42 protein-coding genes are annotated in these 48,488 nt (G+C 67.1%); 21 read left to right on the top strand and 21 right to left on the bottom strand.

Annotated elements, in window-relative coordinates; translation table 11 throughout:
* Positions 1-94: 94 nt before the first annotated feature.
* Positions 95-1,561, bottom strand: a complete 1,467-nt coding sequence (gene eccD / locus V8688_RS15400; RefSeq protein WP_218717709.1) for a type VII secretion integral membrane protein EccD — start codon at positions 1,559-1,561, stop codon at positions 95-97.
* A 185-nt stretch (positions 1,562-1,746) separates the two neighbouring features.
* Here eccD and eccCa point away from each other — a divergent pair, with 185 nt between their 5' ends.
* From eccCa to V8688_RS15380, 4 genes are all read left to right on the top strand, one after another.
* Positions 1,747-5,781, top strand: a complete 4,035-nt coding sequence (eccCa, locus tag V8688_RS15395; RefSeq protein WP_218717710.1) for a type VII secretion protein EccCa — start codon at positions 1,747-1,749, stop codon at positions 5,779-5,781.
* Complete coding sequence (locus tag V8688_RS15390) at positions 5,763-7,226, top strand: type VII secretion-associated protein (protein ID WP_342801092.1); 1,464 nt, start codon at positions 5,763-5,765, stop codon at positions 7,224-7,226. The genes eccCa and V8688_RS15390 overlap by 19 nt, the downstream gene beginning before the upstream one ends.
* A 124-nt stretch (positions 7,227-7,350) precedes the next feature.
* Positions 7,351-7,689, top strand: coding sequence for a WXG100 family type VII secretion target (locus tag V8688_RS15385; RefSeq protein ID WP_316573567.1), 339 nt, complete (start codon positions 7,351-7,353; stop codon positions 7,687-7,689).
* Positions 7,690-7,730: 41 nt separating this feature from the next.
* Positions 7,731-8,033: a WXG100 family type VII secretion target gene (locus V8688_RS15380; RefSeq protein ID WP_342801091.1), complete on the top strand. Its 303-nt coding sequence runs from the start codon at positions 7,731-7,733 to the stop codon at positions 8,031-8,033.
* A gap of 138 nt (positions 8,034-8,171) precedes the next feature.
* Here V8688_RS15380 and V8688_RS15375 read toward each other — a convergent pair whose 3' ends face one another.
* The 10 genes from V8688_RS15375 to V8688_RS15330 all read right to left on the bottom strand — a co-directional run bounded on the left by V8688_RS15375 (position 8,172) and on the right by V8688_RS15330 (position 21,470).
* On the bottom strand, positions 8,172-9,326 hold the full coding sequence (locus V8688_RS15375) for a hypothetical protein (protein ID WP_342801090.1): 1,155 nt from the start codon (positions 9,324-9,326) through the stop codon (positions 8,172-8,174).
* 23 nt (positions 9,327-9,349) lie between these two features.
* Positions 9,350-10,585: a hypothetical protein gene (locus tag V8688_RS15370; RefSeq protein ID WP_342801089.1), complete on the bottom strand. Its 1,236-nt coding sequence runs from the start codon at positions 10,583-10,585 to the stop codon at positions 9,350-9,352.
* Positions 10,582-12,171: a serine/threonine-protein kinase gene (locus V8688_RS15365; protein ID WP_342801088.1), complete on the bottom strand. Its 1,590-nt coding sequence runs from the start codon at positions 12,169-12,171 to the stop codon at positions 10,582-10,584. Before V8688_RS15365 ends, V8688_RS15370 begins: the two co-directional genes overlap by 4 nt.
* A 92-nt stretch (positions 12,172-12,263) precedes the next feature.
* Positions 12,264-13,478 (bottom strand): hypothetical protein, encoded by a 1,215-nt coding sequence (locus tag V8688_RS15360; RefSeq protein WP_342801087.1) that lies wholly within the window; start codon positions 13,476-13,478, stop codon positions 12,264-12,266.
* 3 nt (positions 13,479-13,481) lie between these two features.
* Positions 13,482-14,705: a hypothetical protein gene (locus V8688_RS15355; protein ID WP_342801086.1), complete on the bottom strand. Its 1,224-nt coding sequence runs from the start codon at positions 14,703-14,705 to the stop codon at positions 13,482-13,484.
* Positions 14,706-14,716: 11 nt separating this feature from the next.
* Positions 14,717-15,889 carry a hypothetical protein gene (locus V8688_RS15350; RefSeq protein ID WP_342801085.1) on the bottom strand — a complete coding sequence of 391 codons (1,173 nt, stop codon included), beginning with the start codon at positions 15,887-15,889 and terminating at the stop codon, positions 14,717-14,719.
* A gap of 226 nt (positions 15,890-16,115) precedes the next feature.
* Positions 16,116-17,651: a serine/threonine-protein kinase gene (locus V8688_RS15345; RefSeq protein WP_342801084.1), complete on the bottom strand. Its 1,536-nt coding sequence runs from the start codon at positions 17,649-17,651 to the stop codon at positions 16,116-16,118.
* Positions 17,652-17,733: 82 nt separating this feature from the next.
* Positions 17,734-18,975 (bottom strand): hypothetical protein, encoded by a 1,242-nt coding sequence (locus V8688_RS15340; RefSeq protein ID WP_342801083.1) that lies wholly within the window; start codon positions 18,973-18,975, stop codon positions 17,734-17,736.
* Complete coding sequence (locus V8688_RS15335; protein ID WP_342801082.1) at positions 18,972-20,186, bottom strand: hypothetical protein; 1,215 nt, start codon at positions 20,184-20,186, stop codon at positions 18,972-18,974. The genes V8688_RS15340 and V8688_RS15335 overlap by 4 nt, the downstream gene beginning before the upstream one ends.
* Before the next feature lie 78 nt (positions 20,187-20,264).
* Positions 20,265-21,470: a hypothetical protein gene (locus V8688_RS15330; protein WP_342801081.1), complete on the bottom strand. Its 1,206-nt coding sequence runs from the start codon at positions 21,468-21,470 to the stop codon at positions 20,265-20,267.
* 166 nt (positions 21,471-21,636) lie between these two features.
* On the opposite strand from V8688_RS15330, the gene V8688_RS15325 reads away from it, so the two are divergent.
* On the top strand, positions 21,637-22,929 hold the full coding sequence (locus V8688_RS15325) for an FHA domain-containing protein (RefSeq protein WP_342801080.1): 1,293 nt from the start codon (positions 21,637-21,639) through the stop codon (positions 22,927-22,929).
* A gap of 306 nt (positions 22,930-23,235) precedes the next feature.
* Here the strand turns inward: V8688_RS15325 and V8688_RS15320 are convergent, their stop codons facing one another.
* On the bottom strand, positions 23,236-24,681 hold the full coding sequence (locus tag V8688_RS15320) for a metallopeptidase (RefSeq protein ID WP_218717725.1): 1,446 nt from the start codon (positions 24,679-24,681) through the stop codon (positions 23,236-23,238).
* Positions 24,682-24,788: 107 nt separating this feature from the next.
* Here V8688_RS15320 and V8688_RS15315 point away from each other — a divergent pair, with 107 nt between their 5' ends.
* The 6 genes from V8688_RS15315 (at position 24,789) to V8688_RS15290 (ending at position 32,085) form a co-directional block, all read left to right on the top strand.
* Positions 24,789-27,311 (top strand): FHA domain-containing protein, encoded by a 2,523-nt coding sequence (locus V8688_RS15315; protein WP_218717726.1) that lies wholly within the window; start codon positions 24,789-24,791, stop codon positions 27,309-27,311.
* Positions 27,312-27,612: 301 nt separating this feature from the next.
* Entirely contained in the window at positions 27,613-28,947 is a 1,335-nt protein-coding gene (locus V8688_RS15310; RefSeq protein WP_316573579.1) for a hypothetical protein, read from the top strand.
* A 177-nt stretch (positions 28,948-29,124) separates the two neighbouring features.
* Positions 29,125-29,568, top strand: coding sequence for a 50S ribosomal protein L13 (rplM, locus tag V8688_RS15305; protein WP_022567307.1), 444 nt, complete (start codon positions 29,125-29,127; stop codon positions 29,566-29,568).
* Entirely contained in the window at positions 29,565-30,080 is a 516-nt protein-coding gene (gene rpsI / locus V8688_RS15300) for a 30S ribosomal protein S9 (protein WP_308248438.1), read from the top strand. Before rplM ends, rpsI begins: the two co-directional genes overlap by 4 nt.
* Positions 30,081-30,244: 164 nt before the next feature.
* Positions 30,245-31,582: a phosphoglucosamine mutase gene (glmM, locus tag V8688_RS15295; protein WP_342801079.1), complete on the top strand. Its 1,338-nt coding sequence runs from the start codon at positions 30,245-30,247 to the stop codon at positions 31,580-31,582.
* A gap of 131 nt (positions 31,583-31,713) precedes the next feature.
* On the top strand, positions 31,714-32,085 hold the full coding sequence (locus V8688_RS15290) for a hypothetical protein (RefSeq protein WP_218717728.1): 372 nt from the start codon (positions 31,714-31,716) through the stop codon (positions 32,083-32,085).
* On the opposite strand, the gene V8688_RS15285 is transcribed toward V8688_RS15290, so the two are convergent.
* Both V8688_RS15285 and V8688_RS15280 read right to left on the bottom strand, forming a co-directional pair.
* A complete protein-coding gene (locus V8688_RS15285) occupies positions 32,086-32,517 on the bottom strand; it encodes a hypothetical protein (RefSeq protein WP_218717729.1) in 432 nt (143 codons plus the stop codon). It lies immediately after the preceding gene.
* Between the two features lie 8 nt (positions 32,518-32,525).
* Positions 32,526-34,166 carry an ABC-F family ATP-binding cassette domain-containing protein gene (locus V8688_RS15280; RefSeq protein WP_342801078.1) on the bottom strand — a complete coding sequence of 547 codons (1,641 nt, stop codon included), beginning with the start codon at positions 34,164-34,166 and terminating at the stop codon, positions 32,526-32,528.
* A 146-nt stretch (positions 34,167-34,312) separates the two neighbouring features.
* Here V8688_RS15280 and V8688_RS15275 point away from each other — a divergent pair, with 146 nt between their 5' ends.
* The 6 genes from V8688_RS15275 (at position 34,313) to V8688_RS15250 (ending at position 38,075) form a co-directional block, all read left to right on the top strand.
* Positions 34,313-34,504: a PspC domain-containing protein gene (locus V8688_RS15275; RefSeq protein ID WP_218717731.1), complete on the top strand. Its 192-nt coding sequence runs from the start codon at positions 34,313-34,315 to the stop codon at positions 34,502-34,504.
* Positions 34,505-34,598: 94 nt separating this feature from the next.
* Positions 34,599-34,907: a DUF6802 family protein gene (locus V8688_RS15270; RefSeq protein WP_218717732.1), complete on the top strand. Its 309-nt coding sequence runs from the start codon at positions 34,599-34,601 to the stop codon at positions 34,905-34,907.
* A gap of 98 nt (positions 34,908-35,005) precedes the next feature.
* Positions 35,006-35,338 (top strand): hypothetical protein, encoded by a 333-nt coding sequence (locus V8688_RS15265; protein ID WP_218717733.1) that lies wholly within the window; start codon positions 35,006-35,008, stop codon positions 35,336-35,338.
* A gap of 27 nt (positions 35,339-35,365) precedes the next feature.
* A complete protein-coding gene (locus V8688_RS15260) occupies positions 35,366-37,069 on the top strand; it encodes a hypothetical protein (RefSeq protein ID WP_218717734.1) in 1,704 nt (567 codons plus the stop codon).
* Positions 37,070-37,119: 50 nt separating this feature from the next.
* Complete coding sequence (locus tag V8688_RS15255; RefSeq protein WP_342801077.1) at positions 37,120-37,548, top strand: hypothetical protein; 429 nt, start codon at positions 37,120-37,122, stop codon at positions 37,546-37,548.
* A gap of 188 nt (positions 37,549-37,736) precedes the next feature.
* Positions 37,737-38,075: a hypothetical protein gene (locus tag V8688_RS15250; RefSeq protein WP_342801076.1), complete on the top strand. Its 339-nt coding sequence runs from the start codon at positions 37,737-37,739 to the stop codon at positions 38,073-38,075.
* 68 nt (positions 38,076-38,143) lie between these two features.
* On the opposite strand, the gene V8688_RS15245 is transcribed toward V8688_RS15250, so the two are convergent.
* The 6 genes from V8688_RS15245 to V8688_RS15220 all read right to left on the bottom strand — a co-directional run bounded on the left by V8688_RS15245 (position 38,144) and on the right by V8688_RS15220 (position 43,722).
* Positions 38,144-39,844 carry a serine/threonine-protein kinase gene (locus V8688_RS15245; protein WP_342801075.1) on the bottom strand — a complete coding sequence of 567 codons (1,701 nt, stop codon included), beginning with the start codon at positions 39,842-39,844 and terminating at the stop codon, positions 38,144-38,146.
* 69 nt (positions 39,845-39,913) lie between these two features.
* Entirely contained in the window at positions 39,914-41,809 is a 1,896-nt protein-coding gene (locus V8688_RS15240; RefSeq protein ID WP_342801074.1) for a hypothetical protein, read from the bottom strand.
* 3 nt (positions 41,810-41,812) lie between these two features.
* A complete protein-coding gene (locus V8688_RS15235; protein ID WP_218717738.1) occupies positions 41,813-42,151 on the bottom strand; it encodes a hypothetical protein in 339 nt (112 codons plus the stop codon).
* A 20-nt stretch (positions 42,152-42,171) separates the two neighbouring features.
* Positions 42,172-42,513 carry a hypothetical protein gene (locus tag V8688_RS15230; protein WP_218717739.1) on the bottom strand — a complete coding sequence of 114 codons (342 nt, stop codon included), beginning with the start codon at positions 42,511-42,513 and terminating at the stop codon, positions 42,172-42,174.
* Positions 42,510-43,037: a hypothetical protein gene (locus tag V8688_RS15225; protein WP_342801073.1), complete on the bottom strand. Its 528-nt coding sequence runs from the start codon at positions 43,035-43,037 to the stop codon at positions 42,510-42,512. The genes V8688_RS15230 and V8688_RS15225 overlap by 4 nt, the downstream gene beginning before the upstream one ends.
* Positions 43,038-43,272: 235 nt before the next feature.
* Positions 43,273-43,722 (bottom strand): hypothetical protein, encoded by a 450-nt coding sequence (locus V8688_RS15220; RefSeq protein WP_218717741.1) that lies wholly within the window; start codon positions 43,720-43,722, stop codon positions 43,273-43,275.
* 72 nt (positions 43,723-43,794) lie between these two features.
* On the opposite strand from V8688_RS15220, the gene V8688_RS15215 reads away from it, so the two are divergent.
* The 3 genes from V8688_RS15215 (at position 43,795) to V8688_RS15205 (ending at position 45,597) form a co-directional block, all read left to right on the top strand.
* The gene (locus V8688_RS15215) at positions 43,795-44,370 is read left to right on the top strand and encodes a YbaB/EbfC family nucleoid-associated protein (protein WP_342801072.1); all 576 of its coding nucleotides are present in this window, start codon (positions 43,795-43,797) and stop codon (positions 44,368-44,370) included.
* Positions 44,358-44,717 (top strand): hypothetical protein, encoded by a 360-nt coding sequence (locus tag V8688_RS15210; protein ID WP_218717743.1) that lies wholly within the window; start codon positions 44,358-44,360, stop codon positions 44,715-44,717. Before V8688_RS15215 ends, V8688_RS15210 begins: the two co-directional genes overlap by 13 nt.
* A gap of 181 nt (positions 44,718-44,898) precedes the next feature.
* Complete coding sequence (locus V8688_RS15205) at positions 44,899-45,597, top strand: hypothetical protein (RefSeq protein ID WP_342801071.1); 699 nt, start codon at positions 44,899-44,901, stop codon at positions 45,595-45,597.
* A 47-nt stretch (positions 45,598-45,644) separates the two neighbouring features.
* Here V8688_RS15205 and V8688_RS15200 read toward each other — a convergent pair whose 3' ends face one another.
* A complete protein-coding gene (locus V8688_RS15200) occupies positions 45,645-46,502 on the bottom strand; it encodes a dienelactone hydrolase family protein (RefSeq protein ID WP_342801070.1) in 858 nt (285 codons plus the stop codon).
* Between the two features lie 36 nt (positions 46,503-46,538).
* On the opposite strand from V8688_RS15200, the gene glmS reads away from it, so the two are divergent.
* Positions 46,539-48,419, top strand: coding sequence for a glutamine--fructose-6-phosphate transaminase (isomerizing) (gene glmS / locus V8688_RS15195; protein WP_218717746.1), 1,881 nt, complete (start codon positions 46,539-46,541; stop codon positions 48,417-48,419).
* Positions 48,420-48,488 lie beyond the last annotated feature (69 nt).

Raw genomic sequence — 48,488 nt, 5'->3', positions numbered from 1 at the left:
GGCGGCCGGTCGGCCGAGGCGGGCGCCGCGCCCAACCCGAACGACGCGCCCACACCGAGCGCCACGGCCGCCGCCGCGACGCGCAGGCTCGCGTTCACAGCCCGCGAACGAGGGAGTAGAGCTCGGCGACCCAGAACACCAGCGGCAGCACCGCGGCGACGAACGCGTACTCGAGCAGTTCGACCGCCCGGCGCATCGGCGGCGTCGCCGACTGGTTCGGCACGATCAGGCCGATCACCAGCGCGGCGATCAGGATCGCCAGCGCGGCGCCGAAAACCACCAGCGGCTGGCGCATTTCGAGCGCGACGCCGATCAGCATGATCAGCACGATCGACGCGCCACCGGCGATCAACACGATCGCCTGCTCGGCGCCGGCATAGGTGCGGCTGCGGAACATCAACACCGCGGCGCACACCAGCGCGAGCGCGATGCCGGGCCAGTACGGGTCGTCGGCGGTCGCGTCGATCGCCAGCAGCGCGCCGACGACGGTGACCAGCGTGGTCGCGGTGACCAGACCGGCGAGGTAGTTGCGGGCCCGCTCCGACCGGGCGCGCAACGCGTCCAGGGTGGGCAGCGCGCGATGGTCGTCCGGGTCGTCCTCGGTCGGATCGATCGGGGTGCCGGGGGAGGGGACCGGCGGCAGCGGCAGCTTCGCCAGCAGCATCGACACCCGCGGCGACAGCGAGAGCCCGAGGAGTCCGACCGCGGCGACGACCGCGCCGATGGCCTTGACCGGCTGGTCGGTGAGCAGCCCGACCAGCGCCGCCGGGATGACGAACACCGAGATCGCGGCCGCGCCGATGAACAGCGCGAGGCCGACCCCGGTGACGCGCCAAGCCAGCACGGCGGTCGCGCCGAACAGGGTGGCGCCGAGCAGCAGATGCGCCCAACCGTAGTGATCGGGCACCACCAGCATTCCGCCGGTGAACGCGGTCGGCAGCGCGCAGCCGCCCAGGACCAGCGCGGCCGAGGTGTCGCCGTACATGCGGCTGAGCACCGTGCCCGCGACCACGCACAGGATCGCGACCAGCAGCGCGAGCGAGCCGGTCACCCAGAACGGCAGCGCGTCCGGGGCGGCCAGCAAACCGAAGCAGCCGACCAGCATGGTGACCGCGGCGAGTACCGAACCGGTGATCCGCGCCGTCTTCGGGGTCCAGCTGCGGTAGTGGTCGGCGTCGGCGATCGCGACGTTGTACATGATGTCGTCGAACAGCGGCGTCGGCGCGGTGTGCGAGGCACTCTCCAGCATGAGGAGCTCGCCGTCGCGCACCCCGTGCTCGCCGAGACTGAGCGAATTCGAGAACGGCGGATGACCGATGCGCGCGAGCACCCATTCGGCAGGCTCGTAGCGCTCACCGTCGTTGTCGAAATCGTTGGAACGGCTGTGCTGGGCGACCATGTCGACCACGCTCGGGATGACGAGCGCGACCGGTACGTCGACCGGAATCGCCATATCGACCTGCGTGTGCTTGGCCAGAATCGTCACCCGGGCCAGATCCGGTGCGCGAACAATGCCGCGCGCGGAATCCTCCTCGAGATGATCGAGTCGCGCGTGCGTCAAAACTCCCCCAACTCCGTCTCTACCTCGTGTTTCCGCTCGACCCCTCGGGCGATCGACAGTTTGCGGAACTCACCGTTCGGACAGCAGAATGCCTGACGAACCATACGACATGTCGGCCGCGACCTCTACACTGAGCCCGTCGCGAGGGAAGACAGCGAATAGTCAAGCAGGGGGAGTCTTCGACCATGAGCACAGTACGGTTCCAGCGCCGTGCCCGGCGCGAGATGCCGCGCACGCCGGGCGGCGAGGTCACCCTGCAGCCACCGCCCGAGATCCCCCGGATCACGCCGGGAAACCTGCTGATGAAGATGATGCCCGTCGTCATGGTCGTGGGCATGGTCGGCATGATGGCGCTGATGTTCACCCAGGGCAGCGGCATGCTGTCCAACCCGATGTCGATGATGTTCCCGCTGATGATGATCATGTCGATGGTCACCATGTTCGGCCAGGGCAGCGGCAAGGGCGCCAAGGCCGCCGAGGCCAACGAAGATCGCAAGGACTACCTGCGCTACCTCGACCAGGTCCGCAAGGACGTCGACGAGACCGCCAAGCAGCAGCGCGCCGCCGTCGAGTGGAGCCACCCCGAGCCCGGCCTGATCTGGATGCTCGCCGGCACCAGCCGCATGTGGGAGCGCCGCTCCGGCGACAAGGACTTCTGCCACGCCCGCATCGGCCTGGGCGGTCAGCGCCTGGCCACCCGCCTGGTCGCCCCGGAGACCGGCCCGGTCGAGGAGCTCGAACCGATCGCCGCGGTGTCCCTGCGCCGCTTCGTCCGCGCCCACTCCACCGTCCCCGACCTGCCCACCGCGATCGCGGTGAAGGGTTTCGGCACCATCGCCCTCGACGGTGACCGCGCCCAGGCCCGCGACATGACTCGCGCGATGTTGTTGCAGCTGTGCATGTTCCAGGCTCCCGACCAGGTGCTCGTCGCCGTGGTCTGCGGTCCTGACACCGCGCGCGAGTGGGAGTGGACCAAATGGCTCCCGCACACCCAACACCCCGAGGTCTCCGACGGCATCGGCACCCAGCGCATGTTCTACGGCTCCATCCGCGAGGCCCTGAGCAGCCTGCACCCGCTGCTCGGCAACCGTGTGCGTTACTCGCGTAACCAGCCGAACAACCCGAACCTGGTGCACGTGGTGATCGTCGTCGACGGCGGCCTGCTCGAGGCCGAGGACGACCAGCTGCGCGAATCCGGCTTCGAGGGCGTCACCATCATCGACCTGTGCAATTACGCACCCCGCCTTGCCGTTTCGCGCGGCATCAAGATGGTCGTCGAAGACGGCGAATGCCTCGGCCGCGGCGCCACCGGCAACCAGGAACGCTTCGCCACCATCGACCGGGTCAGCGCCGAACAGGCCCAGCAGGCCGCCCGCCGCCTGGCCCCCTACCGCGCCGCCACCCAGCGCAGCAGCGACGTCGAGACCGACGAGTCCGAGACCATCTCGACCTGGTCGCAGCTGATGAACCTGGGCGACATCGGCAACTTCAACCCGGCCAGCGCCTGGCGCCCGCGGTACGGACGTGAGCGTCTGCGCGTGCCGTTCGGCCTCGGCGCCGACGGTGCTCCGGTCGAGCTCGACATCAAGGAAGCCGCCGAGAACGGCATGGGTCCGCACGGCCTGTGCATCGGCGCCACCGGTTCCGGTAAGTCCGAGTTCCTGCGCACCCTGGTGCTCAGCCTGCTCGCCACCCACTCGCCCGACCAGCTCAACCTGGTCCTGGTCGACTTCAAGGGTGGCGCCACCTTCCTCGGCCTCGACGGCGTCCCGCACGTCGCCGCCGTCATCACCAACCTCGAAGACGAGGCCGACCTCGTCGACCGGATGAAGGACGCCCTGGCGGGCGAGATGAACCGCCGCCAGGAGGTCCTGCGCCAGGCGGGCAACTTCGCCAACGTCTCCGAATACGAGAAGGCCCGCGCCGCCGGCGCCGACCTCGACCCGCTGCCCGCCCTGTTCGTCGTGCTCGACGAGTTCTCCGAACTCCTCACCCAGCACCCCGATTTCGCCGAGCTGTTCGTGATGATCGGCCGCCTCGGCCGCTCGCTGCACGTGCACCTCCTGCTCGCCTCGCAGCGACTGGAAGAGGGCAAGCTCAAGGGCCTCGAGTCCCACCTGTCCTACCGCATCGGCCTGAAGACGTTCTCCGCCAACGAGTCCCGCCAGGTCCTCGGTGTCCCCGACGCCTACAACCTGCCCAACTCGCCCGGTGGCGGCTACCTCAAGGCCGACTCCGGCGAGATCCAGCGCTTCCAGGCCTCCTACGTCTCCGGCCCCTACGTCGGCGGCGGCTCACAGCGCGAGGTCACCAGCGCGGGCATCGTCGGCGGCGAAATCGACGTCAACGCACGCCCGTTCAGCGCCAACCACGTCGCCTTCCGCACCTCCGACCGCGTGCCGGTGGCCCCGGAGTCGACCTTCGAGCCCGAGCCCACCGGCGACGACGGCGATCAGATGTCGAATCTGAACATGCTGGTCTCCCGCATCACCGGCCACGGCCGCCCCGCCCATGAGATCTGGCTGCCGCCGCTGGACGAGGCGCCGACCCTGGATCAGCTGAACCCGCGCTCGATCATCACCGGCGAGTACTCGCCGATCGCCACCCTGCGCGCCGCCATCGGCATCGTCGACCGTCCGTACGACCAGCGTCGCGACCCGATGATGCTGGATCTGTCGGGTGCCCGCGGCCACGTGGCCATCGTCGGTGGCCCGCAGTCGGGTAAGTCGACGGCCCTGCGTTCGCTGGTCATGTCGATGTCGATGACCCACACCGCCGAGCAGGTGCAGTTCTACTGCCTCGACTTCGGTGGTGGCACGCTGTCCAGCCTCGAGGGACTCCCGCACGTCGGCTCGGTCGCCAACCGCCTGGACCCGGACAAGGTGCGCCGCACCGTCGCCGAGATGAGCACCCTGGTCCGGCAGCGCGAGCAGCGCTTCCACCAGCTGGGCATCGAGTCCATGGTCGAGTACCGCCGCCTGCGTGCGATGGACCCCAACAGCAGCCCCGCCGCGGCCGGCGCACACGCAGACCCCTACGGTGACGCGTTCCTGGTCATCGACGGCTTCGGCACGATCCGCCAGGACTACGAGGCCCTCGAACAGCAGATCACCAACCTCGCCCTGCAAGGCCTCTCCTACGGCGTGCACGTCGTCATCGGCCTGTCCCGGTGGATGGAAGCGCGACCGGCCCTCAAAGACCAGATCGCCACCCGCATCGAGCTGCGCCTGGGTGACCCGATGGACTCCGACATCGGCCGCAAGTTCGCCTCGCTCGTGCCGCAGGGTCGTCCGGGCCGCGGTATCACCCCGGACGCACTGCACATGCTGATGGCCCTGCCTCGCGTCGACGGCAGCTCCGACCCGCTCGACCTGAGCGCCGGCGTCGCCCACGCGGTCGAACTGATCGCCCAGCGCACCCCCGGCCGCCCGGCCCCCGGCACGCGCACGCTGCCGGACCTGCTGGACCGGACCGAGCTGCTGCGCGGCATGCGCAACTGGCCCGCGGAAGTCGACCGGTCGCGTCCGAACATGCTGGTGCCGATCGGTGTCAACGAGTCCGAACTGGCGCCGGTCATGCTGAATCTGGCCGATACGCCGCACTTCCTGGTCTTCGGTGACAGTGAATGCGGTAAGACCGCGTTGCTGCGGGGGATCGTCCAGGGTCTCGTCGAGTCGAACGAGCCGTCGCAGGCCAAGATCATCCTCGGCGACTACCGGCGCACCCTGCTGGGCACCATCGAGACCAATCACCTGGCCGGCTACGCGCCCTCGGCGGAGGTGCTCACGCCGTTCGTCCAGCAGGTCGTCGGGATTCTCAAGTCCCGGATGCCGGGTGCCAACATCACCCAGCAGGAGCTGCGAGCGCGATCGTGGTGGACAGGTCCCGAGCTCTACCTGATCATCGACGACTACGACCTGGTCGTCACCCCGTCGGGTAACCCGCTCTCGCCCCTGGTCGAATTCATCCCGCACGCCAAGGACATCGGCTTCCACCTGATCATCGCCCGCCGCTCCGGTGGCGCGTCGCGCGCGCTGTACGAGCCCGTGGTGTCGCGCATGCGCGACGTCGGTTGCATCGGCCTCGTGATGAGCGGCAGCCGGGACGAAGGCCAGCTCTTCGGCACCGTGCGCGCCAGCGCGATGCCTCCGGGGCGAGGAACCCTCGTGACCAGGAACGCGATCGATCTGGTGCAGTTGGCATGGGCACCGGCCTTGTGACCGACATCGACGTCGTGGTCGGTGATGCGCGCGTCCTGGCGCGCACCTCGGCCCGGCACGTGGATGTCGTTCCGACGGTGATGCCGGTGCCGAACGGCATCCTGGTCGGCGCGCCGACCGGCCCGTCGCAACCGGCCGTCTCGGCGCTGTCGCTGGCCGACTCGGCCTGGATCGGCTATGAGCCGCACCCGCTGTCGATCACCGCGGCCACCGACGCGGTGGTCGACGATGTCCTCGCGGGGGTGGCGCCGACTCCGCCCGGCGCGAGTATCGGTGTCGCACACCCCAGTTCGTGGTCGACAGCGCGCCGCTCGATCCTGGCCCGCTCATTCGCCAGGTACTCGGGTGCGGTCACGTTGGAACCGATCGCCGCCCGCGTCGCCCGGCTGCGCCAGACACTGGCGACCACCGAGTTCGTCGTTGTCGTCGAAATCGACCCGCTGGCCGTCACGGTGAGCGCGGTCGACCGTTCCCGGGACCAGATCTCGGTCGCGGCCTGCGAGCACGAACCCACCCTGGGCGCGGGTGACTGGAACGACGACGACATCGATCGCCTGGCGGCCATGATCCGCGAGGTCGCCGACGGCTCCCGCCCGACATCGGTACTGGTCGTCGGCCCGGCTGACGACCACCTGCTGGAGCGCTTGCGCGAGTTCGCCGCCGAAACCTGGACCACCCAGCCGACCCCGCTGGTCCAGCCAGTGGCCTTCACCGCCCTGCTACTGCCGCAATCCGGACTCACCGACGACCGGGCGCGTCCGATCCCGGCACAGAACGCCGAATGGGTCGGCACCCTCCGCGAACGCGCCGCCGCCGCAGCACCCGAACCGCGCCTCGGCACCGCCAAAATCCTTGCGGCAGCAGCGGTATCGCTGGTGGTCGTCACCGCGGGCATCGTCGCGGTCGTGGCCACCCGCAGCACCGATGCCGACGCCGCGGAGGCCACCGTCGCCCAGACCACCTCAGCCCCGACACCGGCGCCTCTGTCGCCGAAGCCGTCGACCACCCAGCCGACCGCTGCCCCCACCCAGCACGCGCTGGGCCGCGTCAGCTTCACCGTCCCGGCCGGCTGGCGCCTCGCCACCGGCTCACCGGCGGACCGAGCCGCGCTCGTTCCGCAGACAGCCACCCCCGGCCGAATTACTGTGACGTACAACACTGTCGCGGAGCAGGCTGGATATGATGAAGTGCTTAGGGACATCACCGCGCGGATCTCGCGCGCCGAGCCCGGGCGGTTCGGTACGCCGGAACGCGATGTGGTGTTCGCCGGGCGCCGGGGGATCGGCTACCAAGAGCTTCCTGGCGACGGTTCCGTCGTCAGGTGGTACGTCCTTCTCGACCATGGCGTCCAGACCAACGTCGGCTGCCAGCACGGCTCGGGAGGATGGGGGACTGTCAGTACTGCGTGCGAGGAAGTGATGCGATCAGTGTCGATCTCGCCGTAGGTTTCGGAAATTTCTCCGAAAGATGATGGAACCGAACGCACCGTCGGTGCGTCGAACCTAAGTAGAAGGGCTCAGATCGCCAGCAGGGGGGTCTGGTCCACCTTGACCACGAAGGAGCCAGAAGATGGGTTTCAACGCAACTCCTGACCAGATCAGGACGTTCTCCGACAAGATGAACCAGAAGCACGCCGACATCCAGGGGATGATCACGCGCGCCGAGGGGCATGCCAACGACGTCAACAACCCCTCCTTCCAGGGTGAGGCCGGCCGGGCGTTCCAGACGTCGATGCAGGAGTACCTCAGCAACGCCAAGCGTCTGAACGACGCGCTGGATCAGGCTGCTGACACCGTTGGGCAGATCGCGGGGAAGATCACCGACGCGGAAGTCGACAACGCTGCGCAGATCATGAAGAACAGCGAGTCCTCCGTCCCCCAGCTGAACATGACCACCACCACCACCTAACTCCGCAGCTAACTCCGCGACGACTTTCGAAAGGATTCACCATGGCTGACATCGGTTCAATCAGGTACGACTTCAACGCGATCAACGACGCCGGCGCAGGTCTGCAGTCTCAGGCGCAGAACATCACCACTGCTCTGCAGGACTACGAGAACGAGTTCCAGCGCTTCATCGAGGAGCACTGGTCCGAGGGTGAAGGCTCGACCGCCTTCGCGATCATGCAGACCAAGTGGCAGCAGCAGTCGATGGAGCTGAACGCGAGCCTCCAGAAGATCGGTGCGACGACTCTGTCCGGTGCGGAGAACATGAAGGCGACCGACGTCGCCCTTGCGAACATGCTCCTCTAGCATTTCGTGGGAGTGCGAGGCGGGTTCAGGGCAACTTGGACCCGCTTTCCTCGTTTTCGGGAGCAAAGCCTCGACACCTGCGAGCTGTCCCGGACTCGCGTCGAAGGAGTCACACCGCGTTGGCCACTATACGATGCGTCAGTTCAGGTTGGCGAGAAGGCGGTATTGGGCCCCCGCGCGCTGATAGGTGTCCTGCAGATTCGGCCCCGCCACCCTGACAAGGTATCTACCGACTGTGAATCGGCAGGATGGCGGCAATTGAAGTTCCGAGTCGCCGGCAGTGCAGGTTGCTGTTGGCAGGTTCGGAGGTGGTTCAACTTCTTTCGTGGATCTGCCTGGGCTCAGTGCGTCACTACCGTAGGCTGCGGAAAGGCGCTCTGCCGCTGCCGCATCTTTTGCTCGGTATACGTACGCACCGGCTAGAACTACGAGGTCTACGCCGGCATCGGCGTATGCAGCGGCAGTCGCGACAGGCGTATGCGAAATGGATAGCGCAGCATGCGCTGGGTAAACCGTCGCCCGCGAGCTCGTCTTGTCGGCAGGAAGTGTCCGGCTAAGCAAATTGTCGGCGTCGAGGGGGAGCTGCGCAATCTTGTCCAACGGAGTGCGCGAGTATCCCTTGAGCTGCTCGATCTGATTGTCGAAGAAGCGTTTGACAATTCCGGCGTTGTCGACTTCGTTGAAGGGTCTGCTCACCGAATCGGCTATCTGCAGATAGAGAAGCATGTCGTCGCGAACCAGCCATGAGCGCATCTTGGCGGATACGCTTGGTTCTGCTGGCGTCACCTTGGTTTTTGCGGTCGAATAGCCGTCTACGGAATAGAGGACTCCGGGTGCTAGCTCTGACATTTTGTCGGCTGCGTTACGTGCGCTCTCAGGTGAGTCGAATCGCATCGTGTGCGAGTCCAGGATGCGTCCCATGGTCGAGTCGAATCGGCGGGTGGCGTAGTTGTGCCAACCGGCAACCAGGCCTGGGAAATTTGTGCCGAAATCCTTTCTCGGGAGCTTTATTCCGAACGCTTCGGGGTAGGGCGGTTCGTCGGGGGTCACAATTTGGTTGCGAGGGTAGTCCGGTCCGTGGGCGAATCGACTGTCGTACTCAAATGGGACTGGTGTCTTGTTTCCTATTGCAATAGCTTCACGAACAAATCCGGAAGAAGGGTTGCGTAGTGTCTCGACATCGAGTGGCTCGGTGGGGTAGTTGCCGATATCGAGTTTGCTGATGTCGATGGGGGCTACGGAAGGGGATCCATAGCTGCACGCGCCAAGTACGGTCACGAGCAGTGCTGCCATTGCCACTTGCATTTTACGCATTGCTACTCGCATTTCTGCAGGGTGTAGTACTGAGCCGCTGCTCGCTCCTGTAGATCACTGTCGAACTGCCCGTAACCGATCGACTTTGCGGTCACAACTGCAACGTATCGTCCGTAGACCACCGTGCACATGGAGTTATGTCCGCGGTCGTCTTCATTGTCGAATCTTACGCATTGGGCATCGGCGACACCCAGGGGTGGGTCGAGATTCGTGTCGTTCTTTCCCTGTTTTGCAAGAAAGGTCTGCAGTTTGAAAGCTGCGGCCAGGTCGCGTGCTCTGTATACCGTACTGGCCCGGCGTCCTATTAGATCTACGCCGGTATCGGTAAACACTTGGCGAGCCTCGGATGGGTATCTTTGAAAGTGCAGTATTCCGGAGGGTTGGTACACTCCGAAATCATTGATCTGGACGAATGAATCGCGGGTGTCCGGAACCGACGTTCGTCGTACGATGTTCTCGCCGTCGAGGGGCTGATCGAGAACATCGTCCAATGGGATCGGCTTGTGGCGGTCCAGGGCGTGATTCTCCGCAGTCAGTGCCTTCTGGGTGAGGGTAACCGATTCGTCGACGCCCACCTGTGTCGTCAAGATGCTTACCGATACGACGTAGGGTCCGTGGCTCTGCCAGGAATCGAGTTGATCCTGGGCAATCGAAGCGTGCGCATTCGCAATTCCCGGTATATTGATATTCTCCCGAGGGGACGATTCAATGGAGATCTGATTGAGCTCCTTGGCTGCCCTTGCGCTCTCAGCTTCTGATTCGAACTGGAAGACTGCAATGCTCAACCGTCGAGGGTTTCGAATGCTTCCGTTCGTCTGATGTGTAGCAACCCCGGCGATGAACTTGACATTATCTTTGATTACTCGCTGGTGTTGGAGCTGTATGCCTTGGATAACCGGCATGCCGGTCTCGCTCGCGAAGACTGCGGCCTTTCCGGGTACGTGCAATTCCGGATCGATGTCCAGCGGTTGGATGAGGTAGTTAAGCAGCCGCCGCGCCTCGACGAGCCGAACTTGCTCTGGCTCATTAAGTCCGGCCTTGAGGGCGAAAGGCACCGGTTCTCTTTGAAAGGGTCCCGTCCGCAGCGTGTCGATATCGACTTTGGTCGCCCCTGGCTGCGGTGCGCCGGGAACGATGGATCCGCAGCCAGTGAGTGCTACCGCGATGCTGACAAATACTGTCAACCGCAACCACTGGGTGCAATGACGGGTGGTGGATTCAGTGGACCGCCGTTTCACTTCAATGCCTTCGAGATGGCGGGCACTATCTTGTCGATCAGGATCTGTTGTGATTGGTCACTCCAGACCTGAAAAGCCTGGACAGTAGAAGGATCGTCGATGACAACGACCTTGCCGTTGCCGCTGGTCAAGGAGTATGGCAGGCCACGGAATCCACCGTTTCCTGCCTGGCTGTCGGTGCGGAGCACCAGGATGACGTCCGTATTATTTTTGACGTTGTAGTCTCCGACCGAGAGTGCCCGCGGTGACTTCTCATTGCCGACGGCCTTGAATTCTGAGTTGTAATCGAAGTCCAGGTCGCGCAAGAACTTCCACTGATCGCTCGGGTTGAGGACCACCGACAGAGTCGAGTTTCCGAAGTTGTAGGCGGTGATGGACTTTCCGCTGAACTCGGGGTGATCCGTCCGGACCTGCGCCATCAGATCGCCACCGCCGGTCGATCCTCCGTCCGGACGGGTCGAGATGAAGATGCCAGTTCCCACCAGTGCCGCGACCATAACCGCGATCAGGCTGGTCAGCAGTACTTTTCGGCCGCGCTTGGAGCGGTGGGGAGTGGGGTTGCGCGCGGTGAGGATATCGCTTTCGGAGACGCCACCCGTCGGGGGTGCGTAGCCGACGACAGCGCGGCTGGGGTCGGTGCCCCAGTGCGGGGAGACGACATCGGTGGCGGCGGTGGCGGGGCCGTTGATCGGCATGCGAGGGGCGGTGTTGAAGCCCTGGGACGCAGGTGCCAGCATCGGCGCACCGAACAGAGCGTTGTGCGCGTCTTGGATGAATTCGCGGCAGGTGTTGTAGCGGTGGGCCGGGTCTTTCGCCATGACCTTGGCGATGACGTGGTCGATCGCGGGTGGGAGGTCGGGGCGGACGGCGGTGACTCGGGGTGGGGGCTCGTGGAGGTGGCCCATCATGACCATGGCCGGGACCGTGGCGGGGTAGGGGTTCTGGCCGGTGAGCAGTTTGTAGAGGGAGCAGCCGAGGCTGTAGATGTCGGCGCGGTGGTCGAGCTTGGTGCCCATCAGCTGCTCGGGGGGAGCGTAGGCGACGGTGGCCATGAAATTGCCGGTGGCGGTGAGGTCCTGGCCGTCGTCGGCGGATTTGGCGACGCCGAAGTCGGTGAGCAGGACGCGTTCCTCGTCGCCGTCCTCGGCCGCGGCGATCATGAAGTTGGCGGGCTTGATGTCGCGGTGTAGGAGGCCGCGGCGGTGCGCGTAGTCGAGGCCCTTGCCGACCTCGCCGATGATGCGCAGCGCTCGGTGCGGGGGCATCGCGCTCGGGCCCTTGGCCACCTCGGCGGAGGCATCGGTGCCGTCGACGTACTGCATGGCGATCCACAGCTGGCCGTCCTCGTCGCCGCGGTTGTAGACGGCGACGATGTTCGGATGGTCCAGGCCTGCGGCGAGATTGGCTTCCCGTTCGAACCGGCCCCGGAATTCGGGGTCGGTGGACAGGTCGCCGCTGAGGACCTTGAGGGCGTCGCGGCGGGGGAGGCTGGGGTTCTGGGCGAGGTAGACGGTGCCCATGCCACCGGCGCCGAGGACCTTGATCACTCGGTAGCCACCCACAATTGCGCCGGGCCGCAAGGCCATTCGCGTCTCCTCAATCCTTCGCGCGCCCCGCAGTGCACGTTCCAACAGGGCAATCTAGCAGGTGCTGTCGCACCCCACAGTGCTCGTGCGTGTCAGCTGAATCCGACCAGCAGCTTGTACTGTGCGGCGGCCCGCTGGTAAACATCCTGCAGGTTGGTGCCGGATACGCCGAACACATATCGACCGATCACACCGTGACACGTCGGGGGTGCGTCGGACGCGTACTTCACTTCGGGTTTCGCATTGAAGCAATGGACGACCGGAAGATTCGGCGGCCCGGCGACCTTCATGTAATCGGTATCGCTGGTCGTTTCGTTGTCCAGCGCCGCGCGGAAGCGGCCTGCCGCGGCCTCGTCGCGCGTGCGGTACACAGATCCGGTGTCGAATGCCACGAGGTCGACCCCGGCGTCGGTGTAGGCGGGCACCATGATCGCGGGATGCTCCTCGAGATGCAGAACAGCCTGGAGCGGATAGGCCGCGGAGCTGCTGGTTCCCTTCTTCGGGCGCTTCGCCGCCTCGGTCGGCAGCACATGACCCAAAAGGCCCTCGGTGTCGAGCGGCAGCTTATCGATCTCGTTCAGCGGCGTCGGGGTGTACGTGCGGAGCATCTCGAGCTGCTTGTCGAAATATTTGCGCACGACTTCGGCGTCCGCGGCCGGGTCGTAGGGGAGACCGATCGGATCGGTGACGTCGATGGACAGCAGCATGTCGCCGCGGACCAGCCAGGCGCGCAGGTGCTGCAGCCGCAGCGGGTCGGTTTTGACCTCCAACTTGGCCAGGCTGTCGGGGTAGCTCGGAATCTGATAGGCCGAGCTCGGCGTGCGGTTCGACAGTTCGGTCGCCGCGAATTTCGCCTGATCCGGCGTCGAGAAGCGCAGGGTGATCGTCGAGACTTCACGGCCGGCGTAGAGCTGGTCCCGCCGATTCGCGGAACTGTCCCATCCGGCGACGACACCCGGAACGACGGTATTGAAATCGGTGGATTCGATTCCCGAGCCGCTGAAGTACGGCGGGTCGACCGCGGTGATGTGCCGACCGCCGCTGAATCCGGTCGCGAAGATGAAGCGCGGATCGAATTGGGAGGCGATCGGAGTCGCGGCGCCGATGCGGATCGCCTCGCGCAGGGCACCCGAGGTCGGTACCCGACTGGGCTCCAGGTCGACCGCTGTCGTCGGGTAGTTGCCGGAATCCAGTTTGGTGACGTCGACGGCCGGTGCCGACGGTGTGGCGGCGTCGGAGCCGCCGCACGCGGCCAGTGCGAATCCCAGGGTCAGCAAAGCGCTGCTCAGGCGAAGTTTTCGCGTCATCGTCTACTCGCTCTTCTTCAGGATCGCGTACTGCGCGGCGGTCCGTTCCTGCAGTGTCGCGTCGACCTGCAGTGCCGCACGTGACGATGTCGCCAGTGACATGACCACGGCGACGTAGCGTCCGTAGACGACTACACAGATCCCGTTGTAGCCACGGTTCGGGTCCGCTTCCTCCAGCCGGAGGCATTGGGCGTCGGCGATACCGGGCGGTGGATCGAGCGCACTGTCGCTCTTGCCCGGCTTGGCGAGGACGGTCTGGAGTGCGAACGCGGCCTCGACATCGCGGGTCCGGTACACGGTGCTGAAACGCCGACCGACCAGGTCGACGCCGGCCTTCTCGAATGCCGCGCGGGCTTCGGCCGGGTTCCGTTCGAAGTGCAGGATCCCCGACGGCTCGAAGGTGCCGAAGTCCTCTTCGTGGTAGCTCATGCCGTACGGGTCGCCCGCCGGTGACTTGCCGGTCGCCCGGCGCATGATGCCGTCGGGATCCAGCGGCAGGTCGAGCAGATCGTCGGGGGCGATCACCCGGTACTTGTCGAGGGCGGGAATCTGCAGGTCGAGGGCCTTCTTGATCTTGGTGGCCAAGCCGGCCGGATCGGAGGTCTCCTGCGACATGCTGACGGCGATCACGAACGGACCGTGCGCCTGGAAAGCGCTGACCGCGCTGCCGTCCTTGCTCGATGCGTTCGCCTCGGCGTAGCCGGGGATCGTCACCGGCTGGCGGGGATTTTCGCCGGTGGTGCTCACCTGGTACATCGCGGCGGCGGCGTTCTTGCTGTCCTGCGCGGTGGCGAAGTGCAGCACGCTCAGGTGCATTCCCTTGGAATCGCGCACGCTGCCGTTCGTGCGTGCCCCGGTGACGCCGGCGATGAAGTTGTTGTCGGCCACCGCGGCCTTGAACTGTTCGGGCAGGCCGTCGTCTTTCGACATGTCCGTGCCGTCGGCGAACACTCTGGTCGTGTCCCGCTTGGTCAGTTCTGGGTCGACATCGATCGGCTGGATCAGAACGTTGAGCAGTCGTCGCCCCTCGATCAACCGGACCGATTTCGCCGTGTCGGAGTACTTCAGCTCGAAGGTGGTCGGCTCGGTGACGGTCGCGCCGGTCTTGAGCGTCGCCAGGTCGACCGGTGTCATGCCGGGCTTGGCCTGGCCGGAAATCGGTGCCGCGCATCCTGATCCGACGACCAGGATGGTGAGCAGCCCGGCCAGCCGCAAGGTGTTGTTCATCTCGGGCATCCTCATCGGCGGGTGAGCAGAATGTATTGGGCGGCGACCTGCTGATGGAGGTCCTGCAGGTTCCCGTCGCGGATCTGCGCGGCGTAGCGGTCGACCTGCAGGTAGCAGATGTAGTCGGAGGTCTTCACCTCACCCTGGGACTCGTAGGTGTTGGCCCGGCACGCGACCGCGTCGGCCAGCTTGTCCGGCGCCGAAGCCTCCTTCGAGTCCGCTTCCGGCTTCTTCCACTCGTCGACGAGGGCCTTCGCGCCCGCCGTCGTGGTGGACCGGAAGACGACCGAGTCGCCGAAGGTGATCAAGTCGACGCCGTTCTTGGTGAAAGTGTTCAGCAGATCGGCGTCCGGATCGGCGAACAGGCTCAGTGCCCCACGGCCGGTGAAGTATCCGTCGGGCTGCGCGCGGACCGGTGCCGACGGATCCGAGGGCAAGGTCCGCCCGAGCAGCCCGGTCGGGTCGAGCGGGACGCGTTCGAGCTGGTCCGACGGGGTCGGCACGAATTTGTCCAGGAGTGGGATCTGCACCGCGAGCGCTCGTTCGACCTGCGCGGTCAGCGAGGCCAGATCGGGTGCCTTGGTCTCGTCATCGATCTTCATGAAGATCACGTAGCGGTCGTGGACCGTCCAGGAACCGATCGAAGAGACCGACGGCCGCCAGTGCGCGTAGGTCTTCGGGTACTTGGTGATCGACACGGATTCGTTGTCGGCGTTGAAGGTGAAGTCGTCGTGCTCGAGGGTCGGACCGACGGTCTCCGCGGTCTTGGCATCGGGGAAGATCAGGACCGAGAGGTTGAGGCTGCGCCGCGGCTCGCCCCCGCTGGGACCGGTCGCCCAGGTGTTCAGCCAGCCGGCGACCAGATCCTCGGCGACCTCGTCGAAGGTGTCGTTGATGATGAGCTTGCCCAGGCCCTTGCGATTCAGCACGATCTGCGTGGGATGGACCAGCGATTCCCGGCGATTGTCGTAGACATAGGCGGGGTCGATCTCGAAGGGGACGGCCACGTGGTCCGCGAGCCGCTGCGCCTCCCACGCCCGCCCCTGGTTCAGGCTCTTGGCGTTGCCGACCGTGCGCGGCTGGGTCTGGTAATTGCCGAAATTCAGGTTCGACGAGTCCGGCTCGGTGCGCGTCGCGCTTCCCGATACCTGCGAGCCGCAACCGATCACGGTGGCGGAAACCACGACGGCGACTGCCGCCTGAACCGCTACGCGCGCCATCGTTGCACCACGGTTGAGCAGCACGCTCTCCCCCTCCAACTGACTAACTGATCCGATCGTGGGCCGACTCGGTCCGAGTCACAGGCCCACCCTTCCCCGGTGATCTGGCTCGCGGGCATAGTAGCGCACCCGCTTGCTCCGAGCTCGCGCTCCAGCAGCGGAGGGCGCCGACGCCGACCGGTCGGGCAGGCTACTTGATCCGGCTCTCGAGGATCGGGACCAGTCGCGACAGCAGGGTCTGTTCCGAGCTCGACGTCCAGGAGCGCATCGCGGTGACGCTGATCGGGTCGTCGATCGGAATGACGGTGGCGCGGGAGCCGGTGATCTGGAAGGGCAGGCCGAGGAGGCCGCCGCCGCCGGCCTTCGCGTCGCTGCGGACGGCGAGGATGTAGCTGTCCTCGGGGACGTCGAGGCGGTCGAAGGAGTTGGCGACCGGGCGGGGCGAGGGCTCCTCGCCGGTCTTGGTGTAGTTGAAGTTGTAGACGAAACCGAGGTCTTCGAGGAATTTGGTCTGCAGGGTGCCGCCCAGATAGGTGGCGACCTTGTTGTCGGCGTCGACGTCGACCATCAGGACGGTCTTGCCGGTGAAGGCCGGATTGTCCTTGCGGGCCTGCTCGATCGGGCTCAGCGCGGCGGTCGAGACGGCGGTGGTGCCCGACCCGCCGGTAGCCGGGGTGTCACCGGCCGACGCCCAGATGCCGATGCCCGCGGCCACCGCGACGACGGCGACCAGGGCGCCGAGGGCGAGGACCAGGCGGTTCTTCGAATTCTTCGGTGGGTCAGCGTGATTCGTCGCGCCGATCGCGGTCACGGCGGTGGGGGACCACTGGGTGTGGGTCTGGATCGGGTGTGTCGCCGACGTGTGGTGGCCGGGGGGAGTCGAGCCGGGGACGAGGGCGGCGGTCGCGGCGGTGGTGAAGTCGCGGCAGGTCGAGAACCGTTCGTTCGGGTTCTTGGCCATGGCGCGCGCGAAGACGTGGTCGATCGCGGGCGGCAGGCCGGGGCGCACGGCGGTCGCGCGGGGCGGCGGTTCGTGCAGGTGGCCCATCATCACCAGGGCGGGCTGGGTCGCGGGATACGGGTTCTGGCCGGTGAGGAGTTTGAAGAAGGCGCAGGCCAGGCTGTAGACGTCGGCGCGGTGATCGAGGTGACCGCCCGACAGCTGTTCCGGCGGGGCATAGGCGATGGTGGCCAGGAAGCTGCCGGTCTGGGTGAGCTCGGAGGCGTCGTCGGTCGACTTGGCCACGCCGAAGTCGGTGAGCAGCACTCGCTCGTCGTCGCCGTAGGTGTCCGAGAGCAGGAAGTTCGCGGGTTTGACGTCGCGATGCAGCAGGCCGCGGTGGTGTGCGAAATCGAGGCCCTTGCCGACCTCGGTGGTGATGCGCAGGGCGCGCAGCGGGGTCATCGCGTGCGGGTCGCGGGCGAGTTCGGCGGCGGCGTCGGTGCCGTCGACGTACTGCATGGCGATCCACAGTTGGCCGTTCTCCTCGCCGCGGTTGTAGACCGAGACGATATTCGGGTGGTCCAGGCCGGCGGCGAGATTGGCTTCGCGTTCGAAGCGGGCGCGGAACTCGGGGTCGCGGCTGAGTTCGGGGCTGAGGATCTTGAGCGCGTCGGTGCGCGGCAGGCTCGGATGCGCGGCCAGATAGACCGAACCCATGCCGCCCGCGCCCAGCTTGCGGATGATGCGGTAGCCACCGACGATGGTGCCCGGGCTCATCGTCATCTCTTTCGGTCTCCTGACTCGTTCCGTGTGCCGCGCTCCGGCGGGAGCATACTGGCCACCCCGTCGACCCGCAGTGCGCAGATCACCGGCTGTTGGCGAAGACGGCGTACTGCGCGGCAGCGCGTTGCTGAGCGTCGAGGAGTTGCTCGCTGCTGACGATCCCGACGTACTGCTTGTAGGCGAGCAGGCAGCTGAAACGCTTCTTCGCGGCCAGCTGTTTGTTCTCCACACAGGTCGCGTCGGTGAGGTTGGGCGGCGGGGCGACATCGGTCGCGGTGGGCCAGAGGAACAGCTTCTCCGACACCGCGCGGCGCGCTGTCTCGGCGTCGGGCGTGCGGATGCCGATCGAGCCCCACGACAGAGCGACCTGCTGGGCGTTCATCTTCGTCAGCTGCTGCTCGATGTACTGGCGGTGATCCGGGAGCGGTCCGCCGGAGTAATGCAGAATGCCGTGCGCGCCGGTGACCAGGAAGGACGAGCTCTCGGGGCTGGTCAGTTCGTCGGGGTTGAGGGTGCGCATCAGGAGATGATCGGGGTCCCAGGGCAGGGTCATGAGCTGTTCGTCGGTCAGCGGCGTGGTCTGGGCCAGCGACTCGATCTGCTTGGTGAGCGCCGACTCGGCGAGGGCGGTGAGCGCGGGCAGGTCGGGCGTCGCCACCGAGAGCAGGAAGGCGATCACATACGGACCCTGCGGCAGCACGACCCGCACGAACGGCGCGTCGGGGCGCCACTGCGCATGGGCGGCAGGGTATTTCGGCAGTGACACCGGCTGGTTGCGCCCCTCCTGCGCGGCGAAATCGGCGTCGTGGAATTCCTTGGCCGCCGCGGTGGCCCGCTCGCCGTCGGGGAACTGCAGGATCATCGTGGTCGCGGTAAGGCGGTTGCTGTCCTTCTTGGTCGGCCAGGTGTCGCTGGTACTGACGCTGAGATCCTTCGACGCGCCGCTGGAATGGAAGCCGTAGAGCATCTTGTGCTTCTGCGCGATGGCCGACATCGCGGTCTGGTTGCCGAGTTCGGCCGGCAGCAACCGGGCGTTGTCGGCGTCGGCGCGGTTGCCGTAGATCATCTGCGGGTCGATGTCGTAGGCGGTGATCGCGTAGTCGGCGATCCGCATGGCCGCCAGCTTGTACATCTCGTAGAAGGCCGGGATGGGATCGTCGTCGTGGGCGTTGGGCGGTTCGACCGGGTACGCGCCGACATCGAGAGTGCGGACATCGATCTCGCCCGGCACGCCGGTGCCGGACACGGTGGCACCGCAGGCGGTGAGGACGGCGGTCAGCAGGGCGGCGATCAGCACCGCGGCGGTGCGCTTGCGGACGGTCATCGGGCGTTCACCAGCAGGGCGTACTGGGCGGAGATGCGCTGCTGGGCATCGAGGAGCTGGTTCGACCAGACGTAGGCGGCGTAGCGGTCGTAGGACACCGCGCAGTAGAAGCGGACGGCGAGCTTCTCCCGGCCGATGTATTCCTTGCACTTGGCGCTCGGCAGATTCTTGGGTGGGTCCGCGGCGGTGAACTTGCGGGTCAGGCCGCCGAGTTCGTCGCGCACCGCCTGCGCGCCGGCGATGTCACGCGCGCGGTAGACGTCGGAGCCGTCGTTGGCGAACAGGTCGACGCCGTTGTCGGCGATCATCTTCGTCGTACTCTCCGGGTCGGAGGAGAAGTGCCGCGCGGTGCGGCCCGCGTACACCCCTGGCGGGTTGATCCACGAATCCTCGCGCGGCCGTGGGGCGGTGCGGCCGAGCATGTTCTCGCGGTCACGCGGCAGCGTCATCAGTTTGTCGACGGGGGTGGGGGTGAATTTCGCGACCGAGGGCACGATGGTGTCGAGGCTCTTGCGGGTCAGGTCGAGCAGAGCCTGTTTGTCCACCTTTTCCAGATAGATCTTCAGGTAGTCGTAGAACCAGGTGTAGATCACGAGATGGCCGGTGGCGAACCAGGATCCGATCGATTGCTGGTCGGGCTGCCAATGCGCTTTCGCGGCGGGATAGCCGGGAATCTCGAGCGGCTGGTTGTTCGGCGCGTAGCCGAAATCGAGTCGTTCCAGGGCGGTCGCCGCGGCGGCGGCTTTCTGCTCGTCGGGGAAGATCATCACGGCATTGACCATGTCGATGCCTTTGTTGTCGGGCGCGGTCTGCGCCGAACTCACGAAACCGCCGATGAAATCCGGCGCGATCTCGCCGAATCGATCGACCGCCATGATCTTGCCGAGCGAGGCCTCGGCGTCGATGAACACCGTGGCGATCGACGGATTGGTGTGGATGAAGCGCGCGTCGACGTCGGCGGGCGTGGGAACGTGGTCGCCGAGCCGCTCGGCTTCGATGAATCGCGCCTGGTCCTGGTTCGCGACCGTGCCGACCTGCCGTGGCTGCGTCGCGTAGGCGCCGACATCGAGGGTGGCGATATCCACCGGACTATCGCTCGCGCCGGACGGTTCGTCGCCGGTGCCGCATGCCACGACGACACCTGCCAGCACGGTGGCCGCCAGCGCGGCGCACGCGGTCCTGGCTGATCTCGTGGCTCGCAACTCGATCATTCCTCCCCGAAACGATGGTCGGCGGAATACTACGTCACCGAATTCGGGGATGGGTGGGGCCGTGGTGCGGCTACGGACTCACAAACTATTCGCGAGCAGGGCGTACTGGGCGGAGATCTTCTGGCGGACGTCGGGTTCCTGGTCGGAACTGACGATGCCGAGATAGCGCTTGTACGGGACGTAGCAGCGGTATTTGTACTCTTCCTCGGCGTCGCCCTGGTTGTTGAGTTGCAGGCATTTGGCGCCGGGGATGTCGGTAGGGGCGGGCAGGGTGTCGTAGTGGCCCGCGCTGTCGATGAGGCCGGTCATCAGGGCCTTGGCGGCGGCCAGGTCGCGCACGCGGGTGATGGAGCCGCCGTCGACCAGGGCGACGGCCTCGGCGCCGGTGGACTCGACCAGGCGCTGGCGGGTGGTCTGGTCGTCGGCGTTGTTGACCAGGTGGGCAGGGTTGTAGACGGCGAAGGAGTGTTGGTCGGGGTGCTCGCCGGACCGGTCCTCGACCACGGCGCGGGCCAGGAGGCGCTCCGGGTCGATCGGCAGATCGCCGAGTTTGTCGAAGGGGGTGGGGGTGAAGGTGGCGAGCTGGGTGAGTTCGGCGGCGAGGGTCTTGTCGACCCAGGCGGTGAGGTCGGCGGAGTCGGCGCGCGGGCGCTGGATGAACAGCGAGATCACGAACTCCTTGTGTGCCAGGAACGCGCCGATGGTCGGCACGTTCGGGCGCCAATGGACGTAGGCCTCGGGGTATTTGGTCGAGGGGAGCTTGCGGTTGTCCGGTGACACCGCCAGGTCGACGTCCTCGAGTTCGCGGGCGGCGAGGGTCGCCGCGGTGGCATCCGGGAAACGGAAGACAGCGGTGGTCACAGCGGTCGCGTCGGCCGCGGGGCGCTTCTGGCCCGACGGATCGGGCTTGTCGGAGCCAAGAGCGGCGTAGCCGGTGACGAATTTACGGTTCTCCAGAACAGGTTTGGAGACATTGGCGACGAAGTCGAGCGCACGCTCCACATCGGGGACCACGGTGCCGCCGCGGCCGTGGGACAGCGACGGATCGATCCGCACGGCGGGGATGACGGCCGCCGACATGCGGGTGCCCTCGACGAGCGCGCCCCGACTGCCCGCGGTGTCGTCGTAGCTGTGGTGATCGGTGGCGTAGGTGCCCGTCTCCAGGCCGCGCACATCGGGTTCGGCGGCGACCGGGGTTCCGGTGACCGCGCAGCCGGTGAGGGCGGCGGCGATCATGGCACCACAGAGTGCGGACGCGATACGGATCTTCGTCGAATAGATCATCGGTGCCCCTTGATGTTCCTCCCGCGGTCCCTTGAAGTTACCGGACCAACGCCGCCCAGGGGGACCTATGTGGGCGGGTTTGCCATAGTCTGGAGGACATGGCGACGACCCTGCTGCGCGGTTCCGGTAGAGGCCGATACCTGTGAGGGATCGGCAGGTCGAAGTCGTGCTCGGAAGTCACGCGGTCGCGCGTGTCGCGGGCGCGGTGATCGTGGTCGCCCATCGCGGGCACGGCAGGCTCACTCCCGACGACACCGCGGCGGTCGCGCTGGAATCGCTGGCCGAGCTCGTGCGCGCCGCCGCCGAGGAAGCGCCGGGCGGACCGGGGTCGGTGGTCGCGCGGGAGGCGACGCGCTGGCTGATGAAGTACGCCGAGCAGATCTCGCCGGGCACGCCGATCGATTTCGGGGTGCTCTCGAGCGCCGACAACGGCGGGGTCGCGATCTTCCTGCACGGCGCGGTGACGGCGGTGCTCGCCGGGGACGGCACCGCGGAGTACTACCGGGGCAGCGACGCCGCGTTCACCGTCGACCGGGTGGCCTCCGAGCCGGCCACCGCGGTCGCGCTGTTCGTCGACGACGCCAAGGGCCGCATTCCCGATCTGCCGCCGGAGCGCGGTGTCGGGTGGCTGGTGGAGGGGATCGCGCAGGCGGGCGGCGCCGTGGTGTGGTCCAACGGGACCCGCTCCCGGGTCCGCACCGCCGAACCGGCGGCGGGCACGCGCAGGCCACCACCGCCCACCGCCCGCATCGATCGGGAACCACGTCCGGCGCAGGCGGATTCGCGTCCGGCCGAGCCGCCCGCCACCGGGATGCAGCCGGCGACGTCGCTGATGGACGCGGCCACCGGTGCCACCGGACCGGCGCACGCGGCCGTCGACCCGCACAACGCCGAGACCAGGAACGCGGGCACCAACCCCGCGCCTGAACCCGACCCGGACCTGCAGCGCCGCCTCGAGGCGACGGCCAGGTCGACGGTGCTCACGGTCAAGGTGATGGGATTCAAGTGCGCGCGTGCGCATCCCAGTGATCCGCGCTCGGCGTTCTGCACGGTCTGCGGCATGCCGGTCGACCAGACCCAGGCGCTCAGCGAGGTGGTGCGTCCGCCGCTGGGCATGCTCGTCCTCGACGACGGCATGACCTACCTGCTCGCCGCCGACGCGGTGATCGGCCGCGACCCGGAGAACTCCGAAGCCGCCCAGCGCGGGCTCATCCCGCTGCGCGTCGACGACACCTCCGGCGGCATGTCCCGCGCGCACGCCGAAGTGCACCTGGTGAGTTGGGACGTCCAGCTCGTCGACCGCGGTTCGACCAACGGCACCCGTACCCGCCTGCCCGGCTACCGCGACTGGATCCGGCTCACCCCGAACCAGCCGATGGTGCTGATCCCGGGCACCGAGGTGATGATCGGCAACCGTGTCCTGCGCTTCGAGCCGGCCGCACCACCCCCGTTCGGCTGACAGAGCCGCACACCACCACGCCCGACCCCACGGAGGGGCGGGTCAGCCGGCGCCCTGAACCCAGCCACCAGGCCCGACCTNAGAGCCGCACACCACCACGCCCGACCCCACGGAGGGGCGGGTCAGCCGGCGCCCTGAACCCAGCCACCAGGCCCGACCTCTAGGGAGGGCAGGCAGGCGAAGCCTGCCGTCGCGGCCGTCCCGTCGGTCAGGTGCCGTGGCGTCCGCGACGAAGGAGCAAGCCACGGCACCTGACCGACGGGACCGGAGGGGCCGCGACCTCGAGCGCGCCAGCGCTCCAACACTTCAGCTGTACCGCGACAAGCAGGTGGTCTCGCCGTTGAGCACGCCCGCCCGGAAGGCGTCGACGCGGGAGAAGCCGCTGGGGACGGTGTTGCCCTCGGTGTCGCTGGCGGCCAGGCCGTCGGTGAGCAGGCCCGAGACGGCCTCGTCGAGGTCGCCGGCCGAGAGCTGGATATCGCCCTGGCTGACCGGGCGGCCGGGCTGGGCCAGCTTGCCGGTGACGACACCGGACAGGCAGGCCGCGCGCAGACCGGTCTTCGCGCCCGTCAGCGCCTGGCCGTGACTGCGCTGCACGGCGAGGGTGTAGCGGGAGATGAACACGACATAGCCGTTGTAGTCGCCGCTGACCTTGACCGGGAGCGGGCCGTCGTCGTCGGTGTCGACCGAGCCGCGCTGCGCCAGCGCGGGCACGTCGGTGGCGATGACGTTCCTGGCCGGGCAGTAGGTGACCGGTTCGGTAGCGGTGCCGTCCTTGCAGTCGATCCTGGCGCCGGAGTATTCGTAGGTCGGAACGTCCTCGACCGGCAGGATCGACTGCAGCGCCTTGCTCAGCTCGACCAGGTTCTCCTTGGAGATCGGGTACTCGCCGCGGCCCTGGTCGCCGGAGAAGCTCTGCGGCAGGTTGCCGCGGCGCTGGTCGATCTCCTCGTCGTCGATGCCCTTGCAGCCGCGCGGGCCGTCGGTGAAGCCGATCTGCACCGCGGTGACACGCTCGAAGGCCGAGCCGTGCACGCTCTCGGGGTCGTCGGGGTCGGAGTCGCGGATCGAAACCGTCGCGGCCAGGACGGAATTCAGGCCGTCGGAGGTGTTGATCGTGAAGTGCTTGGACTTGCCCTCGGCGACGTGGCGCATGAACGCGCCGGCGAAGCAGTCGGCCTGCTGTTCCTTGACCAGGACCGGGGTCTTCTTGGTGACCAGCTTGGCCATGGTCTGGATGGCGTGGCCGTACTCGTGGGCCAGCACCATGACCACCGACATCTTCCCGAAGGTCTCGCTCATGGTGGGCAGCAGCATCGCGCGGTCCCAGCCGATGGAGTTGTCGCTGCGGCAGTAGGCGGCGTTGACCAGGTGGTAGGTGGTCTCCTTGCAGAATTCGATCGCCTGGTTGCGCGAGGCCCTGGCGTTCCAGGACACCAGCTTCTCGACCGGCTCGAAGGTCTCGCCGCGGAACTCGACGCCGAAGGCGTCCTTCCAATACGACTGGATATCGTCGATCGCGTTGAGTGCCAGCGCGTCGACCTCGCCGCCGTCGCCGTTGGACGCGGTCAGCGCCGAATCCGGCACGTTCGGCCGCGGGCCGTTCGGGCCGCCGGTGGTCGGCAGCCCGGCCACCTGGAACGGGTCGTCGTAGATCGAGACCCCGTGGCCGTCGATCGCCCGCGTGCAGCCCGCACTCAGCAACGCGCATAGCACGGCGGTGATCGCAATGAGCACTTGGGGTTTCGGCATCAGTCCCCCTGGTCGGCCGGATACTTGTGCAGGTCGATCGCCGGATCGGGACTGAAGCCGTCTCGGGGGCACCGCCGATGTCCGGGCGATGGCATAGTATCCGCTCCATGTCTTCACCGGGGGCGCAGACCATCACCGTGCGCCATGATGGAACCGAACGAGTCTTCGAAGCGAGCCAGCAGATCACCATGGGCCGGGCGCCCGAAGTGACGCTGTTCGTGGACAGTCCGCTGGTCTCGCGCGTGCACGCCACTCTGCGTTTCCAGAACGGCGCGTGGGTGCTCGCCGACAACGGCAGCACCAATGGCGTTTTCGTCGACGCGCGCAGGCTGAGTCAGCCTGTGTCGATCGATCGGCCCACACAGGTGCGTCTGGGGGACGCTATCAGTGGGCCGTTGCTGCATCTGGTGCCCGCGGCGCCGTCGTCGCGGCATGCCGCGACGATGCTCGCACCGCCGTCGCAGCCGCAGCAACAGCAACGTCCGCCGCAACGTCCGCAGCAGCAGCCCTACCAACCGCCGTCCAGACCGGCGCCGCAGCAGCCGCAGTACGTGCCGACCTCGCAGCTGCCGTCCCAGCCGATGGCGCCGCAGGACAACATCAACATGACCCGCCGCGCCGACTCCTCGATGCTGCCGCCCGTGCGCAAGTCGGCCTCCACCGAGCCGGTGGCGCGCGGCGATCGCATTCCGCCCGGCGGCCTGAGCATCGGCCGAACCTCCGACAATCAGATCGTCGTCAACGATCCGCTGGCCTCGCGCAAGCACGCGCGCCTGGTGTCCTCGAACGAGGGCCTGGTCATCGAGGACCTCGGGTCGGCCAACGGCACCTTCGTCAACGGTCACCGTCAGCAGCGCACGGTGCTGCGCGAGCGCGATATCGTCACCATCGGCAATATCGACTTCGTCGTCACCCAGGGCGCGCTGGCGCATCGGCAGAAGCCGGTCGCCGAGCTCGGTCTGACGGTGCACGGGGTCGGTTTCACCGTCGAGGGCAACAAGCAACTGCTCGTCGACGTCAACATGCAGGCCGGTCGTGGCACGCTGACCGCGTTGATCGGCCCTTCGGGCGCGGGCAAGTCGACGCTGTCGAAGCTGATCGCGGGCAGCACCCAGCCCTCCGGCGGTGTGGTCACCTTCGAGGGCCGCAACCTGCACGCCGAGTACGAGGCGCTGCGCTCCCGTATCGGCATGGTCCCGCAGGACGACGTGCTGCACCGTCAGCTCACCGTCCGCCAGGCCCTCGGCTTCGCCGCCGAACTGCGGCTGCCGCCCGATACCACCAAGGCCGACCGCCAGCAGGTGATCGACGGCGTCCTGCAGGAGCTCTCGCTCACCCAGCACGCCGACACCCGCGTCGACCGGCTCTCCGGCGGTCAGCGCAAGCGCGCGTCGGTGGCGATGGAGCTGCTGACCGGTCCGTCGCTGCTGATCCTCGACGAGCCGACCTCGGGCCTGGACCCGGCACTGGACCGGCAGGTCATGCAGATGCTGCGCGAACTGGCCGACGCCGGTCGCGTGGTGATCGTGGTGACCCACTCGGTCGCCTGCCTGGACATGTGCGATCAGGTGGTGCTGCTCGCGCCGGGCGGCAAGACCGCCTTCGCCGGCCACCCCGGTGGCGTCGGCGCCGCGCTCGGCACGACCGACTGGGCCGAGATCTTCGCCAAGGTCGCGGCCAACCCGGACCAGGCCTTCGCGGCCTATCGCTCCAGGCAGGCCTACGTGCCACCGCCGCCGCCACCCGCGCCGCTGAACCGCGGCAACGCGGGCGCGCCACCGCAGTCGAGCGGGATGCGCCAGTTCAGCACGCTGGCGCGCAGGCAGTTGCGATTGATCTTCGCCGACCGGGGCTATCTGATCTTCCTGGTGGTGCTGCCGTTCATCCTCGGCGCGTTGTCGCTGGTGGTGCCCGGTAGCGACGGCTTCACCGAGGGGCCGCTGATCGCCCAGCCGGACGGATCGTTCGCGCGATCCAGCGGTGGCGAGGCGCAGCAGCTGCTGGTCGTGCTGATCCTCGGCGCGTGCTTCATGGGCGCCACGCTGACCGTGCGCGACCTGGTCGGTGAGCGGTCGATCTTCTATCGCGAGCGCGCGGTCGGCCTGCTGCCGTCGGCGTATCTGATGGCCAAGATCGTGGTGTTCAGCGTGACCGCGTTCCTGCAGTCGGCGGTGCTGGTCGGCATCACCTTCCTCGGCAAGAAGGCGCCGCCGGAGGGCGCGCTGATCCCGAACGGCAGCGTCGAGCTGTACTTCGACATCGCGATGACCGCGGTCTGCTGTGTGGTGTTCGGTCTGCTGATGTCGAGCCTGGCCAAGTCCAACGAGCAGGTCATGCCGATGCTCGTGGTGATGATCATGGTGCAGCTGGTGATGGCGGGCGGCCTGATCCCGGTGACCGACCGGGTCGGCCTCGAGCAGGTGTCGTACCTGTTCCCGTCGCGCTGGGGTTACGCCGCGGGCGCGGCGACCGTCGACCTTCGCGAGCTGGTCATCGGTGCGCAGGAGGATCCGCTCTGGGAACACAAGCCGGGGATCTGGATCCTCGACATCGTGCTGTTGATCGTGATCACCTCGATTCTGGCGGTCATCACCTGGAGCCGGCTACGCCTGAAGAAGTCGCAGGCATGAGCGGTCAGCGCCCGGAGGCGGCAGCTCGCGTCACCACGGAGGGTGCCCGAGCATGCCTGAGCGGGCACCGCATGAGCGGTCAGCGCCCGGAGGCGGCAGCTCGCGTCACCACGGAGGGTGCCCGAGCATGCCTGAGCGGGCACCGCATGAGCGGTCAGCGCCCGGAGGCGGCAGCTCGCGTCACCACGGAGGGTGCCCGAGCATGCCTGAGCGGGCACCGCATGAGCGGGGATCGCAAGGTCAGGGCCATATCGGCGGGCATGCTGCGCGTGTCGCCCGCCGACCGGGCACACTTGAGCCTGTGACCGTTCGAGTTGGGGCCCTGCATCTGGGGTGGGATGTGGTGTCCGTTGCCGCGGGCGGCGGTGAGACTCCGATCCGCCCGGTTCAGGTGGAGGGCACCTACACCCCACCCGCCTATCTGCTCGCCGACGCCGCGGGCAGGCTGCACACCGCAGGTGTCGACCGGCAGCGACCGGATCTCGGCATGGCGATCGCCGACGTGCGCGACATCCTCGGGCACCCGCAGATCGTCATCGCCGGCGCCACCTGGCCCGCCGAGCTGGTGTTCCGGGCTCGGCTCTACAACCCGCTGGCCGCGGTCGGCAAGTACCTGCGCGGCAAGCCGCAGCTGGTCGCGCTGCCGTATCCGGACAGCTGGCCCGAGGAGAAGGTCGACACCTACGCCGCGCTCGTCGAGCAACTCGACGTGGTGGTCGAGCCGCTGCCGGAGAGCGTCGCGCTGTCGGGCTACGTGCGCGCGCTCGGGCTGGTCTCGCCGCCCAGCGAGCGGCACCGGCACGGCATCGGCGCGACCGGCGTGTACTCCGACGGCCGCACGCTGCTGGTCGTCGCGGTGCACGGCGACGACGAGCAGCCGACCGAATCGGTCGAGGTCGCGGTGACCGCGGAGGCGCTGCGCGATGCCCGCTCGGCCGACAATGTGGTGATCGAGGCGATGGCGGCGGCCCGCTCGATCGGCGCCGACACCTCGACGGTGCTGCTGGCGGGCAATGTCTGCTTCAACGACGCGCTGCGGCTGGCCTTCCAGAACCACCTCGGCCAGCGCCTGCACGTGGCCGATCACCCGATGCACGCGCTGGTCCTCGGTGCTGCGCATCTGCTGGTCACCGAGCCGGACCTGGACGAAGACGACTATCCCGAGACACAGCACCCCGGCCAGGGGTATGCCGCGCAGGTCGGCTGGGGCGCCCCGGCGCCGCAGACCGGTCAGCCGCCGAGCCCCGCGGGCATCGTCGCCGGACCGCCCGCGCAGGCGAGCGGATCGCCGCGGCACGCGCTGGCCGAGCCCGACGACGACGATCGCCGCGGCAAGCTGATGGGCAAGGTGAAGAAGGGCTTCTTCGGGGCACCGGCGGTGCTCGGCATGGTCGCACTGGCGGCGACGGGCCTGCACGCGAATGCCGCCGGTCCCGCGGTCGCGGCCGAGGGGGAGCGGGTGACCTGCGCGTTCACCCCGTACGCGAACACGGTCCCGCCGGAGGGCATCGCGAGCGCGCGCGGCGGCGGCCTGATCGAGGACAACGCCTGCGTCACCCCGGGCATCGATACGCTGCGCTACCTGATCCCCGGGCCCGCGGGCGCGACCGACCCCGGCCCGCCGGTGGTGATCTAGCCGCTCGCCCGATTGTGGTGGTGTGATGCGTAGCTGGTATCGTGGCTCGCTGGCGTGTGGAACGCCGAACCGTTCGCGGATCGGCGTCTCCTCGAAGTCCCGGGTCTCCACCGGCCGCCGGGACGCTCTCGAACCACACCCGTGGCCGGCAACACCGACGACAGACAGGGAACGACTGTGCCTACGTACAGCCCCAAGGCGGGTGACGTGACCCGTAAGTGGTACGTCATCGACGCCACTGACGTAGTCCTCGGCCGTCTTGCCGTGCAGGCCGCTGGCCTGCTGCGCGGCAAGGGCAAGCCGACCTACGCCCCGCACGTCGATGGTGGCGACTTCGTCATCATCATCAACGCGGACAAGGTTGCCATCTCCGGCAACAAGAAGCAGGACAAGCTCATCCACCACCACAGCGGACACCCGGGCGGCCTCAAGTCGCGCACTGTCGGCGAGGTGTTGGCGACCCGTCCCGATCGTCTCGTGGAGAAGGCCGTCAAGGGCATGATCCCGAAGAACAAGCTGGGTAACGCGATCGCGGGCAAGCTGAAGGTCTACGCAGGCCCGAACCACCCCCACGCCGCGCAGCAGCCGGTTCCGTTCGAGATCAAGCAGGTGGCCCAGTGACCGCTCCTGAAGAGTTCAACGAAGAGTACGACGTGGTCGACGAGACCGTGGTCGAGGTTGTCGAAGACGGCGAAGGCTACGAAGCCGAGTACGTCGAAGAGGCCACCTACGCCCCGATCGTGATCGATCGCCCGGTGCAGACCGTCGGCCGCCGTAAGGAAGCCGTCGTTCGCGTGCGCCTGGTTCCCGGCTCGGGCAACTTCGTGCTCAACGGCCGCACCATCGAGGACTACTTCCCGAACAAGGTGCACCAGCAGCTCGTGAAGTCCCCGCTGGTCACCGTCGAGCGTGTCGAGAGCTTCGACATCTTCGCTCGCCTGGTCGGTGGCGGCCCGTCGGGTCAGGCAGGCGCTCTGCGTCTGGCCATCGCCCGCGCGCTGATCGAGGTCACCCCCGAGGATCGCCCCGCGCTCAAGCGTGCCGGCTTCCTGACTCGTGACCCGCGCGCCACCGAGCGTAAGAAGTACGGTCTGAAGAAGGCCCGTAAGGCGCCTCAGTACTCGAAGCGCTGATTTACGCACTGCCGGCCACCGTCCCGCGCATACGCTAGGTATGCTGCCCGCGAGAGCGGGGAGGGGCTCGGTCGGTGGAGCACGTGTGCGAGAGCAGGCTTCCAGCACGGCTGGTCGCCTGCTCTCGTGCTGTATTCGGGGACCTACTACCAGTAGAGGGTTTTATGGGACGGCTGTTCGGCACAGACGGTGTTCGCGGGCTCGCCAACGAGTCACTGAGCCCGGAACTGGCGATGCGCGTCGCGGGTGCGGCCGCGCAGGTGCTCTCGCGCGGCAAGAAGCGCGCGGTCGCGGTGCTCGGCCGGGATCCGCGGGCCAGCGGCGAGATGCTCGAGGCCGCGGTGACCGCGGGCCTGACCTCCGTCGGTGTCGATGTCCTCTCGGTGGGTGTGCTGCCCACCCCGGCCGTGGCGTACCTGACCGGCCTCTACGACGCGTGCTTCGGCGTGATGATCTCCGCCTCGCACAATCCCATGCCCGACAACGGCATCAAGATCTTCGCGGCGGGCGGGCACAAGCTCGACGACGCCGTGGAACAGCGGATCGAAGCGCTGATCACCGAGGGCGTCACGGTGCGTCCGACCGGTGCGGGCATCGGCCGCGTGCGCGGCGACTACACCGTCGAGGGCACCCATGAACGCTATGTCGAGCACCTGCTCGAGTCCACCGGCCAGGACCTGTCCGGCCTGACCGTCGTCGTCGACTGCGCGCACGGCGCGGCCTCGGAGGTGGCGCCGCAGGTGTACCGGGAGGCGGGCGCGACGGTGATCGCGATCAACGCCGAACCCGACGGCCTCAACATCAACGACGGCTGCGGCTCGACCCATCTCGACGCGGTCCGCGCCGCCGTCCTCGCCCACGGCGCCGACCTGGGCATCGCCCTCGACGGCGACGCCGACCGGTGCCTGGCGGTGGACGCCGCGGGCGAGATCGTCGACGGTGACGCGATCATGGCCGTGCTGGCGCTGGCGATGCGGGAGTCGGGCGAGCTCGTCGCCGACACCCTGGTCGCGACCGTGATGAGCAACCTGGGCCTGCACATCGCCATGCGCGCCGCCGGGATCACCGTGCTCACGGCCGCCGTCGGCGACCGCTACGTGCTCGAAGAGCTGCGTCGCGGCGGGTTCAGCCTCGGTGGCGAGCAGTCCGGGCACGTCGTGTTCCCGAGCTACGGCACCACCGGTGACGGCGTGCTCACCGGCCTGCGGCTGATGGCGCGGATGGCCCAGACCGGGCGTCCGCTGAGCGAGCTGGCCGCGGTGATGAGCACCGTGCCGCAGGTACTGGTGAACGTGCCGGTCAGCGACAAGGCCGCGGTCGCCGCCGCTCCCGAGGTGCGGGACGCGGTCGCCGAGGCCGAGCGGATTCTCGGCGAGTCCGGCCGGGTGCTGTTGCGGCCCAGCGGAACCGAGCAGCTGGTGCGGGTGATGGTCGAGGCCACCGACCCGGCGCAGGCGCGTCAGCTCGCCGACGATCTGGCCAAACGGGTCGCGGCAGTCTGACTCCACCTGGCGGGTCGCGCCCGGCCCATCTACTATCGGCATACGCCGTAGGACCTGTGTGCCGGTGGCGCGTGTGCTGCTCGGCGCACCGGATAGTTTGGCGCGCAGCACGATTCGAAGGGGGCCGATTCATGCCGCCGCTGTCTGCCCGGAACTACCGCGACGAGGACCGCTACCCGGTCGACTACGGCGAGCCCGATCCCTACCACCGCTGCGGTGGCGCGTGCGGCCGGCCGGGGTGCCGGGATGTGCCGCAGGGGTATTCGCACACCGTCCCGATCCGCGACGAGGGCTACGGTCAGCCGGTCGAGCACTACGAGCCGGTCGGCGAACCGTCGCGCGGGTATTCCTTCCCCGTGCCACGGGTGCCGCGCTCCCGGTCGTTCATCGTCGTCGTGGCGATCCTGTTCGTGACCGGTCTCGCCGGACTGATCGGCGCGAAACTCGGGTCCGACATCGACCTGTTCGGTGCCGCGGAAGCGGCCGTGGTGCAGTCGTTCTGATCAGAACTGGCCGACGGCGAATCCGCTGAACAGCACCAGGAACCCGACGATCTCGCCCACCATCAGCCCGTACATCGACAGCCGCAGTTCGGCGGGGATCCGCCCGGCGAACTGGTTGGTCGTGTCGCGCCGCCACCCGTGCAGCGCGTAACTGGCGATCGCGCCCGCGAAGAACGCGAGAATCACCAGGTCGGCGCTCAGGTTGACCACCGTCGGCCACGCGCTGAGCTCGGTGAACACCGCGAGCAGCACGCCGGCGAAGGAATACAGCAGCGCCGCCCGATGCGCGATGTCGACGTAGACGTGCGCCGCGCCCGCGGCGGAGGTGCGGATGCCGTGGTACTTCCACACCCCGAGCAGCAGGGCGCTCAGGAAGATCAGCCCGGTGACGAGCAGCGTGACGCGGGTGTCGATCCCCAGCGCGATGTCCATGCAACGTCCTAACCCTCGGTGAGCGTCCCGCTCGTCATGTGCCAACGGCGGGTCGCACGAACAGAATCCAGCATCCGGCGATCATGCGTCACCAGAATCAGCGTGCCGGTGAAGGATTCGACGGCCTGCTCGAGCTGTTCGATGGCGGGCAGGTCGAGGTGGTTGGTCGGCTCGTCCAGGACCAGCAGGTTCACGCCGCGCGCCTGCAGCAGCGCCAGCGCGGCGCGGGTGCGCTCGCCGGGCGACAGGGTGTCGCAGGCCCTGGTCACGTGTGGACCGCGCAGGCCGAATTTCGCCAGCAGCGTGCGCACGTCGGCATCGGGCCACTCGGGCATCGCGGCGCTGAAGGTGTCGGCCAGGGCGTCGGGTCCGCGGAACAGCCCGCGAGCCTGATCGACCTCGCCGATCAGCACACCGGAACCCAGTGCGGCCGAACCGGAATCGGGCGCGATCTTACCCAGCAGCAAACCGAGCAGGGTGGACTTGCCCGAACCGTTGGCGCCGGTCAGCACGATCCGGTCGGCCCAGTCGATCTGTGTGGTGATCGGCCCGAGGACGAAATCGCCGCGCCGCACGACGGCGTTCGCCGCGGTCGCCACCACCGCGCCGCTGCGGGGCGCGGTCGCGATCTCCATCCGCAGCTCCCACTCCTTGCGCGGCTCCTCGACCACGTCCAGCCGCTCGATCCGGCGCTGGGTCTGCCGGGCCTTGGCGGCCTGCTTCTCGGTGGACTCGGCGCGGGTCTTGCGGCCCATCTTGTCCGAGTCGTTCTTGCCCTTGCGCCGCGCATTGCGCACGCCGTGCTCGAGCCAGTTGCGCTGCATCTGCGCCCGCGCCTCCAAACCAGCCTTGGTGTCGGCGAATTCGTCGTAGGCCTCGCGGGCGTGTTTGCGGGCGATCTCCCGCTCGGCCAGGTACGCCTCGTACCCGCCGTCGTAGAGCCCGACCTGCTGCTGGGCCAGATCCAGCTCCAGCACCCGATTCACGGTGCGCGCCAAGAACTCCCGATCATGGCTGATCACCATCAGGGGCACCCGGACACCTGTGACGAAGCGCTCCAGCCGGTCCAGGCCGTCGAGGTCCAGATCGTTGGTCGGCTCGTCGAGCAGCAGAATGTCGAAGCGCGACAACAACACCGAAGCCAGCCCCGCGCGGGCGGCCTGACCGCCGGACAGTCCCGTCATCGGGGTATCCAGGCCGCTGACCAGTCCGTGGGTGAGCCCGAGATCGGCGGCCACCTCCTCGGCGCGCTGGTCCAGATCCGCGCCGCCGAGTGCCAGCCAGTGCTCGAGAGCGGGCGAATAATCGTCGTCCCCGCCGTCACCGAGCCGTTCCGCCGCGGCGTCCATCACCTGCTGCGCGTGCGCGACCCCGGTCCGGCGGGCCAGGAACTCGAGGACCGTCTCGCCCTCGATCCGCTCCGGCTCCTGCGTCAGATACCCGACCGTCGCGTCCGGCGGGCTGAGCGTGATGCTGCCCTCGCCGGCCACCCCGTCGGCCAGCATCCGCAGCAGCGTCGACTTGCCCGCGCCGTTGACCCCGACCAGCCCGATCACATCGCCGGGCGCGAGGGTGAAATCGAGGTCGGCGAACAGCGTCCGCTCGGCGTGGCCGGCGGACAGACCGGTGGCTTGCAATGTCGTGCTCACCGCCTAAGTCTGCCCGCCTCGGGGTCGGACCCTGAGATCGGGCCCGCCGGAAATCAGGGTGCGGATGGGTCTGCCGACCGATGCGGGCCGGGGTCCCGGCTCGGCACAGTGGAGTCATCACCACTTCCCGAGGAAGGCAACACACAATGACTGCCCCCGCCCGCCGCTTCACCCGTTCGACCAGCGACACATGGATCGCAGGCGTCTGCGGTGGCATCGCCGAGTACTTCGGCTGGAACGCCAACGTCGTCCGTCTGGTCTTCGTCGTCTCCTGCCTGCTGCCCGGCCCCCAGTTCCTCCTCTACCTGGTCCTGTGGCTGATCATGCCCAAGAAGTAGGGCCCGACCGCTCCGGCAACCGCTCGCGGATGACAGGATGGTGGCAACCCCGCCGCGCCGTCATCCGCGAGTTTTCCGTTTGAGGAGGAGTCCCATGGTCACCTCGGGCGACATCCCCGGCCTCGGCCTACCCGACATCGACGCCCATTCCCCCCTGGGCGGCCTCGGCCCGGTCGAGCTCCACACCCCGTCCCAAGACCTGGACGGCGACGGAGTAGTCGACTCCCTGACCGACGCCACCCCCCACGACACCACCATCTGGTCCGACTACGACCACGACGGTTTCGCCGATCACGTGACGGTGGTCGAGGCGGATGGGGATTACGCGGCGTGGGAGTACCACCGACATCCCGACGGGACATCGGAGTGGCGCAGGACCGACCAGGGGAACCTGGGGAAGTGAGTGAACTCGGCCCGCCGGTGAGGGAACCGGTGGGCCGGTTCGCGCGTCGAAATAGGTAGTGCGCCGCCGTGGCGCAGTCGGCACTGTGGAGGTGGGGGATGAGCACAACCGTCTCGAACGGGATCGTGGTGAATCAGGCCGCGGTCAGGCAATCGGTCGATGATCTGAAGACCACTGTCGGTGAGTTGCGCAAAGCCGCGACGAATATCAATGCGTGGGGGTCCGGTGTAGAGGCAGGGCGTGCCTATGCCGACCGCGGTCAGAAGATCGCCACCGGGTTCGATCGAATCAGCGGCTGGCTGAACCGATGGACCACCGCCACCGACTACACCGCGGGAGCGATCGGTACCGCGACCATCGAACTGGTCGGGGTCGACAACTCCAACGCCCAGGACCAGAAGAAGATCGCCGCTCAGGCCGCCGGGCAATGAGCGTGCTCACAGGGGAGGTGATCAATCATGGCTGACACCGTCGACGGGGTACTCGATGATGGCGCTGCCAAGGGCCTGGGGTTTTTCACAGATTTGACACCGAGGTATCTGCGAGCATTTCCCGCGGCGGAGACGATGACTCTGTCGTCGATCTACGCGGCATACGACGCAGAACGCGGCCTCAACCTTCAGACATTGGCGGCAACAGCGGCTGGCCTCCAGATGGCGCTGACCACCGCGAAGTCTCAGTCCGACAAACAACGCCAGGTCAGCCAGGTGCTGCCCGTGTCGTGGCAGGGGGAGGCGGGGACCCGCGGTATCCAAGTCGTTGCGAGTCTGGCGAGTCATTCGGAGACGGACTGTACGGCCGTGCAGAAGGTCCTCGATGCCTTGAACACGGCGAGCACGACGATCCTGCAGACTGTGAAGGACAAGGTCAAGGCTATCGACGAACTGTTGGTGGACGGCAAGGTCACGGTCGCGAATCTGACGCCGACCGATATCGACCAGGTGATCACCGGCAAGGAAACGGGGGAGATCGAGAAGGAAGTCTGGGAGAAGATGATTCCTGGCGCGATCTTCCCGAAGAAGTACCCCGAGCAGATCAAGACCGAGTGCGAGCGATGGCTGAATCAGACGTTCGTGTTCAAATACGAGCAAAGCGTGACCGCATTCAACTCGGCCTGCTCGATTGCGCGCACGGCGATCGAGGGCAAATACGACCTTATCGTCACCGCGCTCAACGCAGTCGAGGAAAAGTCGTACGACGGCGCGAAGTCCGTCGCTGCCACCACGACAGAGGAGCAGAAGACCCCTCCGGCCGGCACACAGGTGAAGGCCAACGGCGATCAAACCACGGCCGCAGGCACCCAAACGACGACGAATGGCAACCAGTCGACCTCGGCCGGGAATCAAACTACGGCGGCGGGTACCCAGACCTCGAACGGTGACACGTCGACGACCACCGGCTCGACGACGAAGACAACGACCGGAGCGAAGACTACCGACGATTCCAGCACCACCACCGACGACGATTCGGATACCAGTGACGCGCTGAGTACCCTCACCTCGACGATCAGCGAACTCGGCACCACCCTCTCGGAAGCGCTGACCGGCGATCTCGGTGACACGCTCACCTCGGCGGTCGAATCGGTTGGTACCTCGATCAGCGACGGCATCGAGCAGTTGACCGAGCAGGCGAGCAGCTTGCTGTCCGGCGAGACGGAGGCTTCGTTCCAACTCGGCGATACCGAGGTGAGCATCGAGGCCAGCGAGAACGGGCTGTCGTTGACGACGACCGATGCCAACGGTGGCTCGACGCAGTACACGTTGACGTTGGACGAGAACGGGATTCCGGTGCTGACGCAGGATTCCACGTCCGTCGATGGCGCAACGACCGGGCAGGCGGACGACACCACGGGCGTACTGGGCTCGGGCACACCGCAATCCGGTAGCGGCCAGGGTGAAGCCGGGCTCGCCGAGGCGGGTACCGGAGGCCGTGGTGGCGCGGATGCGACCACATCCGAGACTCCCGATCTGACGAACGCCCCGGTCACCAGCGAGATCGGTTCGGGCGAACAGTCTTCGGGTTCCGTCGCTGGTGGTGTGCCCGTCGGTCCCCGGTCGACCAAGCAGGAGACCGACGGTGAGCATGTGCCGAGCGTCGAGGATCACCCGGTGAGCGACCCGGGCGACAGCGGCGCGGTTCTCGCCGAGGCAGGGCCGCTGTGACCGCGGTGAGCGCTGCCGGTTCGCCATCGATTCCGGGAGAATGATCGACCGTGGACTACGCGGCAGAGATCGAGCAGATCGCGGCGGACGCGCGTCGGCGTTCGGCGATCTTGATGGACGAGATCGACGAGATCAACCGTCAGACCTCGCTCCGTGCAGAACAGTTCGCGGTCGACGCCGCCCAGCGGCTACGCGAGCTGGCCGATGCGGAGCCGGAAGCGGAGGCTGCGGAATCCGCTGAACCGCAACCGGTCCAGCCCGAACCGGTGTACGAGCCTGCCCGCGCTGCCGCACCCCCGGTGCTCGCGACCTTCGTCCCCGACCCGTCGATGACTCCCGAGCAGCAGCGGCAGGCCGAGATCCGGGCAGCGGTCGCGCGGGCTCGGGCAGCGCGGGAAGCTCGGTCGACGGTGGCGCCGTCCGACGGCGACTACGATTCCGAATCCGAGTACTACCGTCGCTCTACTTGGCTGGACTGACGAGGTCTGATCGGACAACCTAGGCGCATTCGGGGTGCGCCGAAGACTGGGAGGAATCCGGGTCAGGCCGCACTGAACCCGATATCGGCAGGAAGAATGTACGGATCTGTACGGTTTTCGGTAGCTTTGCCTGCGTCATCGTCCATCCGGACGAGTACCCCGAGACCGACCGTCGGCGCGGTCGCGCGATGAATGAAGCCATCCGCCTGCTGACATCGGCGGCGACACCCGACCCCGAGTTCGGCGACGACCTCGAGGCCGTGCGTAGCACGGAACTGCGGTCCCGACGTGAGGCGTTCGTGGAAATGGCGACCGCCGCGTTTCCGCCACAGCCGTTCGACATGCTCGCGGCCCGAATTCGTGCGGGTGTGTGGGCCGATCTAGCGCGGCGGGGCCAGGAGATCGGTGCCCATGACGTCCTGGTCGCCGCTACCGCGATGAGCATCGGCTGGCAAGTCGCTACGGCGAACGTCCGCCACTTCGAACGCATTCCAGGACCCGAGGTTCGAGCGGTCCGTCTCAGCTGAAGACGCGACCGAGTCGATCGCGTGGAGATCGTTTCCGGCCAACCGGACCGGATTGCGCAGTGCGCGGTTCAGTCTGCGTTGCGCCGGGTCGTCAGGCGAATCGCGAGAGCCACGAAGACGACGGCCACCGAGAGGGCACTCCACATCAGCAGCGACGGCTCGTTCTGCGTGTACATGATCGGAACGGCGGCGGTGAGTGCCGCGGATCCGCCGGCCAGTGTCCAGGTGACCGGTGCTTGCTGCGGGCCGGTGCGGAGTGCGGGGGGTTGCGCGATCAGCAGGATCAGCGCCAGCAGCGCGAGTGGTGGGATCGTGAGTTGCAGGAGGTAGAGGTTCGGCCAGAGGCTCCACCACCCCTGATCCATCGTGAGATAGATCAGCTCGATGGCGCCGACCAGCGTGACGGGGACGGCGGCGAGAACCGCGGCCACGCCCGCATCGAGGGGCTTCGGTGCCCGCGTGCTGAAGATGACCGCCAGGGCGCTGCCCATTGTCGCGGCGGCTGATATCACTACGGCGGCGCTCACCGCGGCCCTCGGGAAGGAACCTTGTCCCAGTGCCAGGGCCAGCGGGCTGCCGATCGCGCAGATCGTGAGGCCGACGGCGAGTGCTGTTCGAGATCCGAGGAGATGGCCCCATCTGGCCGCCGACACCAACGGGACCAGCACGGCCAGCGCAAGGGCGGGCCCCACCATGACCTCCGGGTACCACCTCAACCAGTAGGCCAGTCCGCGGGTGCTGAGCGCGAGAGCGAAGAACGCGCACCACAGCGTCAGCAACAGGGGACTTCGGCCCATCGGGCCCGGGTGCCGCGGTGGCACGCGCGCGGGTATCGCGGGCGGAGGAAAGTTGTGCGGCGGTGCGGCGATGGGCCGGGCATTCGCTGGTAGCGGTGGTCTCCCAGCGGGGGCGGCGAAGCCCGCCGGTGCGGCGGCGTGATTGCCCACCGCACGAGCGGCTGCCAGGGCGAACTCCGTGCAGGAAGCGAACCGGTGATTCGGATCCTTCGCCAATGCGCGTTGGATAACCAAGTCGAGCTCGGGCGCCGATCCCGGTCGTCGTTCGGACACCCGAGGTGCCGGCGCGGCCAGGTGGGCGCCGATCACCGCGGCCGGGTTCGTGGCGGTGAAAGGGGGTGTGCCGGTGAGGAAGGTGAATAGTGTGCAGGCCAGAGAATACTGGTCGCTGCGGTGATCCAGTATTCGGCCGGAAAGCTGTTCAGGAGACGCGTAGGCCAGCGTGGCGGTGAATGTGCCGGTCTGGGTAACGCCGCTGACATCGTCGCGGAGCCGCGCGATGCCGAAGTCCGCGAGGAGCACCCGTTCGGGTAGGTGCGGATCAGGACTGGACAGCAGGATGTTGGCGGGCTTCACGTCGCGATGCAGGATGCCGCGACCGTGGGCGAAGTCCAGCGCCGCGGCGATTTCGATGATGATGCGGATCGCCCGCGCCGGATCGACGCTGCCGAGGGTGCCGCCATCGCATCCGGGAACGTATTGCATGGCGATCCACAGATTCGGCCCTTCGATGCCGCGATCCTGCACGGCCACGATGTTCGGGTGATCGAGTCGTGCCACCAGATCGGCTTCACGTTCGAATCGCTGCCGAATCTCATTGTCGCCCAGTAGATCTGCGTTGAGAATCTTGAGAGCTACCTGGCGCGGCAGTCGCGGATGCCGGGCGAGATACACCGTACCCATTCCGCCTCTGCCCAGGATCCGTTCAATCCCATAGCCGGCGAAGGTCTCCGAAATCCCCCTGGTGTCCACAGTTGTTCCTGTCTTTCTGGCGTCGCGAGGTTCGGCGGATGCGTCCGGTGATCGGTTCCTCCGGGTGACTTACAGTGGGCCGGCCTCCGCCAGTTGTGCACCCGAATCGCCGGCCTGGGTATCGGGGACCGTAGGTGGTGGTTCGGCGGCGGGCTCGTCCTCGGCGGTCCAGGCCGGGGCGCCGTGGTAGCTACCCGGGTTGTGTTCGGCTTCCTGGCCTTTGGCATTGAGCGAGCCGGTCGGATTCGGCGTCGCGCCGGACGATGTCCCGGCGTCTTCGAGGCCCGCGGGGCCTTGGCCGGAGGATGCCGAGGGCTCGCCGGTGCCGACAGAGCCCGTCGAGGCGGTGTCGCTCACCACGGGGATGCCGTTCTCGTTCAGGGTGAGGCCGTATTGATGGGAGGTGCCGGTGGAGTCGGTTGTGGTGAGTTGAAGCTGTCCATCCGTGCCGGTGGCCAAACTCAAAGTGGTTCCCGCAATATTGAATTCGGTCGAACCGGTGCTGCTGAACAGAGTGCTCAACTGCTCGATGCCGCTGGTGATCGATGTGCCGAGCGAGCTGAGGCCGGTGCCGATCGATTCGGCGATGGACTCGGCAGAGGTCGATGATCCCGAGGTCAGGCTCGACAGTTCGCTGACCACGGAACTCAATGTCGACAGCCCACTCGAGACCGTGGAGAGCAGGCTGCTCAGGTCCGTGGTCGAGCTGTCGTCGTCATCGTCATCTGTCGATGTCGGGTTCGTGATTCCGGCGGTGGTTGTCTTCGTCTCGTCCGTTGTCGTGCCGGTGGCGCCGGTCGAGGTGTCGGTTGTGGTGCCCGCCGGGTTGGTCGCCGGTGATGTGCCCGGTGACTGGGGATTCGGTTGCTCGGTGGTCGGAGCTGGTGGCGTGGACAGATGCTCGACATTGTTCAGTGCGTCGGTGACGACCTTCAGATATGCCTTGACCGCCGTGTCTGTTTCGGTGCACAGATTTGTGTAGGCCCTGAAGTATCCCTCGGCGCTCTCGCGAAAGTGTTTGCGCCATTGGTCGCAGAGTGCCTGGGCTTGATCATCGAAATAGGTGGGGTCCATCCCGGCTCTGTAGTCCGTGAGAACATCTGTGGTTCTGGCGACACCGAACACGCCACGGTCCATCAGTTCCTCGACACGAAACCGGACCTTATCGCCGATTCCTCGTCGTTCGGCATAGTTGAGGATCAACGACACATCATCGTCGCCTGACGACGCGTCGTCGCCGCCTTTGTCGTTGAAGGTTAGGCCGCCCCAACTTCCATTGGTCATGTCGACGCCATTGATTTTGGTGACTTCGTAGAGCTTGCCGAAGGCGTTGGCCTTTCGCTGTAGGCAGCTCTTGATCCCGTCGACGGCGGCTTCGAGAACAGTGGGCAGCTGGCCGATTTCCGTGGCTGCTTCGTCGGACCAGGAGTTCAGGTTGCTCAGCTTGGCCTTCGCCGCGCTACCACTCGTGCCTTGCCATGCGCCGTCGAGGACCCGCACGGCCTGCTCCTGATCACTCTGCGCGGTCTCGATCTTGGGCATCGCGGCTGAAATGCGGCGAGCGGCTCCGACGAGATTGTTCAGCTTCATGTCCGCTTGCTTGAAGTACGCCTTGGCCATTGCGTCTTCGGAGTCCAGCGAGATGCCGGTGGCCGTGGGGGCCCCGGAGAGCTCGTACCGTTCCTGTACCAGATAGAACCACTTCAGGAACGGTTTGTAGACGTCACCGCCCATGCTTCCGTTCGAGGCCCAAGGTGTCGACCCGTACGACAGGATCTGGCTTGCGTCGAATGCCGTGTTGTACGTGCCGGAGTCGGCCGAGATCGTCTCGTCGACTTTGACGTCGCCTGCGGCATGATCGCCGTAGCCCGCCCACACGGCGGACCTGTCGGTTCCGGCCCCGTTGACGGTGACCCACGCGCCCGCATTGCCCGCACCCAAGCTGAGCTTGGAATCGTCCGACATGGCCTACTTCCCCCCGATGGTCAGATCGCCCTTGGTGTCGACCGAGACCGTATTGATCGCGGCGGAGAACTGCGCGTCGGTGTACTGCACGCTGTCGGCGCTATTGGTCAGCGCGTCGCCGAATGCGGTGCAGGCGCTCGACCAGTTCTTCACCGCGGTGGTGGTGTGCTCGAAGCCAGTGACGATAGCCGCCGCTTCGGCGGCGTACTCGGCGCCCAGGTCGTTCTTGTCGAACATGTTTCCCCAGGACCCGGCGACCGCCGACAGTTCTTGCGCGGCGCCACGCAGCTTGGCGCTCTGTGCGCGGACAGTGTCCGCGTTCATGTTCAACCAGTCACTCACCGGAAATCCCCTCCATACCGCTACACCAGCCACGAGTCACGGCCGAACCCATTGGCTCGTGCGTCGTCGACGTCGGTCCAATCCGACGGCTGCACATAGACTTCCCGGCTGTGGGCCGGTGATGCCGCTTGCTGTGCTCGCATTCGGTACTCGTACATCAGTCGGTCGCGTTCCTCGCGGGCTTCTCGCGCCGCGCGTTCCTCCGGCGTCTCGGCGCCGAACCCCATCGCGGCGACTCGCTCGCCGATCTGCTGGGTCGCCTCGTCGGCTTCGCGCTCGACCTGTTCGACCCGGCTTTCGACCTGATGGGTGGCGGCGATGTGGTCGTTGGTGATGCTGTCGATTCTGGCGAGCCAGTTCATCGCGGACCACCGCCCCATGGTGTCGACATGGCATGTTCCTCTTGTTCGTGCAGCCGGGTGAGGGCTCGATCGATCCAGTTCGTGAAGAGCGTGGTCAGGTCGGCGGCGCCGGCCCGACTCAGCCGTACGTGCTCGCGGTTGCGCTGCATGAGATAGCGACCGTCGTCGGTGAAATCGAACCAGCGTGCGCTGGACCGGGGTTCGGGGCGATCGGTGATCGGGCCGGTGCGCCGTTGTGCCCAGGCGGAACCTTCGCGGGGGAAGGTGATCGCCGCGCGGCCCGCGATCGTGGACTGCTCGCCTGGAGTCCACTGAGTACGTGGACTCTCACGGATGCTCTGCCCGGTGATGGTGGTCGCCGTGATACTCGCCGCGAATCCGTCACTTTGTGTCCACCTGCAGCCCAGCCACTTGCGAGAGCTACCCGGAGTATTCCAGTTGTTGTCCTCGCTCCCAGTCGATGTCGGAGCCGCGGTCGCCTGGTCATCCGGGCTGTCGGATCCACGCCCGCTCACCGCCAGCATCCCCGCGACAGCCAAGCCTGCGACCAGCGTCGTTCTCCGACTCGCCTGCACAGGTTTCTCCTACCGATTCCGGCACCCCGGGACTCCCCGCCCGATGAGCAACGACCTTACCGGACCGTCCAGGCGGCACGAGGCTGCTCATTCGACGCCGAACCGCAGTTCCGGTAGATCATCGCGACGGATCCGTTCCTATGGGGATTGGACGCGGCACCGGCCCTGTCGGTTCCCTGTTCCGTCAACGAGTGTCGCGGCGACGTACCTGCACGACTCGTGGGGTGGCGGAGTCGTCGCGACCAGACCGGGGGTTCCAGATGTGGCGCGCGAGATCTGGGATCGTCGGTCGGCCTCCGTCGCTCGGGCGAATCTTGACCAGCCCGAAGATCAGGTCACCGACACTCGCGCGTGCCCATCGCGGTAGCAGTACCGAGTTGACGATGATGACTGTCGCGACAGGCAGGACCACGACCGCCAGCAAGAGGCCCTCCGGGCTCTCGGGAAGTGCGATCAGGGACAGGCACGAGCCGAAGAACGTTGCCAGCCACAAGCATCCGTCCACCGTGCTCGCCAGGGAAGCGCGCATCGAACGAGGCGAGGGGTACCTCGGATCTCCCGGCGCACCATGATATTTCGCGACCTGCCGCTGCGTGGTATCGGCGGTGCGGTGCTCGGTCTCACCCGTGTTCATCGCGCCATTCTCACACGGGTAGGGTCGCGCTCACCGGGTGGCGGGATTCAGGGTATGGGGAGGAAAATTCTCGTGGAGAACAGGCTGGACGAGTCGATCGATCACGCACGCCGGTTCGCCGAACAGCTCGAGAATACGGCGAAGAGGTATGACGAGTTGCAACGCTCGATGGTCGCGCTGGCCGTTACCGCGAGATCGACGGACGGCAGCGTCGAAGTGACCGTGGACAGCAACGGGGTGCCCAGCGCGATCACCCTGGCCGAATCCACTCGGGGAAGGGATCCCGTGGTGGTGTCGGCCGCCATCATGGAATGTATGCGGAGTGCGCAGGCGAAACTTCGCCGGCAGGTCACGAATCTCGTGAGCGACGTGGTCGGGAACGATGCGCCTGCTGTCGACATGATCAGTCGATACGAGCAGCGGTTCCCTGATCCGGAGCCGATCGGTACGGCGGAACAGGACCTCGTGGCACCGAATTCCTTTGCACCGGAACATGCCTCGCGGCCACCAGCCGGGGAGATCGCCTATCCGCCGCCGCCGAGTCCCGCGCAGCCGTGGAGCCGAAAGCCGAACCGCGAAACGGTCGTCGCGCCGGATGAGCCCGACGAGGACGAGCAGTACTACAGCCGGAAGTCGTGGCTGGTCTGATCATGGGGAGTCCTGCTGATTTTTCGATTGATCCGGATGAAGTCCGCGCGCATGCGACCAAGATGACGAACCTGATGTCGAAGATGACCGCGGCTTTGGAAGCCGCCACCTATCTCGGCTCAGCGGATGACGGGTTCGGTGAGATACCTCGACCGTTCGTCGAATGGATATACGACGACGATCACGAGACGGCGATCGCCGCGATTCGGAAGTTGGCCGAATCGGTGTCGGTACTGCCCGGCAAGCTCGAGACCGTGGCGTCGGCGGTCGAAGACGTGGACGGAAAGTTCCGTGCGAGCTTGGATGGACTGAAAGCTGGGATCGCTGCATCGAACGGGGGTCGGTAGCAGTGGTCGGTTTCGATGACCCGAAGGCGCCTGAGAACGGGCTGCTCGCGAGTGGTGTGGACTCCAACCAGGCGTATTACCAGGAGGATGTGTCACTTCTTTCAACGTCGGTCTCAACGGTGACCAGAAGACAGGCACCCCTGGGATTCTGAAGGGCACGATCGCCGGCGACGCGTGGGATGTGTACGGCAACTTCGCGTCGGGGCAAGTCGACGCCGCCATGCTCGGCATGCTCGGATTGGCGGGCAGTGTCATGGAAGTCGCCTACAAGGTGTTGGATCCGTTTGCCTTCATCGGTAGTCAGGTCGCGAAATGGATACTCGACCACGTGGAGTTCATGCGGAAGGGCTTGGACGAGTTGGCCGGCAACCCGGACATCGTCGAGGCATATGGAAAGTCTTGGACGAAGATCTCCACCGAATTGACGGCCGTTGCCGCCGACTGGAAGTCCAGCGTAGAGCAGGATATCGACGATTGGCAGGGTGCTTCCGGTCAGCAGTATCGGGTCAGTGCCTCCAGCCTCATCGATCAAATCGATGCCGCTAGTGGCATCGCGGCCACGATGGGCAAGTCGATGGAGTCGGTGTCGAAGGCGGTCGACGCTGTTCGCACTCTGGTGCGCGACCTGCTCGCCAATTTGGTCGGCGCGGCGATCGGCTGGACGATCGAACTCATAGCGACGAGCGGTGCGGCGGCCGCGCACGTGATTCCCGCCGCACTGCGCCGAATAGCCCGGGACAGTCTTTCCTACGCAGACATGCTGAACGATCTGAAGAAGATCTTCACCGACATCAAGACTCTGATGGAGCCGATCGGCAAGGTCGGCGCGATCCTGACCGGTGGTTCCGGTCTCAATCAGGAGCAGCCGCAGCCCGCGTGATGTCGCACGACTCGAAGGTCGTCCGGTCGGATTCCCGCTGAGCTGGACTACTTCCGGATCAGCTTGGCGACTGTGCCGAGGGAGAGTTTGGGGGCTTCCTCCTCGACCACCGCGGTCGGGTCGACGACCTTGGTGTGGGGGAGGGCGGCTTCGGGGTCGGCGAAGGGGGCGTAGGTCTTGTCGCCGAGGAGGGTGGACAGGAGGTAGCCGGTGAGGAGGGCTCGGGTGGTCTTCTCGGTCTTGTGTTCGTAGCGGCCCGCGCCGAGGGCGGCGAAGAGGCGGCGGCCCTCGATGATGCCGTTGTGGGAGGCGCCGTCGATGGTGCGCAGGAGGGAGGGGCCGGCCCAGGCGGTGGCGAGAGCGCGGGCGTTGGAGTTGACCGAGTCGAGGTCGGTGGCGCCGGCCAGGATCAGGCCGGGCGTGTCGATATCGGGGGCGATGTTCTCCGCGGCCGGGGTGGTGGGGGCGGGGAACAGGGCGGCGACGGCGGCGACGCGGCGCTGGGCGGCCGCGATGACGGCCGCGCCAGCGCCCATGCCGTGGCCCGCCAAGGCGAGGCGGTCGGGGTGGACGCTGATGGTGCCGTCACCGAGGCGCACCCTGCTGACGATGTCGAGCGTGGTGAGCAGGTCGGTGCCGAGGTCCAGGTGTGACGGGATCGGGCCGCGTTCGGTGTCGGGCGCGGCGACGACGAAGCCCCACGAGGCGACGTGCTCGAGCAGGCTCTTGTAGTTCTCGGCGCTGGTCAGCCAGCCGTGCGCGAACGCGACGGCGGGCAGGCTCAGCCCGGATTCGGGGGTGTACACCACACCCGGCTGGCCCGCGATGCCCAGATTTCCGCGCAACACCCGGTGGGGGCCACGCGCGGACAGGGTGCTCAGGAGCGACTTCACAGACACCGACACGGCGAGAAGGGTATCCGATCAGTAGGGTGGGGGACCATGTGCGGAATCGTGGGCTACGTCGGGTACCGGGACGCGCTCGGCGTTGTCGTCGACGCGTTGCGACGCATGGAGTATCGCGGATACGACTCCGCGGGCGTCGCGATCCTCGACGGAAACGGGTCGATCGCGGTCGAACGCAAGGCGGGCAAGCTGGCCAATCTGGAGGCCGAGCTGGCCGAAGCCGGGGCCGAGCGGTTCGCGGGCACCAGCGGCATGGGCCACACCCGGTGGGCGACGCACGGCGCGCCGACCGACCGCAACGCGCATCCGCACCGGGACGCCTCCGGCAAGCTCGCCGTGGTCCACAACGGCATCATCGAGAACTTCGCACCGCTGCGCCGCGAGTTGGAGAACGCGGGCATCGAGCTGCTCAGCGACACCGACACCGAGGTCGCGGTGCACCTGGTGGCGCGCGCCTACGCCGAGGGCCCCACCGCGGGCGATTTCACCGCGAGCGCGCTGGCCGTCCTGCAGCGCCTCGAGGGCGCGTTCACGCTGGTCTTCACCCATGCCGATCACCCGGGCACGATTGTTGCCGCCCGGCAGTCGACGCCGCTGGTCGTCGGGGTCGGGCAGGGCGAGATGTTCATCGCCTCCGATGTCACCGCGTTCATCGAGCACACCCGCGAGGCGGTCGAGCTCGGGCAGAACCAGGCCGTGGTGATCACCGCCGACAGCTACACCGTCACCGACTTCGCCGGCAACACCGAGGGCGTGACGACCAGGCCGTTCACCATCGACTGGGATCTGGCCGCCGCCGAGAAGGGCGGCCACGACTACTTCATGCTCAAGGAGATCGAGGAGCAGCCGACCGCGGTCGCCGACACCCTGATCGGGCATTTCGTCGTCGACGAGAACGGCGGCCGGATCGTCCTGGACGAGCAGCGCCTCGCCGATCAGGAACTGCGTGAGTTCGACAAGGTGTTCGTCGTCGCGTGTGGCAGCTCCTACCACGCGGGCCTGCTGGCCAAGTACGCGATCGAGCACTGGACCCGGGTGCCGGTGGAGGTCGAGCTGGCCAGTGAGTTCCGCTATCGCGACCCGGTCCTGGACCGGTCGACGCTGGTGGTGGCGATCTCGCAGTCCGGCGAGACGGCCGACACGCTCGAGGCGGTGCGCCACGCCAAGGAGCAGAAGGCGCGCGTGCTCGCCATCTGCAACACCAACGGCGCGCAGATCCCGCGCGAGTCGGACGCGGTGATCTACACCAGGACCGGGCCGGAGATCGGTGTCGCCTCGACCAAGGCGTTCCTGGCGCAGGTGGCGGCCAACTACCTGGTCGGCCTGGCCCTGGCGCAGGCCCGTGGCGTGAAGTACCCCGACGAGGTCGCTCGCGAGTTCGCCGAGCTCGAGGCCATGCCGAAGCTGATCGCGCGGGTGCTCGAGACCGGTGCGCAGGTGCGGGCCATCGCGCGCGAACTGGCGCACGTGCCGACGGTGCTGTTCCTCGGCCGCCACGTCGGGTACCCGGTGGCGCTGGAGGGCGCGCTCAAGCTCAAGGAACTCGCGTACATGCACGCCGAGGGCTTCGCCGCCGGTGAGCTCAAGCACGGACCGATCGCGCTGATCGAGGACGGTCTGCCGGTCATCGTGGTGATGCCCTCGCCCAAGGGGCGCCCGGTGCTGCACTCGAAGCTGCTGAGCAATATCCGTGAGATCCAGGCGCGCGGCGCCCGGACCATCGTGATCGCCGAGGAGGGCGACGACACGGTGCGGCCGTTCGCCGACGACCTGATCGAGATCCCGGCCGCGCCGACGCTGTACCAGCCGCTGCTGTCGACGGTGCCGCTGCAGATCTTCGCCGCCGAGGTGGCGCAGGCGCGTGGCTACGACGTGGACAAGCCGCGCAACCTGGCCAAGTCGGTCACCGTCGAATAGATCGACTCCGCCCAACTCCGTCCCCGCACGCCCGACCCCTGGGGAGGGCAGGCCGACGAAGTCGGCCGT

The sequence above is a fragment of the Nocardia sp. No.11 genome, from assembly GCF_038752175.1.
GTDB lineage: Bacteria > Actinomycetota > Actinomycetes > Mycobacteriales > Mycobacteriaceae > Nocardia > Nocardia canadensis.
This window is presented reverse-complemented; position numbering and strand designations above follow the sequence as displayed.

Coding starts and splice junctions, on each gene's coding strand:
- V8688_RS15230 (WP_218717739.1), bottom strand. CDS start 42,513: ATGAACTGGCTCGCCAGAATCGACAGCATCACCAACGACCACATCGCC.
- V8688_RS15265 (WP_218717733.1), top strand. CDS start 35,006: ATGAGCACAACCGTCTCGAACGGGATCGTGGTGAATCAGGCCGCGGTC.
- V8688_RS15220 (WP_218717741.1), bottom strand. CDS start 43,722: ATGAACACGGGTGAGACCGAGCACCGCACCGCCGATACCACGCAGCGG.
- V8688_RS15290 (WP_218717728.1), top strand. CDS start 31,714: ATGCCGCCGCTGTCTGCCCGGAACTACCGCGACGAGGACCGCTACCCG.
- V8688_RS15315 (WP_218717726.1), top strand. CDS start 24,789: ATGTCTTCACCGGGGGCGCAGACCATCACCGTGCGCCATGATGGAACC.
- V8688_RS15360 (WP_342801087.1), bottom strand. CDS start 13,478: ATGACGCGAAAACTTCGCCTGAGCAGCGCTTTGCTGACCCTGGGATTC.
- V8688_RS15320 (WP_218717725.1), bottom strand. CDS start 24,681: ATGCCGAAACCCCAAGTGCTCATTGCGATCACCGCCGTGCTATGCGCG.
- V8688_RS15260 (WP_218717734.1), top strand. CDS start 35,366: ATGGCTGACACCGTCGACGGGGTACTCGATGATGGCGCTGCCAAGGGC.
- V8688_RS15385 (WP_316573567.1), top strand. CDS start 7,351: ATGGGTTTCAACGCAACTCCTGACCAGATCAGGACGTTCTCCGACAAG.
- eccCa (WP_218717710.1), top strand. CDS start 1,747: ATGAGCACAGTACGGTTCCAGCGCCGTGCCCGGCGCGAGATGCCGCGC.
- V8688_RS15390 (WP_342801092.1), top strand. CDS start 5,763: ATGGGCACCGGCCTTGTGACCGACATCGACGTCGTGGTCGGTGATGCG.
- V8688_RS15285 (WP_218717729.1), bottom strand. CDS start 32,517: ATGGACATCGCGCTGGGGATCGACACCCGCGTCACGCTGCTCGTCACC.
- V8688_RS15335 (WP_342801082.1), bottom strand. CDS start 20,186: ATGATCGAGTTGCGAGCCACGAGATCAGCCAGGACCGCGTGCGCCGCG.
- V8688_RS15365 (WP_342801088.1), bottom strand. CDS start 12,171: ATGGCCTTGCGGCCCGGCGCAATTGTGGGTGGCTACCGAGTGATCAAG.
- V8688_RS15340 (WP_342801083.1), bottom strand. CDS start 18,975: ATGACCGTCCGCAAGCGCACCGCCGCGGTGCTGATCGCCGCCCTGCTG.
- V8688_RS15225 (WP_342801073.1), bottom strand. CDS start 43,037: ATGCTGGCGGTGAGCGGGCGTGGATCCGACAGCCCGGATGACCAGGCG.
- V8688_RS15375 (WP_342801090.1), bottom strand. CDS start 9,326: ATGGCAGCACTGCTCGTGACCGTACTTGGCGCGTGCAGCTATGGATCC.
- V8688_RS15250 (WP_342801076.1), top strand. CDS start 37,737: ATGAATGAAGCCATCCGCCTGCTGACATCGGCGGCGACACCCGACCCC.
- V8688_RS15270 (WP_218717732.1), top strand. CDS start 34,599: ATGGTCACCTCGGGCGACATCCCCGGCCTCGGCCTACCCGACATCGAC.
- V8688_RS15240 (WP_342801074.1), bottom strand. CDS start 41,809: ATGTCGGACGATTCCAAGCTCAGCTTGGGTGCGGGCAATGCGGGCGCG.
- V8688_RS15345 (WP_342801084.1), bottom strand. CDS start 17,651: ATGACGATGAGCCCGGGCACCATCGTCGGTGGCTACCGCATCATCCGC.
- V8688_RS15275 (WP_218717731.1), top strand. CDS start 34,313: ATGACTGCCCCCGCCCGCCGCTTCACCCGTTCGACCAGCGACACATGG.
- V8688_RS15330 (WP_342801081.1), bottom strand. CDS start 21,470: ATGATCTATTCGACGAAGATCCGTATCGCGTCCGCACTCTGTGGTGCC.
- V8688_RS15355 (WP_342801086.1), bottom strand. CDS start 14,705: ATGAACAACACCTTGCGGCTGGCCGGGCTGCTCACCATCCTGGTCGTC.
- glmS (WP_218717746.1), top strand. CDS start 46,539: ATGTGCGGAATCGTGGGCTACGTCGGGTACCGGGACGCGCTCGGCGTT.
- glmM (WP_342801079.1), top strand. CDS start 30,245: ATGGGACGGCTGTTCGGCACAGACGGTGTTCGCGGGCTCGCCAACGAG.
- V8688_RS15380 (WP_342801091.1), top strand. CDS start 7,731: ATGGCTGACATCGGTTCAATCAGGTACGACTTCAACGCGATCAACGAC.